General features: G+C 70.5%; 57 protein-coding genes and 1 tRNA gene (1 of these 58 running past the window's edge). 36 read left to right on the forward strand and 22 right to left on the reverse strand.

The annotated features are described in order from the left end of the window. Positions 1–272 precede the first annotated feature (272 nt). Positions 273–872, forward strand: a complete 600-nt coding sequence (locus tag ASF96_RS11510) for a gamma carbonic anhydrase family protein (protein WP_055836021.1) — start codon at positions 273–275, stop codon at positions 870–872. Between the two features lie 127 nt (positions 873–999). On the opposite strand, the gene ASF96_RS11515 is transcribed toward ASF96_RS11510, so the two are convergent. Next, positions 1,000–3,672 (reverse strand): phosphoenolpyruvate carboxylase, encoded by a 2,673-nt coding sequence (locus ASF96_RS11515; RefSeq protein ID WP_055939507.1) that lies wholly within the window; start codon positions 3,670–3,672, stop codon positions 1,000–1,002. A gap of 338 nt (positions 3,673–4,010) precedes the next feature. Here ASF96_RS11515 and ASF96_RS11520 point away from each other — a divergent pair, with 338 nt between their 5' ends. From ASF96_RS11520 to ASF96_RS11575, 12 genes are all read left to right on the forward strand, one after another. Next, positions 4,011–4,622 (forward strand): MazG family protein, encoded by a 612-nt coding sequence (locus tag ASF96_RS11520; protein ID WP_082509662.1) that lies wholly within the window; start codon positions 4,011–4,013, stop codon positions 4,620–4,622. 158 nt (positions 4,623–4,780) lie between these two features. After that, positions 4,781–6,031, forward strand: coding sequence for a histidine--tRNA ligase (hisS, locus tag ASF96_RS11525; protein WP_055939988.1), 1,251 nt, complete (start codon positions 4,781–4,783; stop codon positions 6,029–6,031). A gap of 109 nt (positions 6,032–6,140) precedes the next feature. Continuing rightward, a complete protein-coding gene (locus ASF96_RS11530) occupies positions 6,141–6,971 on the forward strand; it encodes an SGNH/GDSL hydrolase family protein (RefSeq protein WP_441005404.1) in 831 nt (276 codons plus the stop codon). Between the two features lie 88 nt (positions 6,972–7,059). Then, positions 7,060–7,863, forward strand: a complete 804-nt coding sequence (locus tag ASF96_RS11535; protein ID WP_235560598.1) for a cytochrome c oxidase assembly protein — start codon at positions 7,060–7,062, stop codon at positions 7,861–7,863. Between the two features lie 41 nt (positions 7,864–7,904). Beyond that, positions 7,905–8,585, forward strand: coding sequence for an O-methyltransferase (locus ASF96_RS11540; RefSeq protein ID WP_055939515.1), 681 nt, complete (start codon positions 7,905–7,907; stop codon positions 8,583–8,585). A 143-nt stretch (positions 8,586–8,728) separates the two neighbouring features. After that, on the forward strand, positions 8,729–10,009 hold the full coding sequence (eno, locus tag ASF96_RS11545; protein WP_055939516.1) for a phosphopyruvate hydratase: 1,281 nt from the start codon (positions 8,729–8,731) through the stop codon (positions 10,007–10,009). Positions 10,010–10,171: 162 nt separating this feature from the next. After that, a complete protein-coding gene (locus ASF96_RS11550; RefSeq protein WP_235560599.1) occupies positions 10,172–10,792 on the forward strand; it encodes an FtsB family cell division protein in 621 nt (206 codons plus the stop codon). A gap of 118 nt (positions 10,793–10,910) precedes the next feature. Further along, a complete protein-coding gene (locus ASF96_RS11555; protein ID WP_055939519.1) occupies positions 10,911–11,429 on the forward strand; it encodes a DUF501 domain-containing protein in 519 nt (172 codons plus the stop codon). Beyond that, positions 11,426–12,784, forward strand: coding sequence for a S8 family serine peptidase (locus ASF96_RS11560; protein WP_055939522.1), 1,359 nt, complete (start codon positions 11,426–11,428; stop codon positions 12,782–12,784). Before ASF96_RS11555 ends, ASF96_RS11560 begins: the two co-directional genes overlap by 4 nt. Next, positions 12,781–14,190: an NAD(P)/FAD-dependent oxidoreductase gene (locus ASF96_RS11565; protein ID WP_235560600.1), complete on the forward strand. Its 1,410-nt coding sequence runs from the start codon at positions 12,781–12,783 to the stop codon at positions 14,188–14,190. The genes ASF96_RS11560 and ASF96_RS11565 overlap by 4 nt, the downstream gene beginning before the upstream one ends. Positions 14,191–14,288: 98 nt before the next feature. Continuing rightward, a tRNA-Leu gene (locus ASF96_RS11570) sits at positions 14,289–14,361 on the forward strand. 133 nt (positions 14,362–14,494) lie between these two features. Further along, positions 14,495–15,064 carry a LemA family protein gene (locus ASF96_RS11575; RefSeq protein ID WP_055836054.1) on the forward strand — a complete coding sequence of 190 codons (570 nt, stop codon included), beginning with the start codon at positions 14,495–14,497 and terminating at the stop codon, positions 15,062–15,064. Positions 15,065–15,066: 2 nt separating this feature from the next. On the opposite strand, the gene ASF96_RS11580 is transcribed toward ASF96_RS11575, so the two are convergent. Continuing rightward, positions 15,067–16,341, reverse strand: coding sequence for a winged helix-turn-helix domain-containing protein (locus tag ASF96_RS11580; protein WP_055939524.1), 1,275 nt, complete (start codon positions 16,339–16,341; stop codon positions 15,067–15,069). Between the two features lie 69 nt (positions 16,342–16,410). On the opposite strand from ASF96_RS11580, the gene ASF96_RS11585 reads away from it, so the two are divergent. Both ASF96_RS11585 and ilvA read left to right on the forward strand, forming a co-directional pair. Beyond that, complete coding sequence (locus ASF96_RS11585; protein ID WP_055836060.1) at positions 16,411–17,601, forward strand: AI-2E family transporter; 1,191 nt, start codon at positions 16,411–16,413, stop codon at positions 17,599–17,601. Next, on the forward strand, positions 17,598–18,827 hold the full coding sequence (gene ilvA / locus ASF96_RS11590) for a threonine ammonia-lyase (protein ID WP_055836063.1): 1,230 nt from the start codon (positions 17,598–17,600) through the stop codon (positions 18,825–18,827). Before ASF96_RS11585 ends, ilvA begins: the two co-directional genes overlap by 4 nt. Positions 18,828–18,907: 80 nt before the next feature. On the opposite strand, the gene greA is transcribed toward ilvA, so the two are convergent. Together greA and ASF96_RS11600 are read right to left on the reverse strand one after the other, a co-directional pair. After that, positions 18,908–19,399, reverse strand: coding sequence for a transcription elongation factor GreA (gene greA / locus ASF96_RS11595; protein WP_055939527.1), 492 nt, complete (start codon positions 19,397–19,399; stop codon positions 18,908–18,910). A gap of 106 nt (positions 19,400–19,505) precedes the next feature. Next, entirely contained in the window at positions 19,506–19,901 is a 396-nt protein-coding gene (locus ASF96_RS11600) for a DUF4307 domain-containing protein (protein ID WP_055836069.1), read from the reverse strand. A gap of 63 nt (positions 19,902–19,964) precedes the next feature. Between ASF96_RS11600 and ASF96_RS11605 the strand changes: the two genes are divergently transcribed. Continuing rightward, positions 19,965–20,225 (forward strand): hypothetical protein, encoded by a 261-nt coding sequence (locus ASF96_RS11605; RefSeq protein WP_055939530.1) that lies wholly within the window; start codon positions 19,965–19,967, stop codon positions 20,223–20,225. A 28-nt stretch (positions 20,226–20,253) separates the two neighbouring features. Here the strand turns inward: ASF96_RS11605 and trhA are convergent, their stop codons facing one another. Continuing rightward, positions 20,254–20,946: a PAQR family membrane homeostasis protein TrhA gene (trhA, locus tag ASF96_RS11610; RefSeq protein WP_055939992.1), complete on the reverse strand. Its 693-nt coding sequence runs from the start codon at positions 20,944–20,946 to the stop codon at positions 20,254–20,256. A 165-nt stretch (positions 20,947–21,111) separates the two neighbouring features. Between trhA and ASF96_RS11615 the strand changes: the two genes are divergently transcribed. Both ASF96_RS11615 and ASF96_RS11620 read left to right on the forward strand, forming a co-directional pair. Next, a complete protein-coding gene (locus tag ASF96_RS11615; RefSeq protein WP_055837794.1) occupies positions 21,112–21,885 on the forward strand; it encodes an isoprenyl transferase in 774 nt (257 codons plus the stop codon). 249 nt (positions 21,886–22,134) lie between these two features. Further along, the gene (locus tag ASF96_RS11620; RefSeq protein ID WP_055939533.1) at positions 22,135–23,496 is read left to right on the forward strand and encodes a PhoH family protein; all 1,362 of its coding nucleotides are present in this window, start codon (positions 22,135–22,137) and stop codon (positions 23,494–23,496) included. Between the two features lie 345 nt (positions 23,497–23,841). On the opposite strand, the gene ASF96_RS11625 is transcribed toward ASF96_RS11620, so the two are convergent. The 7 genes from ASF96_RS11625 to xseA are packed head-to-tail and all read right to left on the reverse strand — an operon-like array spanning position 23,842 to position 30,254. After that, the gene (locus ASF96_RS11625; RefSeq protein ID WP_055836077.1) at positions 23,842–24,498 is read right to left on the reverse strand and encodes a response regulator transcription factor; all 657 of its coding nucleotides are present in this window, start codon (positions 24,496–24,498) and stop codon (positions 23,842–23,844) included. Then, the gene (locus tag ASF96_RS11630; RefSeq protein WP_055939536.1) at positions 24,495–25,910 is read right to left on the reverse strand and encodes a sensor histidine kinase; all 1,416 of its coding nucleotides are present in this window, start codon (positions 25,908–25,910) and stop codon (positions 24,495–24,497) included. Before ASF96_RS11630 ends, ASF96_RS11625 begins: the two co-directional genes overlap by 4 nt. Before the next feature lie 40 nt (positions 25,911–25,950). After that, positions 25,951–27,345 (reverse strand): class II fumarate hydratase, encoded by a 1,395-nt coding sequence (locus ASF96_RS11635; RefSeq protein WP_055939539.1) that lies wholly within the window; start codon positions 27,343–27,345, stop codon positions 25,951–25,953. Positions 27,346–27,390: 45 nt separating this feature from the next. Then, a complete protein-coding gene (locus ASF96_RS11640) occupies positions 27,391–28,059 on the reverse strand; it encodes a carbonic anhydrase (RefSeq protein ID WP_082509617.1) in 669 nt (222 codons plus the stop codon). Further along, positions 28,056–28,688 carry a DUF4245 family protein gene (locus tag ASF96_RS11645; RefSeq protein WP_055939541.1) on the reverse strand — a complete coding sequence of 211 codons (633 nt, stop codon included), beginning with the start codon at positions 28,686–28,688 and terminating at the stop codon, positions 28,056–28,058. Before ASF96_RS11645 ends, ASF96_RS11640 begins: the two co-directional genes overlap by 4 nt. Further along, complete coding sequence (locus tag ASF96_RS11650) at positions 28,688–28,927, reverse strand: exodeoxyribonuclease VII small subunit (RefSeq protein WP_055836088.1); 240 nt, start codon at positions 28,925–28,927, stop codon at positions 28,688–28,690. Before ASF96_RS11650 ends, ASF96_RS11645 begins: the two co-directional genes overlap by 1 nt. 1 nt (position 28,928) lies before the next feature. Then, entirely contained in the window at positions 28,929–30,254 is a 1,326-nt protein-coding gene (gene xseA, locus ASF96_RS11655; RefSeq protein WP_055939994.1) for an exodeoxyribonuclease VII large subunit, read from the reverse strand. A gap of 66 nt (positions 30,255–30,320) precedes the next feature. Here xseA and ASF96_RS11660 point away from each other — a divergent pair, with 66 nt between their 5' ends. From ASF96_RS11660 to ASF96_RS11680, 5 genes are read left to right on the forward strand one after another with little or no spacing between them, the layout of a single operon-like run. Further along, positions 30,321–31,382 carry a 4-hydroxy-3-methylbut-2-enyl diphosphate reductase gene (locus tag ASF96_RS11660; protein ID WP_181015947.1) on the forward strand — a complete coding sequence of 354 codons (1,062 nt, stop codon included), beginning with the start codon at positions 30,321–30,323 and terminating at the stop codon, positions 31,380–31,382. Continuing rightward, the gene (locus tag ASF96_RS11665) at positions 31,379–31,993 is read left to right on the forward strand and encodes a DUF6264 family protein (protein WP_055939544.1); all 615 of its coding nucleotides are present in this window, start codon (positions 31,379–31,381) and stop codon (positions 31,991–31,993) included. Before ASF96_RS11660 ends, ASF96_RS11665 begins: the two co-directional genes overlap by 4 nt. A 52-nt stretch (positions 31,994–32,045) precedes the next feature. Then, complete coding sequence (locus ASF96_RS11670) at positions 32,046–32,552, forward strand: sigma-70 family RNA polymerase sigma factor (RefSeq protein WP_082509618.1); 507 nt, start codon at positions 32,046–32,048, stop codon at positions 32,550–32,552. Next, complete coding sequence (locus ASF96_RS11675; protein WP_055939547.1) at positions 32,549–33,253, forward strand: anti-sigma factor family protein; 705 nt, start codon at positions 32,549–32,551, stop codon at positions 33,251–33,253. Before ASF96_RS11670 ends, ASF96_RS11675 begins: the two co-directional genes overlap by 4 nt. A 58-nt stretch (positions 33,254–33,311) precedes the next feature. Then, a complete protein-coding gene (locus tag ASF96_RS11680) occupies positions 33,312–33,857 on the forward strand; it encodes an MOSC domain-containing protein (protein ID WP_055939549.1) in 546 nt (181 codons plus the stop codon). Positions 33,858–34,078: 221 nt separating this feature from the next. Here the strand turns inward: ASF96_RS11680 and fbaA are convergent, their stop codons facing one another. Continuing rightward, positions 34,079–35,107: a class II fructose-bisphosphate aldolase gene (gene fbaA / locus ASF96_RS11685; RefSeq protein ID WP_055939551.1), complete on the reverse strand. Its 1,029-nt coding sequence runs from the start codon at positions 35,105–35,107 to the stop codon at positions 34,079–34,081. A 177-nt stretch (positions 35,108–35,284) separates the two neighbouring features. Here fbaA and glpX point away from each other — a divergent pair, with 177 nt between their 5' ends. Next, positions 35,285–36,274, forward strand: a complete 990-nt coding sequence (gene glpX, locus ASF96_RS11690) for a class II fructose-bisphosphatase (RefSeq protein ID WP_055939554.1) — start codon at positions 35,285–35,287, stop codon at positions 36,272–36,274. Positions 36,275–36,486: 212 nt separating this feature from the next. Then, entirely contained in the window at positions 36,487–36,699 is a 213-nt protein-coding gene (locus ASF96_RS11695) for a hypothetical protein (RefSeq protein ID WP_055836109.1), read from the forward strand. Between the two features lie 19 nt (positions 36,700–36,718). On the opposite strand, the gene ASF96_RS11700 is transcribed toward ASF96_RS11695, so the two are convergent. Next, entirely contained in the window at positions 36,719–38,074 is a 1,356-nt protein-coding gene (locus ASF96_RS11700; RefSeq protein ID WP_055939556.1) for a DNA recombination protein RmuC, read from the reverse strand. 52 nt (positions 38,075–38,126) lie between these two features. Beyond that, positions 38,127–38,720, reverse strand: a complete 594-nt coding sequence (locus tag ASF96_RS11705) for a 3'-5' exonuclease (RefSeq protein WP_055836117.1) — start codon at positions 38,718–38,720, stop codon at positions 38,127–38,129. A 124-nt stretch (positions 38,721–38,844) separates the two neighbouring features. Here ASF96_RS11705 and ASF96_RS11710 point away from each other — a divergent pair, with 124 nt between their 5' ends. The 5 genes from ASF96_RS11710 (at position 38,845) to ASF96_RS11730 (ending at position 43,113) form a co-directional block, all read left to right on the forward strand. Continuing rightward, positions 38,845–39,594, forward strand: coding sequence for a class I SAM-dependent methyltransferase (locus ASF96_RS11710; RefSeq protein ID WP_055939559.1), 750 nt, complete (start codon positions 38,845–38,847; stop codon positions 39,592–39,594). 119 nt (positions 39,595–39,713) lie between these two features. Then, a complete protein-coding gene (gene ychF, locus ASF96_RS11715; protein ID WP_055939562.1) occupies positions 39,714–40,787 on the forward strand; it encodes a redox-regulated ATPase YchF in 1,074 nt (357 codons plus the stop codon). Positions 40,788–41,034: 247 nt separating this feature from the next. Continuing rightward, positions 41,035–42,129 carry a hypothetical protein gene (locus tag ASF96_RS11720; protein WP_055939566.1) on the forward strand — a complete coding sequence of 365 codons (1,095 nt, stop codon included), beginning with the start codon at positions 41,035–41,037 and terminating at the stop codon, positions 42,127–42,129. Between the two features lies 1 nt (position 42,130). After that, the gene (locus ASF96_RS11725; RefSeq protein WP_055939569.1) at positions 42,131–42,580 is read left to right on the forward strand and encodes a hypothetical protein; all 450 of its coding nucleotides are present in this window, start codon (positions 42,131–42,133) and stop codon (positions 42,578–42,580) included. Next, entirely contained in the window at positions 42,577–43,113 is a 537-nt protein-coding gene (locus ASF96_RS11730) for a hypothetical protein (RefSeq protein ID WP_055939571.1), read from the forward strand. The genes ASF96_RS11725 and ASF96_RS11730 overlap by 4 nt, the downstream gene beginning before the upstream one ends. Before the next feature lie 151 nt (positions 43,114–43,264). On the opposite strand, the gene ASF96_RS11735 is transcribed toward ASF96_RS11730, so the two are convergent. Beyond that, on the reverse strand, positions 43,265–44,590 hold the full coding sequence (locus ASF96_RS11735; RefSeq protein ID WP_235560601.1) for a D-alanyl-D-alanine carboxypeptidase: 1,326 nt from the start codon (positions 44,588–44,590) through the stop codon (positions 43,265–43,267). Between the two features lie 171 nt (positions 44,591–44,761). Between ASF96_RS11735 and ASF96_RS11740 the strand changes: the two genes are divergently transcribed. Both ASF96_RS11740 and ASF96_RS11745 read left to right on the forward strand, forming a co-directional pair. Continuing rightward, the gene (locus ASF96_RS11740) at positions 44,762–44,932 is read left to right on the forward strand and encodes a CsbD family protein (protein WP_055836137.1); all 171 of its coding nucleotides are present in this window, start codon (positions 44,762–44,764) and stop codon (positions 44,930–44,932) included. A gap of 94 nt (positions 44,933–45,026) precedes the next feature. Beyond that, positions 45,027–45,995, forward strand: a complete 969-nt coding sequence (locus ASF96_RS11745; protein ID WP_055939574.1) for an aldose 1-epimerase family protein — start codon at positions 45,027–45,029, stop codon at positions 45,993–45,995. A gap of 52 nt (positions 45,996–46,047) precedes the next feature. Here the strand turns inward: ASF96_RS11745 and ASF96_RS11750 are convergent, their stop codons facing one another. Beyond that, positions 46,048–46,455 carry a hypothetical protein gene (locus tag ASF96_RS11750; RefSeq protein WP_055836143.1) on the reverse strand — a complete coding sequence of 136 codons (408 nt, stop codon included), beginning with the start codon at positions 46,453–46,455 and terminating at the stop codon, positions 46,048–46,050. A gap of 173 nt (positions 46,456–46,628) precedes the next feature. Between ASF96_RS11750 and ASF96_RS11755 the strand changes: the two genes are divergently transcribed. Then, positions 46,629–48,032: a flotillin family protein gene (locus ASF96_RS11755; RefSeq protein WP_055939577.1), complete on the forward strand. Its 1,404-nt coding sequence runs from the start codon at positions 46,629–46,631 to the stop codon at positions 48,030–48,032. Between the two features lie 15 nt (positions 48,033–48,047). Next, positions 48,048–48,893: a DNA-formamidopyrimidine glycosylase family protein gene (locus ASF96_RS11760; RefSeq protein WP_055939580.1), complete on the forward strand. Its 846-nt coding sequence runs from the start codon at positions 48,048–48,050 to the stop codon at positions 48,891–48,893. Positions 48,894–49,049: 156 nt separating this feature from the next. On the opposite strand, the gene ASF96_RS11765 is transcribed toward ASF96_RS11760, so the two are convergent. Next, the gene (locus ASF96_RS11765) at positions 49,050–49,598 is read right to left on the reverse strand and encodes a type 1 glutamine amidotransferase domain-containing protein (RefSeq protein WP_055836152.1); all 549 of its coding nucleotides are present in this window, start codon (positions 49,596–49,598) and stop codon (positions 49,050–49,052) included. 168 nt (positions 49,599–49,766) lie between these two features. Here ASF96_RS11765 and ASF96_RS17010 point away from each other — a divergent pair, with 168 nt between their 5' ends. After that, positions 49,767–49,904 (forward strand): hypothetical protein, encoded by a 138-nt coding sequence (locus ASF96_RS17010; protein WP_156458854.1) that lies wholly within the window; start codon positions 49,767–49,769, stop codon positions 49,902–49,904. A 149-nt stretch (positions 49,905–50,053) separates the two neighbouring features. On the opposite strand, the gene ASF96_RS11770 is transcribed toward ASF96_RS17010, so the two are convergent. Beyond that, positions 50,054–51,535 carry an MDR family MFS transporter gene (locus ASF96_RS11770; RefSeq protein ID WP_055939583.1) on the reverse strand — a complete coding sequence of 494 codons (1,482 nt, stop codon included), beginning with the start codon at positions 51,533–51,535 and terminating at the stop codon, positions 50,054–50,056. Positions 51,536–51,767: 232 nt separating this feature from the next. Between ASF96_RS11770 and ASF96_RS11775 the strand changes: the two genes are divergently transcribed. Beyond that, positions 51,768–53,684: an ABC transporter ATP-binding protein gene (locus tag ASF96_RS11775; protein ID WP_442922511.1), complete on the forward strand. Its 1,917-nt coding sequence runs from the start codon at positions 51,768–51,770 to the stop codon at positions 53,682–53,684. Positions 53,685–53,773: 89 nt separating this feature from the next. Here the strand turns inward: ASF96_RS11775 and ASF96_RS11780 are convergent, their stop codons facing one another. The 3 genes in view from ASF96_RS11780 to nadC are tightly spaced (each overlapping or abutting the next) and all read right to left on the reverse strand, a layout consistent with a single transcriptional unit that may run on beyond the window. Beyond that, positions 53,774–54,670 (reverse strand): glycosyltransferase family 2 protein, encoded by an 897-nt coding sequence (locus ASF96_RS11780; RefSeq protein ID WP_082509619.1) that lies wholly within the window; start codon positions 54,668–54,670, stop codon positions 53,774–53,776. Next, positions 54,667–55,797 carry a cysteine desulfurase family protein gene (locus ASF96_RS11785; RefSeq protein ID WP_082509621.1) on the reverse strand — a complete coding sequence of 377 codons (1,131 nt, stop codon included), beginning with the start codon at positions 55,795–55,797 and terminating at the stop codon, positions 54,667–54,669. Before ASF96_RS11785 ends, ASF96_RS11780 begins: the two co-directional genes overlap by 4 nt. After that, positions 55,794–55,886: the 3' portion of a carboxylating nicotinate-nucleotide diphosphorylase gene (gene nadC / locus ASF96_RS11790; protein ID WP_055939589.1), read on the reverse strand. The gene runs 765 nt beyond the window's last position; the window shows 93 of its 858 coding nt (coding positions 766–858); its start codon lies beyond the right edge, outside the window; its stop codon occupies positions 55,794–55,796. Before nadC ends, ASF96_RS11785 begins: the two co-directional genes overlap by 4 nt.

The following is a 55,886-nucleotide window of genomic DNA, read 5'->3' on the forward strand; positions in this document are numbered from 1 at the left end:
GACACCGCCGGACTTCTTTTAGTCGGAATGGCCACCCAATGTTGGGTGGCCATTCCGCATTTACGGGCACATTTCGTGTTCGTGGTCAGCGCCGGGTGGCGTTCCCTGTTGTGGGGGACGCCACCCGGCGCTTCGTCGTACCCCGACGACGGTCGCGACGGTTTGCCGAGAGGCGCCGTCCCTCTCCTGGCTGTTCGCCGCGCGGGGTCGATGAGGCTGACGCGGCGTCGGGCCGGGGCTACGCTGACGGCACCGACTGGAAGGATCGACCCATGCGTTTCTCTCACCTGGGCGCGGAGCCGCGTATCCACCCCGACGCCGTGGTCGCTTCGACAGCGGTCATCAGCGGTGACGTCGTGATCGGCGCGGGATGCCAGGTGCTGCATGGTGCCGTCCTCACGTCCGAGGGGAGCCGCATCGTGCTGGGCGAGAACACGATCGTGATGGAGAACGCCCTCATCCGCGCGAGCGCCACGCACCCCGTGCACATCGGCGCGCACACCCTGGTGGGTCCGATGGCGAGCGTCGCCGGAGCCGATATCGGCGACGAGGTGTTCCTGGCCACCGGCACACGGATCTTCAACGGGGCCGAGATCGGTGACCGCAGCGAAGTGCGGATCAACGCCGTCGTGCACCTGCGCACCGTGTTGCCGCCCGAGACGGTGGTTCCGATCGGGTGGGTCGCGGTGGGCGACCCGCTCCGTCTGCTCTCGCCGGATCGGCACGACGAGATCTGGGCGGCGCAGAAGGAACTCGACTTCCCCGGCTACGTCTTCGGGCTCGATCGTGAGACGCCGGATCTGATGGTGCAACTGACCGAGCGGTACGGTCGCAGCCTGTCGCGACACGCGTCCGATCGAGCCGTCGACTGAGGCCACCGCGCGCGGTTGGTCTGCGCGAGGGATGGCCGGTGAGCGGCAGGGACGACAACTCGTCGTGACGTGCGAAGCGCCGACCCCCTCGAAAGGGAGCCGGCGCATCGCGGTGACGAGGGGTCGATCACCCGGTGTTCTGGAGTCCCGCGGCCACACCGCTCACCGAGAGCAGCAGCAGGCGCTGCTGTTCGGCATCCGGTGTCTCGGAGGTGTTCGCCGCGTCGCGCAGGGCGCGGAGCGCCCGCAACTGCAGCAGCGAGAGCGCGTCGACGTAAGGGCTGCGCATCTTGACCGCGCGCTGCAGCACGGGCTTGTTGCCCAGCAGATCGCCGCCGGTGATGCGCTCGACCCACGACCGGGTGAGCAGCATCTCGTCCATCACGAGCCCCGCGAGGTCGTCACGGTCGCCGAGTGCCAGGTAGCGGCGGGCGATGCGCTCGTCGGCCTTCGCGAGGCTCATCGCGACGTTGTCGATCATGGTGCGGAACAGCGGCCACTGCTCGTACGCGTCGCGCAGGCGCGGCTCATCGCCGACGGCGTCGAGCGCCGTGCCCAGGCCGAACCAGCCGGCGAGGTTGATGCGCGCCTGCGTCCACGAGAACACCCAGGGAATGGCTCGGAGGTCTTCGAGCGACTCGACCGAGAGGCCGCGTCGCGCGGGGCGAGAGCCCAATGCCAGGTGACCGAGCTCTTCCATCGGCGTGACCGTGGCGAACCACGGTGCGAAGCCGGGAGCCTTCACGAGGGCGAAGAAACGCTCCCGCGAGGCGACGTCCATCGTGCTCGCGACATCGGCGAACGCCTCAGCGGCCCCACGGTTGCGGCGCTCGATCGAGGGGGAGGATGCCGTGAGCACGGCCGCCGCGACCTGATCGATGTGGCGCATGGCGATGTCGGCATCGCCGTAGCGGGCGAAGATGACCTCGCCCTGCTCGGTGAGCTTGAACCGGCCGTCGACGGAGTGCGGGGGCTGCGCGAGGATCGCGGAGTTGGCGGGTCCGCCGCCTCGTCCGAGCGCACCACCGCGACCGTGGAAGAGCGTCAGCTCGATGCCCTCGGTCTCGGCCCACGTCGAGATCTTCGCCTGGGCCTCGTACAGCGCGAGGTTCGCCGCGACCGGTCCGACGTCTTTGGAGGAGTCGGAGTAACCCAGCATGACCTCGAGTCGTCGACCCGTGGCCTCCAGTCGAGTCACGAACGACGGATGCGACACGATCTCGGCGAGGATGCCGGGGGCGGCCTGCAGGTCGGCGAACGTCTCGAAGAGTGGGATGACGTCGAGGACGGGCACGTTTTCACCCGGGCCCATCGCGAACGCGGCCAGTTCGTGCACGTTGGCGAGGTCTTCGGCCGACTGCGTGAACGACACGATGTACCGACCGGCGGCGCGGGGCCCGAAGCGCTCCTGCACGTAGGCGATGGAACGGAAGACCTCGAGCACCTCGTCGGTCTGCTCGCTACGGGCACCGCCCGCGCGGAGGTCCTCGAGCACCTTCCGGTGCACGGCCGAGTGCTGCCGCACCTCGAGCTCGGTGAGGTGGAAGCCGTAGGTCTCGACCTGCCACACCAGGCGCTGCAGGGCACCGTAGGCCTGACGTGCCGCTCCGGCGGCGACGAGTGAATCCTGCACCGTCCGCAGATCGGCGAGAAGGTGCTCGGGGTCGCGGTAGGCGAGGTCGGCGTTGCGGGACCGGGTCGCGGCGATCTTGCGTGCCAGCAACAGCATGATGCGGCGGTGGGGTTCGTCGGGGGAGCGCTCGGCGATCTCGGCCGCGGCGTCTTCGTCGGCGGCGCGCAGACGGTGCCACAGGGTGACGAGGGCATCGCTCGGCGGCGTGGACTCGGCATCGAGGGTCAGTCCGCGACCCACGCGCTGCGTGGTGCGTTCGAGGCCCAGCAGCACATGCTCGCTCGCGATCGCTGCGGCCTTGCGGGTGACGGATGCCGTGACGAAGGGGTTTCCGTCGCGGTCGCCGCCGACCCACGAGCCGACGCGCACGAACGGCTTCACGATCGGGGCTCGGGAACCGGCGTGCTCGCCCTGCAGGATGTCGTCGATGCGGCGGTACACGCGCGGCACGGCGGTGTAGAGCGTCTCGTCGAACACCGACATGACCGAGCGCACCTCGTCGACGGGCGACGGCTTCTCGCGGCGGAGGGGGGCGGTGCGCCACAGCGTGTCGATCTCTTCGAGCATGCGGCGCTCGGTTCGACGGCTCTCGGTGCCACCGTCGGAGGCGGCGTCGTGCTCGGCGAGCAGCTCCGACAGGCGACGGATGCTCGTGGAGATCGCGCGGCGGCGGGCTTCGGTGGGGTGAGCCGTGAAGACCGGGTGGAAGCGCAGCGCTTGGAGGCGCGCGAGCGCGGTCTCTTCGCCCACCTCGTTCGACAGCCGCTCGTATGCCGTCGCGATCGTGTCGGGCGTGCCGGAGCGCGACGGGTTGTCGCCTCGCTCGCGCAGCACGCGCACGCGCTGATGCTCCTCGACGAGGTTGACGAGGTGGAAGTAGGCCGTGAAGGCACGGGCCACCTCGTCGGCCCGCGCGATCGAGAAGCCGTCGGCGATGGCCGCGGCCCGCTCGAACGCTTCGGGCGTCTCGTCGGTGTAGGCCTGGATCGTCGCCGAGCGCAGCCGCTCGACATCGTCGTACAGGCCGGGGGAGCCGCTCTCCTGAAGGACGCGGCCGAGCAGCGAGCCGAGCAGTCGCACGTCGGCGCGCATCTGTTCGGGGAGCTCTTGGCCGGCTTCGAAGCGGCCCACGAGGTCGATGGCCTCGGTCGGGGTCAGTTCACGCACAGCCCCAGATTATCGGCGTCCGGTGACGTGTGAATGACGCCGGGACGGCGTGCGACGGCGCACGGGCATGGGGAGAAGCCGTGGCCGTGCAGTCCGCGTGGCCCAAAGCCGGACATCCTCCGGGCGAAACAGCCTCGCACCGCACACATCGGCGTCGAAGGGGGTTTGTGGTCGCAATCGTCCGGAGTCGGTTCGGGCGGTGTTTCCAGAACGATCGCCCGCGGCCGGTCCACCGCACGGGTCGCGGCCGCGCGGGGGATACTCGGGGCACCGGCGCCGTCGGCGCTGCGAGAGGAGACGCCGTGAGCGACGATGCCCTGCGAGAAGCGGCCGAGACCATGCGGGCCGTGCGCGAACGCTGCGCGTGGACGAAGACGATCGACCACGCGGCCCTCGTGCCCTACCTCGTCGAAGAGAGCGCCGAGGTGATCGACGCCGTCGAGTCGGGCACTCGCGCCGACCTGCGCGAGGAACTCGGCGATCTGCTGTGGCAGGTGCTGTTCCACGCCGAGATCGCGTCGGGCGACCCCGTCGACCCCTTCGACATCGACGACGTCGCTCGCGGACTCACCGAGAAGATGGTGCGCCGGCATCCGCACGTCTTCGCCGGGGCCGTGGCATCCACTCCCGAGGAAGTGCTCGTGCACTGGAACGCGGCGAAGGCGGCCGAGAAGAGCGAGCGCACGAGTGTCCTCGACGGGGTCAGCGACCACATGCCCGCGCTCGCGCTCGCGCAGAAGCTGGTCGGCAAGGCCGCGCAGGTGGGCGTGCACGCGCCGACGCACCGGCTCGCCGATCCCGCGACCGAGGCGGAGCTGGGCGACGCGCTGCTGGCGCTGGTGCAGCAGGGGCGCGACCGGGGCTGGGACGCCGAGCGCGCCCTGCGCGAGCGACTCCGCTCCCTGCGCGCCGACGTCACGGCGGCCGAGGCCGCGCCGGGCGCCCCCTGACCCCCGCCCCGGCGTCACGAGCGCACACGTCGTGGCCGAGGGCACACGTCGTCGCGGGTGTTCTCGGCGTTGGCGTGTGCTCTCGACGGCGACGGCGCGAGCGCACCGGCGGGGGCTGAGACAATGGACGCGTGGCATCCGTGAACCCGCCGCGCGGCATGCGCGACTTCCTCCCCGCTGACAAGGCCCGTCGCGAGCGCGTGCTCGCCGTCATCCGCGAGCGCTACCGCGCCCACGGCTTCGACGAGATCGAGACGCCCGTGATGGAGGAGTACTCGCGGCTGCACGCCGGGATCGGCGGCGACAACGAGAAGCTGTCGTTCAGCATCCTGAAGCGGGGAATGGATGCCGAGGGCATCCGCGCCGCCGCCGACGACCCGGCCGCTCTCGCCGACCTCGGCCTGCGTTACGACCTCACCGTTCCGCTCGCCCGGTTCTACGCCACGAACCGTGCCCAGCTGCCGACGGTGTTCCGCGCGATCCAGATGGCGCCGGTCTGGCGGGCGGAGCGCCCCCAGAAGGGCCGGTACCGCCAGTTCCTGCAGTGCGACATCGACATCATCGGCGACGCGTCGGCCCGCGCCGAGGCCGAGCTGATGACGGCGAGCCTCGACGTGCTCGACGCGCTGGGGCTCGAGGGCGGAACGATCCGCGTCAACGACCGTCGCGTCCTCGACGCGATGCTCGACGTGTTCGGCTTCGCCCCCGACGAGCGGCCCGGGGTCCTGATCACGATCGACAAGCTCGACAAGATCGGTGCCTCGGGTGTCGTCGCCGAGCTACGCGACCGCGGAGCGACGCCCGAGGCCGCCGACGCCGTCGCGGCCTATCTCGAACGTCCTCGCCCCGACGACGCGCGCTTCGACGACGCCGGCATCCGCGCGGCTCTGCCCGACGGCATCCCCGACGAGGTCATCGCGCACCTCGTAGCCCTCGGCGAGACGGTGGCCGCCGCGCGCGGCGCCGACGCGCCGCTGGTCTTCGACCCGTTCCTCGTTCGAGGCATGGGGTACTACACCGGCACGATCTTCGAGCTGGCCCACCCGAGCGTCGACTACTCGCTGGGCGGGGGCGGTCGTTACGACGGCATGATCGGGCGTTTCCTCGGTCAGGACGTTCCGGCCGTGGGGTTCTCGATCGGTTTCGAGCGCATCGTCGAGCTGCTGCAGGACGCCGTGGACACGGGCGAGCGAGCCGTGGTGCTCGTGCACGATCGCGACGTCGCACTCGAGGACCTGCTGCGGGTGAAGGCGGAGCTCGTGGCCGATGGCGCACGCGTGCGCCTGGAGCAGCGCACGAAGAACCTCAAGGCCCTCCTCGAACGGGCGAGCGCCGACGGCTACACGTCGTTCGCGACGGTGAATGCCGGAACGACGGGCGCGTCGCTCGAGATCAAGCCGCTCGGCTGAGAGTCGCCGCGTCGCCCGGCGGCCACGCCTCGGTCACCCGGTGTTCACGTCGGCGAGGTGTGATCGGGACATGCGTCGCGCGAGGGTTCGACGGCCCGTTCGACGGCCGGTGACCCTCGCCGCCGCGTCGTCGGTCGCGGTGCTGGGGGCCACGGCGGTGGCCCTGCGTACCCTCATCTCGCGTCAGGCGGCGATCGCGCGGCGCCGCATCGGCAAGCCGCTCGGGGAACAGGCTCTGGATGCCGACCGCGTCTGGCGCCGGAAGAAGCACGACGGTCGACCGGTCGAGCTGCTGGTGCTGGGGGACTCGATCGCCGCGGGTCTGGGCGCCGGACACCGACGCGACACCCTGGGGGCTCGGCTCGCCAAGGGCATCGCCCGCGCAGCCGCGCGACCCGTGCGCCTGCGCACCGCCGCGGTCGTAGGATCGGAGACCTCGGCTCTCGCGGCGCAGATCGCCGCCCTTCCGCCCGACTACCGCGCCGACGTCGCCGTCGTCGTGGTGGGCGGCAACGACGTCACGCACCGCGTTCCCCCCGTGCGCGCCGCGGCGCAGCTCGAGCAGGCCGTCGGCGCCTTGACGGCCCGGGGGACGGCCGTGGTCGTGGGAACCTGCCCCGACCTCGGCACGCTGCGCGCGGTGCCGCAGCCGCTGCGCACCCTCGCGTCGCGCTCCTCGCGCCAGCTGGCGGCGGCGCAGGCCCGCGCCGCCGAGCGTGCCGGCGCGCGAGTGGTGGGCCTGGCCCGGGCGGTGGGACCGGTCTTCGCCGAACGCCCCGACGAGATGTTCAGCATCGACCGCTTCCACCCCAGCGCCCTGGGTTACCGGCGCACGGCCGAGGCCCTGCTGCCGGCGGTGCTGGGCGCCCTCCGGGGCGACGCGGAGCCGTCGCCCTCGGTGTCGCCGCGGCCTTCCGCCGACGTCCCGGCCAACCCATAGCTCACGGTCGTACCGTTCCCCCACGCCTCCTCTGCACATCCTCCTGACCACCTGGCGCGCCGACCCCCTCACGCTCGGCGTGCTGTTCGTGGCATCCGCGGCCTACCTCGTCGGTGTCGCGCGTCTGCGTCGTCGAGGCGAGAAGTGGCCCCTGCGCCGGACGATCGGGTTCTTCGCACTCGGGCTCCTGCCGTACGCCGCGATCGAGCTCGGATTCCTCGCGGTCTTCTCGGCCGAGCTCCGCTGGGCGTTCTCGACCCGCATCGCGCTGCTGATCTTCGCCGTCCCGGCCGGGATCGCCGCCGGACGCCCGCTCGACCTGGCCGCCCGACTGGGAGCGGGCGCCGTGATCGAGCGCGTCCTCGCCTCCCGCGTCACGCGGATCTTCGGCAACGCGATGGTGGCCACCGTCGTCATCGCCGCGGTGTCCTGCCTCTTCTTGACCCCGCTCGCCGGCATCCTGCGTGTGAACCCCGTCGTCGAGGCGTCGCTGGGGGTGGTCGTGCCGCTCGTCGGGCTCGCGATGGTGCTGCCGATGATGGCGTTGGGGGCCGTGCACACGGGCACCTTCATCGCGATCGAGTTCCTGCTGGCTTTCGTCGAGCTGCTGATCGACTCCGTCCCCGGGCTGCTGCTGCGCCTCAACGACTCGGTCGTCGACCTGATCCCGGATGCCGTGCAGACGATGTCGTGGTGGCCGTCGACGCTGCACGATCAGCATCTCGCCGGCGACATGATCTGGTTCATCGCCGAGTTCGCCGACGTGCCGATCCTCGTCATCCTGCTCGTCCGCTGGATGCGCACCGACCGCGTCGAGGCCCAGGGCTTCGACGAGCTCTCCGACGAGGAGTACGACGAGATGACCCGCGCGCACCTGCGCGGCGAACGCTGACGCGCGTTGACCCACGACCGCCGCCCCGCCAGGCTGGGACCGTGCCCACCCACGACGACGTCGACGCCTTCCTGACCCGCACGCTCGTCGGCTTCGACCCGATCCTGGATGCCGCGCTCTCGGCGCAGCACGCGGCGGGCCTCCCCTCGATCGAGGTCGCCCCCGTCAACGCCAAGTTCCTGCACCTGCTCACGCGTATCGCCGGCGCTCGCCGCGTGCTCGAGATCGGCACCCTCGGCGGATACTCGACGATCTGGTTCGCCCGCGCCGTCGGCGAGGGAGGCCGGGTCGTGTCGATCGAGGCCGAATCGGCCAACGCCGATGTCGCGCGGGCCAACCTGCGGCGCGCCGGCGTGGCCGACCGTGTCGACGTGCGCGTCGGGCGGGGAGCCGACGTGCTCCCCACCCTCGAGGGCGAGGAGGCTTTCGACCTCGTCTTCATCGACGCCGACAAGGAATCCAACACGCTGTACCTCGACTGGGCCGCACGGCTCGGGCGTCCGGGCACGGTCGTCGTGCTCGACAACGTCGTGCGCGGGGGAGACGTCGCCGATGCCGACACCACCGACTCGAAGGTGCAGGGCGCGCGCCGCGGCATCCTGATGCTCGGAAGCGACCCCCGCTTCGACGCCACCGCCCTGCAGACCCTCGACCGCAAGGGGTGGGACGGTGTGGCCCTCGCGATCGTCGTGGATGCCGGGGAGGTCGGCGCCGGGTCTTGACGCAGGCGGCCGCGGGCGTGGCGAAGCGGAGTCCGACGCGGAATGACGCTCTGGCCCACGAGCGTCGGGGGCGGTCACTAGACTCGACCACGGACCGATGACGCTCCGCCCTCTTTCACTCAAGAACCAACGAGGAGTCCTTCGTGGCACTTATCGAGGCTGTCAACGCGCGCGAGATTCTGGATTCGCGCGGAAACCCGACCGTCGAGGTGGAGGTGCTCCTCGACGACGGCATCGTTCAGCGCGCGGCTGTTCCCTCCGGCGCATCCACCGGCGCCTTCGAGGCCTACGAGCTGCGTGACGGCGACAAGAGCCGCTACAGCGGCAAGGGCGTGCTCAAGGCCGTCGCCGCTGTCGTCGACGAGCTGGGCCCCGCCATCGAGGGCGTCGAAGCCAGCGAGCAGCGCATCATCGACGAGATCCTCATCGAGACCGACGGTACCGAGAACAAGTCGCGCACCGGCGCCAACGCCATCCTGGGCGTCTCGCTCGCCGTCGCCAAGGCCGCCGCCGACAGCGCCGACCTGCCCCTGTTCCGCTACCTCGGCGGCCCCAACGCGCACCTGCTGCCCGTTCCGCTGTTCAACGTCATCAACGGTGGCGAGCACGCCGACAACGGCATCGACTTCCAGGAGTTCTTCCTCGCGCCCATCGGCGCCGAGACCTACCGCGAATCGCTCCGCTGGGGCACCGAGGTCTACCACGTCCTCAAGGGCGAGCTGAAGTCCGCGGGTTACAACACCGGTCTCGGCGACGAGGGCGGCTTCGCCCCCGACCTGCCCAGCAACCGCGAGGGCCTCGACTTCCTCATCCGCGCGATCGAGAAGGCCGGCTTCACCCCCGGTCAGGACATCGCCGTCGGCCTCGACGTCGCCGCCACCGAGTTCTTCAAGGACGGCGTCTACACCGTCGAGGGCAAGGAGTGGAGCGTCGACACGCTCGTCGACTACTTCGCCGACCTCGTCGCGAACTTCCCGATCGTCACGATCGAAGACGCGCTCGCCGAAGACGACTGGGACGGCTGGAAGAAGCTCACCGACGCCATCGGCTCGAAGGTGCAGCTCGTCGGCGACGACCTGTTCGTCACCAACCCCCAGCGTCTGCAGAAGGGCATCGACCTCGGCATCGCCAACTCGCTGCTCGTGAAGGTCAACCAGATCGGCACGCTGAGCGAGACGCTGGATGCCATCAACCTGGCCACCCGTTCGGGCTACACCTCGATGCTGTCGCACCGCTCGGGTGAGACCGAGGACACCACGATCGCCGACCTCGCCGTCGCCGTGAACGCCGGCCAGATCAAGACCGGTGCCCCGGCGCGCAGCGAGCGCGTCGCGAAGTACAACCAGCTGCTCCGCATCGAAGAAGACCTCGGCGACGCCGCGGTGTTCGCGGGCCGCTCGGCGTTCCCCCGCTTCAAGGGCTGATCGTCCGACGAAAGGAGAGGGAGCCCTACGGCTTCCTCTCCTTTCGCGTTTCCGTGCACGCGCCGGGGGCTCGGCGCGTCCCCGGGGCCCCGCAGGTCGGCGACGTAGACTCGGCTCCGCCCGTCGCCCGTGACCGCGCGGGCGAGAACGAGAGGGGATGCCGTGGACCGACCGACATTGCCTCCCCGCCGGCCCGTGGCATCCGGTGCCACGCCCGCGAAGAAGACCGGCACGAAGAAGTCGGCGAAGGCCGCCCCGTCACCCCGTGCGTCCCGCTCGACGCCGTCGACCCCGCGGCGCGTCGACGTGCGCGAGTGGCTCGGCAAGGTGCGCGTGTCGGGCTTCGTCGTCATCATGCTGGGGCTCGTCGTGCTCGGCACCTTCGTGCTCGTGCCGACCGTGGGCACCTACATGGATCAGCGTCAGCAGATCCAGGCGCTGGAGAACGCGGTCGCCGTCAGCCGCGACGACGTCGCCGAACTGGAGTCGCAGCGAGAGCGCTGGTCCGACCCCGCCTACATCACCACTCAGGCACGCGAGCGGTTGTACTACACGTTCCCCGGCGAGGTCGTGTACCTCATCGACAACGACCTGCCCGTCTCGGCCACCCCCCAAGAGCAGCAGGACGTCAGCGAGGACGTGGGTCAGACCCGCACCGACTGGATGGCGCAGCTCGTGCGCTCGGTCGCCGACTCGGGTGCCGCGCAGGTGGCCGTGCCGACCACGGTCGAGATCGGCGTGCCCGACCCCACCCCCGCACCCGAGGCGACGCCCGCCCCGTGAGCGGCGACAGCGACGGGCGCTCCCGTCGCGCGACCCGCGGGGCTCCCGTCGCGCTCGGACTCCGGCCGCCGACGCCGATCTCGCGGAACGCCGAGACCGGACCGGTACCCTGGGAGCGATGACTACCACGCACCTTCCCCCCGCGTCCGACGCCGACCTCGCCGTGCTGCAGGCGCAGCTGGGTCGCGTGCCCCGCGGGGTCATCGGCATCGCCGCGCGGTGCATCTGCGGCAACCCGACCGTCGTGGCCACGTCGCCCAGACTCGACGACGGCAGCCCGTTTCCGACGTTCTACTACCTCACGCACCCCGCGGCCACGGCGGCGATGTCGGCGCTCGAGGCCGGTCACGTCATGGTGGAGTTCACCGACGAGCTCGCCGCAGACGAAGACCTGCGCGGCGCGTACCTCGCCGCGCACGAGGCCTACCTGCGCGATCGCGCGGCGTACGGCGAGCCCGAGGAGATCGCGGGGATCTCGGCGGGCGGCATGCCCACCCGGGTGAAGTGTCTGCACGCCCTCGCCGGTCACTCCCTGGCCGCCGGGCCGGGTGTGAACCCCATCGGCGATCGTGCACTTGAGCGCGGCACCTTCTCGCCCGAGCGCTGCGAGTGCGAGAGCCCCGGGACCGGCGGATGAAACGCGTCGTCGCGGGGGTGGCATCCATCGTCGTCGCGATGGTGCTGACCGGCGCGGCGACCGCTCCGCCCGTGCTGACCGGCACGCCTCCCTCGGCCCCCGCGAACGCGACACCGGCCCCGCCGGTGCCCGAGGACCCCACCGACTCCGTCCGCGCGTCGGAGTACTGGCTCGACCAGTACGGCGTGCGCGAGGCGTGGAACACCACGCGCGGCGCCGGACAGAAGATCGCGATCATCGACACCGGGATCGGGCGCGGCCCCGTCGAGTTCAACGGCGCGATCGCGGGGGGCACCGACGTATCGGGTGTCGGTTCGTCGGACGGGCGCACCCCGGTCGGCGCCGTCGACGCCAACCACGGCAGCTGGGTCGCCTCGCTCGCGGCTTCGCGGGGGACCGGTAACGGCCGCGGCATGATCGGGGTGGCACCCGAAGCGGAGCTGCTGTCGATCTCGGTCGGGTTCGGCGCCTCGACGACCAAGCCGTTCACCGAGCAGATCGCCGAGGCGATGAGGTGGGCGGTCGACAACGGTGCGACCGTCATCAACCTGTCGCTGACCACCAACACCCTCGACTGGGACCGCAGCTGGGACGACGCGTTCGAGTACGCCTTCGACAACGACGTCGTGGTGGTCGTCGCCGCGGGCAACCGGGGGAGTGGTACCGACCGCGTCGGGGCGCCCGCCACGATCCCGGGCGTCCTCGCCGTGGGCGGCGTCGACCCGAACGGCACCGCGAGCAGCAGCGCGTCGACGCAGGGCATCACGATCGGGCTGTCGGCGCCGAGTGAGCGCCTGCGCGGGGTGTCGGCCGACGGCACGCTCGTGCAATGGAACGGCACGAGCGGGGCCGCTCCCATCGTCGCCGGCATCGCCGCCCTCGTTCGCGCGGCCCACCCCGACCTGGATGCCGATAACGTCCTCAACCGTCTGATCAGCACCGCGAAGCCCGCCGCCGGCGCCACGACCGTGCCCGACAAGCTCTACGGTTACGGACTCGTCAACGCGGCGGCAGCCATCTCGGCGCGGGTCGACACCGTCTCGGAGAACCCGCTCGGGAGCCTGTCGGAGTGGATCCGGCTCTACCGTCGGGCCGACGCGGAACCCGCGCCGACCCCGACCGCCACGGCGGTCGAGATCCCACCGCTGCCGCCGGTGACATCGGCGCCCGAGGCGGGTTCGCCTCTGCTGCCGTCGCGCGATAGCGTTCTGTACGGATCGCTGCCGCTCGGCGCGGGCACACTGGCCGCTATAATGATTGCGCTCGGTGTCACTGCTGCTGCCCGGCGAATAAGACAGGCGCGCATCTCCCGCGAGCCGAGCCGCACCACAAACGAGGAGTCCCTCACATCGTGACCACTACCGTGCCCAGAATCCTCATCGTCGGTGGGGGCTACGCAGGTTTCTACACCGCGTGGAAGCTCGAGAAGCTCCTCGGCCGTAACGAGGCCGAAGTCACGCTCGTCGACCCGCTGCCGTACATGACGTACCAGCCGTTCCTCCCCGAGGTCGCCGCCGGCGAGATCGAGCCGCGCCACGTCGTGGTGAGCCTGCGCCGCCACCTCAAGCGCACCACCGTCATCGCGGGCAAGATCACCGGGATCTCGCACGCCACCAAGTCGGCGACGATCACTCCGATCGCCGGTGACGAGACGTTCGAGCAGAGCTACGACCACATCGTCGTGACCGCCGGCGCCGTGTCGCGCACGTTCCCGATCCCGGGCATCGCCGACAACGCCATCGGGCTCAAGACCATCGAAGAGGCCGTGGCCATCCGCGACCGCCTCACGTCGAACTTCGACAAGGCATCGGTGCTGCCCGCCGGTCCCGAGCGGGACCGCCTGCTGACCGTCGTCGTCGTCGGTGGTGGCTTCGCCGGCATCGAGGTCTTCGCGGAGCTCCGCGCCTACGCGTCGTCGCTGCTCAAGCAGTACCCCACGCTCGCGTTCGAGGACACGCACTTCCACCTCATCGAGGCCATGGGCCGCATCATGCCCGAGGTGTCGCAGAAGACGAGCGAGTGGGTGCTCGCCGACCTCGCGAAGAAGGGTGCCTTCGTGCACCTCGACACGCAGGTCAAGGGCGCCGTCGACGGCGTCATCGAGCTGTCGACCGGCGAGAACCTGCCGACCGACCTCATCATCTGGACCGCGGGTGTCATGGCCAACCCCACGGTCGTCCGCGGCAGCGACCTGCCCGTCGAAGAGCGTGGTCGCATCCGCACGCGCCCCGACCTGCGCGTCGGCACCGAAGAAGAGATCGTCCAGGGTGCCTGGGCCGCCGGCGACGTGTCGGCCGTTCCCGACCTGTCGGGTGGCGGCGTGGGCGGCTTCTGCGTTCCCAACGCCCAGCACGCGGTGCGCCAGGGCAAGCTCATGGCGAAGAACCTCGTCGCGGTGCTGCGCGGCGAGGAGCCCAAGGAGTACAACCACAAGAACCTCGGCGCCGTCGCCGGCCTGGGGCTCTACAACGGCGCATTCCAGTCGGGCAACATCGCGCTGACCGGCCTGATCGCCTGGTTCGCCCACCGCGGTTACCACGGTCTGGCCATGCCGACGTGGGAGCGCAAGTTCCGCGTCGTCGGCGACTGGGTGCAGAACTTCCTGCACGGTCGCGAGGTCGTCAACCTCGAGGCCGTCCAGCAGCCCCGCGCCGCGTTCGAGGAGTTCGCCGCGCGCCCGCGTCCGGCGGCCCCCGCGGCCGACGCTCCGGCGCCGGCAGCCCCGGCCGAGAAGAAGGCCGAGCCCGTCGCGGCGAAGTGACCTTCCGCTGATCGAGACCCTCGTACCCCGCCGGGTGCGGGGGTCTCGTCGTACACGGCCCCGGATGCCGCACCGTCGAGCGATACGGTGGAGGTCGGGCCCCCGTAGCCCAATGGCAGAGGCAGGCGACTTAAAATCGCTTCAGTGTGGGTTCGAGTCCCACCGGGGGTACGCCGTATCCTCGCGCTCCACGGACGCTCCGCGTACTATGCACGTTCTCTGGGAGTCCCCGCCACCCACCCGTTCCGGCCGGCGCCCCGCAGTTACACTGAAGGGCAATCTCGCGAACTGAGGGTGGGGACTTATGTGGGAGTGGCTTGTACCGGTCATCGTGATCGTCGGCATTCTGGCGATCGCCGGGATCTATCTGTGGGCCACCTACAACGCCCTGGTCGCGTTGAACGTGCGTGTCGACGAGGCGTGGAGTGACATCACCGTCCAGCTCAAGCGTCGTGCCGACCTGCTCCCCAACCTCATCGAGACGGTGAAGGGCTACGCGGCCCACGAGAAGGCCGTGTTCGAGAACGTCACCCGTGCCCGTGCCGAGACGCTGTCGGCCCAGAGCCCGGCCGAGGCCGGTGTCGCCGAGGGACACATGCAGCAGGCGCTCAAGTCGTTGTTCGCCGTTGCCGAGGCGTACCCGCAGCTCCAGGCGAGCCAGAACTTCCTGCAGCTGCAGCATTCGATCGTCGACACCGAAGACAAGATCCAGGCGTCGCGCCGGTTCTACAACGGTGGCGTGCGGGAGCTCAACACGAAGATCAAGGTCTTCCCCAACAACCTCTTCGCGCGCCAGCTCGGCTTCCGCGAGCGCGAGTTCTTCGAGGTCGTCGATGGCGCGGCGATCGCGGAACCCCCACGCGTGCAGTTCTGACGTCACGCGCCCCCTCTCACCGGAGGGGGCGCGTTCTCGTTGGCGCGGTCGTCGGGGTGGTCGTGCCGCTCCGCACGCAACGCCCCGGCGATGGCGTCCACCGCGTCGCCCCAGCGCGAGACCGTCACGCGCTCCAGGCCCTGCCACCGCGCCGCGGTTCGCAGCTCTTCGGCGACGCGGTCGGCGGCATCGGGCGGCGCCCCCCGCTCCCACCACGCCGACTGCACGCGGAGGGTGCTGTTCGCGCGGTCGGCTTTCAGGTCGAGGCGGCCCACCACGTCGTCGCCCACCACGACCGGCAGCGAGTAGTAGCCGAACCGCCGTTGCAGCGCGGGCGTGTAGATCTCGATCCGGTAGTCGAAGTCGAAGAGCCGCTCGGCACGGTCGCGGAACCACACCATCGGGTCGAACGGGGTGAGGATGGCCGCGACGTCGAGCTTGCGGGGGCGGGCGGCGTCGCGATGCAGCCAGGCTTTCGCGGGGCGACCCGCCACGCGCCAGCCCTCGACCTCGACGGGAAGCAGCTCGCCGGTGTCGACCAGATCGCGGATCGCGGCGAGGACCGCGGGGCGGTCGCGGATGCGCCAGTAATCGGCCAGGTCGGCCGCGGTGGCGACGCCGTACGCGACGGCGGCGCGGCGCACGAGCTCGGCGATGGCCGCGGCGCGGGGGACCGACGTCTCGAGCGCCGCGGCCGGCAGCACATCGGATGCCAGCCCGTAGCGTCTCTCGAACCCCCGGCGTCCGGCGATGGCGACGTCACCGCTCAGCCACAGTCGCTCCAGCCCGTTCTTCACGTCGTCCCAGCCCCACCACGACCCCCGCGAGCCGCTTCGGGCGTCATGGTCGATGTCGGCCGGTCGGAGCGGACCGCGCGCGGCCAGCTCGTCGCGCAGCCAGTCGAGCAGGGGCCGGTTCGCCCGCGCCCACTCGTCGTCGCCGTACTTGGCGCGCATCGCGTCGCGGCGGAACTGCAGCAGCGGCCAATCGTCGACCGAGACGAGCGACGCCACGTGCGCCCACGACTCGACCCAGGTCGGCCGCCGCGAGAACGCGAGCTTGTCGAGCAGCCCGGTGTCGTAGGCGCCGAGGCGGGCGAACAGCGGCATGTAGTGGGAGCGCGCGAAGACGTTGACCGAGTCGATCTGAAGGATGCGCATGCGATGCAGCGCCCCGGTGATCTGGCGCGTGCCCACCATCTCGGGACGGGCGCGGGCGAAGCCCTGCGCGGCAAGGGCGATACGGCGCGCGTCGGCGCGACGAAGCGTCGTGGTCATGCTCCTCACCGTATCCACCACCGCCGACATCGCAGCGATCGCCGGGGAGAGCGGCGGTAGGCTGACGGAATGACCGGAACCGATCCCGAACCCCGCGGATCCTTCCTCGACGCCCTGAAGCGGCGCACCGTCTCGAGCGATCTGCAGCCCCCGGTTCCGCCGGCGTTGCGCCAGGCCACGGCCTACGCGTGGCGGCTGCTGATCATCGCCGCGGCCCTCGGTGTCGTCATCTTCATCGTCATCCAGTTGAAGCTGCTCGTCATCCCGCTGCTGGTGGCGATCCTCGTCACCGCGCTGGTGTGGCCCGGCTTCTCGTTCCTGCTCCGACACCGGTGGCCCAAGTGGCTCGCCATCGTCGTCACGGTGCTCACCACCATCGCGATCATCTCGGGCCTGGTCTGGCTCGCGGTCTGGCAGATCGCCCGAGAGTCCGGGTCGGTACGCGAGCGCACGGTCGCCGCGGTCGGTCAGTTCCGGCAGTACCTCATCGATGGCCCGCTGCACCTCAGTGCGCAGCAGATCGACGACGGCCTGAACCGCGCGGGCACGTTCCTGCAGCAGCAGGCCGAGGTGCTGTGGACCGGGGCCCTCGCCATCGGAACGACGCTCGGGCACGTGGGCACCGGGCTGCTGCTCACCTTCTTCATCCTCCTGTGCCTGCTCGCCGACGGCGGCGGAATCTGGCGCTGGACCACGCGGCTCTTCCCGCGCGTCGCCCGCCCCGCGGTCGACGGCGCCGGTCGGGCCGGCTGGCGAACGGTGAAGAGCTACGCCCGCACGCAGTTGCTCGTCGCCACCATCGACGCGGTCGGCATCGGCCTCGGTGCCTTCCTGCTCGGCGTTCCGCTGTCGATCCCGATCGGCGTGCTGGTGTTCCTCGGCGCGTTCATCCCGTTCGTGGGAGCCGTCGCCACCGGCGCTCTCGCGGTGTTCATCGCGCTGGTCTACAACGGACCGCTCATCGCGCTGTTCATGCTGATCGTGGTGCTGGGCGTCCAGCAGGTCGAGAGCCACATCCTTCAGCCGATCCTCATGGGCTCGGCCGTCAAGGTGCATCCGCTCGCCGTCGTTCTGGTCGTCGCCGGGGGCGCCATGATCGGCGGGATCGCCGGCGCGCTGTTCGCCGTGCCCCTCGCCGCTTTCGTCAACGTCGTCGCCGTGTACCTCAGCTCGAAGGCGTGGCAGCACGACGGCGAGGCCCTGGTATCCCGAGATCTCATCTGGCAGACCGTCCCGCGCGAGCGCGGAAGGAAGACATGAACGACACTCCCACCCTGGCCGAGTTCGAAGATGCCGCGCAGGCCCTGCGCGGCATCATCACGCGGACGCCCCTCGACGAATCGCTGCACCTCACCGAACTGCTCGGCGTGCCGGTCAACCTCAAGCTCGAGAACCTTCAGCGCACCGGCTCGTTCAAGATCCGCGGCGCGACATACCGTCTCTCGCGCCTGACCGCCGAGGAGCGTGCCCGGGGCGTGGTCGCCGCCTCCGCCGGGAACCACGCGCAGGGCGTCGCCCTCGCCGCGCAGCAGCTCGGCATCGCGGCGACGATCTTCATGCCGCTGGGTGTGCCGCTGCCGAAGTTGCTGGCCACGCGCGGGTACGGCGCCGAGGTCATCCTCGAGGGCGCCACCGTCGAGACCCCGCTGCGTCTGGCCGCCGAGTTCGCCGAGCGCACCGGCGCGGTGCTGATCCACCCGTTCGACCACCGCGACATCGTCGTGGGCCAGGGAACGCTCGGGCTCGAGCTGGTCGAAGACATGCCCGACCTCGAGACGGTGATCGTCGGCATCGGCGGCGGGGGATTCGCCGCGGGAGTCGCCACGGCGGTGAAGACGCGCGCTGCCGCCGAGGGGCGCACCGTGCGCGTCATCGGCGTACAGGCCGAGAACTCCGCGGCGTACCCGTCGTCGTTGGCCGCCGGGTACCCGATGCAGATCGAGACCACGCCGACCATCGCCGACGGCATCGCCGTGGCGCGGCCCGGCGATCTCCCGTTCGAGCTCGTCCGACAGTTCGTCGACGAGGTCGTCACGGTCACCGAAGACGACATGGCCCGCGCCCTGCTCGTGCTGCTCGAGCGTGCCAAGCAGGTCGTGGAGCCCGCGGGTGCCGTCGGTGTCGCCGCCATCCTGGCCGGAAAGGTCACGGCGACCGGCCCCACGGTGGCGATCCTGTCGGGTGGCAACATCGACCCGCTGCTGCTGCAGCGCGTCGTGGCGCACGGCCTCGCGGCATCCGGTCGCTACATGTCGCTGCGCATTCCGCTTCCCGACCGTCCGGGCCAGCTCGCCCGCGTCTCGGAACTCCTCGCCCAGGCGGGCGCCAATGTCATCGAGGTGCTTCACACGCGTCACGGTCAGGGCATGCAGATCAGCGAGGTCGTGCTGCAACTGAGCGTCGAGACCCGCGGCGAAGAGCACCGGGCCCTCGTCATCCGCACGCTGGAAGACGCCGGGTTCGTGGCCACGGTCGTTCCCAACTGAGGCGCTGAGCGCACCACCCGTGCCGCGAACGCCGCGAGCCGCCCACCCCGAAGGGGAGAGCGGCTCGCGGACGGTGGGGCTTACTGGCCCGAGTAGGTCTCGACCTTGACGATCTCGACCTTGATCTCTTTGCCGTTCGGCGCGGTGTACGAACCCTTGTCGCCCTCTTTGAGGCCCAGGATCGCCGCGCCCAGCGGCGAGGCCTCGCTGTAGACGTCGAGCTCGGAGTCGACGGCGATCTCGCGGTTGCCGAGGAGGAAGACCTCTTCGCCGCCGGCGACGATGGCGGTCACGACGGTGCCCGACTCGACGACGCCGTGGCTTTCGGGAGCCTCGCCGACCTTGGCGTCCTTGAGCAGCTGCTGGAGGGTGCGGATGCGCGCCTCTTGCTTGCCCTGCTCGTCTTTCGCGGCGTGGTAGCCGCCGTTCTCTTTGAGGTCGCCCTCTTCGCGCGCCGACTCGATACGCTTGGCGATCTCTTCACGGCCCGTGGTCGAGAGGCGCTCGAGCTCGTTGTGCAGGCGGTCGTAGGCGTCTTGCGTGAGGAACGTCACCTGAGCGTCGTTGGGCACGGTTACTCCTTCGTCGAAACGCAGACGGCGCGGGTTCGGGAGCCGTCGGCGGGGGATATGTCGAACGCCCCGGCATCGAGCCGGGGCGCGTCGTGATCCCGCGAGTTTACGGCACCCAGCAGGCGTTGACAAAACCTGTCGTCGCCAGCGCGAGCGTCGGGATCTGCTCGGTGAACGCGCGGGAATGCTCCTCGGATGCCGGGTACTGCACGACCCGCCATCCCACCGTCCCGTGCTCCTCGTCGCGCGCCTCGAGAGCGCAGGCGACGGGCTCGCCAACCGGGGCGGTGATCTGGAACGTCGTCGAGACCGAGCGCTCGTTCTCGACCGTGAACCCGGTGTCGGTCGCGGTGACCGAACCGAGGCTGCCGGCCACCGTCGTCCAGCCGAGGTACCCGATCGCGCCGAGGGCGAGCACGGCCACGATCGACCACCCCACGATGCGCCGCCGCGGCGAACGCGTGCGTCCGTAGCGGTCGTCGAGTTGGGCCTGCGTCGTCATGGTCTCTCCGGGCTTTAGGCTGGACATCCAGGCTACGCGCTTCCGCCCGGACCGAAGGACTCCATGCTCCCCGTGCTCGTCGCTCTCGCGACAACGCCCACCCCGGCCGTCACTCCCGACCCCGCGATCGTCACGCCGGGTCCGCTCGGCTTCGCCGCCATCGCGTTCATCGGCGTCGCCGTGTTCCTGCTCGTCTGGGACATGCTGCGTCGCATCCGCCGCGGCCGGTACCGCGAAGAGGTCAACGCGGAGCTCGACGCCGAAGAAGCGCGGGCACGCGAGGCGTCGGCCGACGACACCGACCCCACCGCCCCGCGCGTCTGACTCCTGCCGGAGGTCCCGGCATCCGGGGTCATCCGCCGTGGTACGCCGGGGCGAGGGCGATCAGCAGGCACGCCGTCCAGTGGCAGAGGAACGCCAGCACGGTGCACACGTGGAAGATCTCGTGGAACCCGAAGTGCCCGGGCCACGGATTGGGCTTCTTGATCGCGTAGATCACGGCGCCGCCGGTGTAGAGCAGTCCGCCGACCACGACCAGCACCATCATCGCGACGTTCGCCGCGAGCAGGTCGCCGAGGTACATCACCGCCGCCCACCCGAGGGCGAGGTAGAGCGCGACGTAGAGCCAGCGCGGGGCGTTGATCCAGAACACGCGGAACAGGATGCCGAGGATCGCACCGCCCCAGACGATCGAGAGCAGCAGCACCGTCTTGGGCGTCGGCAGGGCCAGGACCGCCAGGGGCGTGTACGTGCCCGCGATGAGCAGCAGGATGTTCGCGTGGTCGATGCGCTTGAGCACCGCGAGCGTCTTGGGCTTCCAGTGGAAGCGGTGGTACAGGGCGGAGTTGCCGAACAGCAGCATCGAGGTGGCCGTGAACACGGCCGCGGCCCACTTGCCCGGGGTTCCCTGGGCCACACCGATCAGAACGATGCCCGCGACGATCGCGACGGGGAACGTTCCGGCGTGGATCCAGCCGCGCCAAGTGGGTTTGACCTCGGCCTGCGCGCCGACCGCCCCGGCGTCGAGGAGGGGGAGCTGGGGCATGTCGGGTCCGTCTGAGGGGGTCGTGCGCGTCACGTCTTCGACCCTACGTCCGCCCCCATGCCAGGGTGCGTACATGGGGGCTGGGCTCACCCTTTCCCCAGCGAGGGGCACCTGAACGTTCACGGTGAACGGGCCGGGACGCGGTAGCGTAGGAAGGTGGCGCGCGTGTGGAGGAACGAGGGGCGAGGCCCCCTCTACCGTCTGTACATCTCGCGCCTGCGTCGCCGCATGCCGGCCACCGTGCCGCACCACGTCGCCATGATGATCGACGGCAACCGCCGTTGGGCACGTCAGCTCGGGTACGACAGCGCCGCTCACGGGCATCGCGCGGGTGCCGCGAAGATGCACGAGTTCCTGCGGTGGTGCGACGACCTCGGCATCGAAGTGGTGTCGCTCTACCTGCTGTCCAACGACAACCTCGTCAAGCGCGACAGCAAAGAGCTGCAGGACCTGCTCGAGATCATCGCCCAGCTCGCCGGCGAGCTGTCGCACGAGCCCGATTGGCGCGTCAAGCACGTCGGTCGCGCCGAAGGGCTCCCGCCCGAGCTCGCCGAGGTGCTGCACGAGGCCACCGAGCGCACGCGCGGTCACGAGGGTCTGCACGTGAACCTCGCGGTCGGGTACGGCGGGCGCAGCGAGATCGTGGATGCCGTGCGCTCCATCATCAGCAAGCACGACGCCTCGGGCGGCTCGATGGAGGAGCTGGCCGCGAGCCTCACCCCCGAGCAGATCGGCGAGCACCTGTACACGGGCGGTCAGGCCGATCCCGACCTCGTCATCCGCACGTCGGGGGAGCAGCGGCTGAGCGACTTCCTGCTGTGGCAGTCGGCGCACTCCGAGTTCTACTTCGTCGAGGCGCTGGGGCCGGATCTGCGCGAGGTCGACTTCTTGCGGGCCATCCGCGACTTCTCGGCGCGCGACCGACGCTACGGGCAGTAGCAGGACGACCCGCTCGGGCGCCGAGGGGCGACCTCCGAGGCGAGTGATCTCCACGCCGCCGGGCGCCAAAACGTGCTGTTCACGAAGTCGTCACATTCGTGGCGTGTTAACGACCCGCGTCGGTGTCGCGGAGACGTACGGTGATCACATCGGGCACGGAGCCCGGTCGAGTCGACCTTCGGATCGCGACTCGTGACCCACAGGTCGACTCGAGGCAACCGGGTGATTCACCCGGGTCGGGAGTGGGTTGTGACTGCACGAGCACCATACGACCAGCGTCGCGTCGTCGAGAACACCGGATCCGAAACCGGATCCGACCAGGCCCTGCGCACGTATGTCCTGGATACCTCCGTTCTTCTCAGCGACCCGCGGGCCTTCTTCCGCTTCGCGGAGCACTCGGTGGTGATCCCCGTCGTGGTGATCACCGAACTCGAGGGCAAACGTCACGACCCCGAGATCGGCTACTTCGCCCGCCAGGCCCTCCGCCACCTCGACGAACTGCGCGTCGAGCACGGCCGCCTCGATTTCCCCGTCCCCGTGGGCACCGACGGCACCCTGCGTGTCGAGCTGAACAACACCGACCCCCAGGTGCTGCCCTCGGGCATGCGGATGGGCGGCAACGACAGTCGCATCCTCGCCGTGGCGATGAACATCGCCCAGGACGGCGCCGAGGTGACCGTCGTGTCGAAGGACCTGCCGATGCGCGTGAAGGCGGCATCGCTGGGCCTGAACACCGAGGAGTACCTCGCCGAGCAGGCGATGGACTCGGGGTGGACGGGCATCACCTCGCTCGACGTGTCGGGCGACGAGATGACCGACCTGTACGAGAGCGAGGTCGCCGTCAGCGAGTCGGTGGTGGGGCTGCCGGTCAACACCGGTCTCATCATCCACTCCGAGCGGGGATCGGCCCTCGGGCGCGTGACCGGGAACGGCGAGTTCCGGCTCGTGCGCGGCGACCGCGACGCCTTCGGGCTGCACGGTCGCTCGGCCGAGCAGCGCATCGCGCTCGACCTGCTGCTCGACCCCGAGGTCGGCATCGTGTCGCTCGGCGGACGTGCCGGTACCGGAAAGTCGGCGCTGGCCCTGTGCGCGGCGCTGGAGGCCGTGCTGGAGCGTCAGCAGCAGAAGAAGATCATCGTGTTCCGGCCGCTGTTCGCCGTGGGTGGTCAGGAGCTCGGCTACCTACCCGGCGACCAGGCCGAGAAGATGGGCCCCTGGGGTCAGGCGGTCTTCGACACCCTGGGTTCGGTCGTCTCGGGCAACGTGCTGGAGGAGGTGCTGGCGCGGGGCATGCTCGAGGTGCTGCCGCTCACGCACATCCGCGGTCGGTCGCTGCACGACGCTTTCGTCATCGTCGACGAAGCCCAGTCGCTCGAACGCAACGTGCTGCTGACGGTGCTGAGCCGCATCGGCCAGAACTCCCGGGTGGTGCTCACCCACGATGTGGGGCAGCGCGACAACCTGCGAGTGGGCCGGCACGACGGGGTCGCCTCGGTCATCGAGACGCTCAAGGGGCACGCGCTCTTCGGCCACGTCACGCTCACCCGTTCGGAGCGCTCCGCCATCGCCGCCCTGGTCACCGAGCTGCTGGAGGCCGGCGAACTGTCCTGATCCGCGGTCGAGGAGGGGTCGGGATGCCACGGTGTCCCGACCCTCTTCTCGTGCTCGCGGGTCCACATGAGAGCTTTCTCATGTCCACCTCCCCGCGCTCTCACTTTGACCCTTCAGGCTGGACACATAGGCGAGGGAAACCTCGTCACCGCCTCGGCGGTTCCCCCTGAGGAAACCCGAGATCCGTTCCACCCCTGCCGCCGTCGTTCGGGTACGTCGGCCGGTAGTGAACGTGATCTCCTCGAAACCCCCGGTACACCACCGGGGGTTTCGAGTTTCCGCGCACGGTCGCCGCCGTGCTCGGCCGGCCCCGGGGCGATGGCACCGCACCTCGCCCCGTGCGCGTCACTCCCAGCGGTACCCCGCGCCTCGGACCGTGACGATGTGCGCGGCGCCGAGCTTGGCGCGCAGGTAGCGCACGTACACGTCGACGACGTTCGACGCGGGATCGAAGTCCATGTTCCACACCCGGCTTAGCAACTGCTCGCGGCTGAGCACCTGGCCCGCGTGGCGCATGAGCTCCTCGGCGAGGGCGAACTCGCGGGCGCTGAGATCGATCGCGCGGCTGCCGACGGTCGCGCGGCGGGCGAGCACGTCGAGCGTCACGTCGCCGTGGGCCACGGTCATCGTGCCCGTCGGGACGGGTTCGCGCAGGCGCGACCGGATGCGCGCGAGCAGCTCGTCGAACTTGAACGGCTTCGCGACGTAGTCGTTGGCCCCGGCGTCGAGGCCCTCGACGGTGTCGCGCGTGCCGGTACGAGCCGTCAGCATGATGATGGGCACCGACGAACCCTGCCCCCTCAGGCTGCGGAGCACCTCGAAGCCGTCGAGCGAGGGAAGGCCGACGTCGAGGAGCACCAGGTCGACCTCACCGGACAGCGCCGTGTCGAGCGCTTCTGCGCCGTCGCCGACGGTGACCGTCTGATACCCCGCCGACTCGAGGCCCTTGGCCACGAAAGCCGAGATGCGTTCTTCGTCCTCGGCGATGAGGATGCGCGTCATCCGGTTGCCTCTCTCTGCAGGACCACGTCTCCGGCGCGAACCGGGGTGGGGAGCTCGGCGGCGGAGCGTCCGCGCACGAGGGGGAGGTGGAGGGTCATCGTGGCGCCGCCGCCCGGGGTGTCGCCCACCGAGCAGTGTCCGTCGTGTGCGCGCACGATGGCGTCGACGATGGCGAGGCCGAGACCAGAGCCCTCGATCCCGCGCCCGGGGGAGATCCGATCGAAGCGGCGGAAGACGCGGTGACGGGCGGCGGGCGGAATGCCCGGCCCGTGATCGCGCACCCACAGCCGCGCCGTCGTGTCGTTGGCGCTGCTGCCGATCTCGATGGCGGAGCCGGCGGGGGTGTATTTCGCCGCGTTGTCGGCCAGCTGCAACCACGCCTGCACGAGACGGTCGGCATCACCGTGGACACGGCCCGATGCCCGTGCCTCGATGCTCCAGGTGTGATGGGGAATGGCCCCGACGAGTTCGGCCACCCGGTCGGTGAGACCCCCGACGTCGATGAGGGATGCCGAGAGGGTGGCCGTCTCGGCATCGGCCAGGGCGTCGATGTCGTCGACCAGGCGCGCCAGGCGGTCGAGTTCGGCGATCCCGAGATCACGGGTGTCGGAGGCGTCCTGAGGATCGGACGGGTCCATCATCTCGAGGTGTCCGCGGACGATGGTGATGGGCGTCTTCAGCTCGTGCCGCACGTCGTCGAGCAGGTGTCGCTGCGCGTCGACCGACATCGCGAGGCGGTCGAGCATGCCGTTCACCGACGTCGTGAGGTCGGAGATCTCGTCGTACCCGTGTGCGCGCAACCGCGTGCCGAGGTCGTCGATCGTGATGGCGTCGGTGGTGTCGCGGAGGCGCTTGAGGGGCGAGAAGAGGCGGCCCGTCACGAACCACCCCGCGACTCCCACGAGCAGCAGGACTCCCACCGCCGAGAGGGCGTAGGTGGTCGTCGACAGCGCCACCAGCTCCATGCGCTGGTCGATCGAGATGACCTGCACGGCGGTCGCTCCGCGATCCGCGACGGCGACGTACAGCACGGGACCGTGGGAACTGTCGGCCCGCCCGCTCAGCTGCTGGTCGGCGAGACGGGCGGTCAGCGAGGCCAGGAGCACCGGATCGTCGGCGATGGCCAGACCGGGGGGCGAGGGGGTCGCGGCGAGCACCTGGTCGCCGTCGAGCGCGAGCGTGCCGTCGGTGCGGCCGGGGATCGTTCCCGCGACCAGGTCGACCGGGTCGTCGGAGCTCGACGCCACCGACGAGGCGAAACCGTCGAGCTGCTTCTGCGCGTTCGCCAGCACACGCTCGCGCTGAGCGGCGAAAGTGATGCCGCCGGCGATCATCATGCCGAGCAGGACGACGCCGAGGATCGCGCCGAGGATTCGCACCCGCGTCGAGATCGGTCTCGTCGTGGGGCTCATCCTCCGATTATGGCGCGCCTCGGCGTCGTCGTCGTGCGGCTCAGCCCGGGTGCGTCATCGACAGCAGGTCGAGCTTGGCGTCGAGCACCCCTTCGGTGATCTCGCCGCGCTCGACGTAGCCGAGATCGATGACGGCCTCGCGCACGGTGATGCCCTTGGCGACCGAGTGCTTCGCGATCTTGGCGGCGGCCTCGTAGCCGATGACCTTGTTCAGCGGGGTGACGATCGAGGGGGACATGCCGGCGAACGCCTCGGCGCGAGCGACGTTGGCCTCGAGGCCGTCGATCGTCTTGTCGGCGAGCACCCGCATGGCGTTGGCGAGCAGGCGGATCGACTCCAGCAGCGCCGTGCCCATGACGGGGATGGCGACATTGAGCTCGAACGAGCCCGACGCACCGGCCCAGGCGACCGTGGCGTCGTTGCCGATGACGCGGGCGCACACCATGAGGGTGGCCTCGGGGACGACCGGGTTGACCTTGCCGGGCATGATCGACGATCCGGGCTGCAGGTCGGGGATGTGCAGCTCGCCGAGGCCGGTGTTCGGCCCCGATCCCATCCAGCGGATGTCGTTGTTGATCTTCGTCAGCGACACGGCGATCGTGCGGAGGGCCCCGGATGCCTCGACGAGACCGTCGCGGTTGGCCTGGGCCTCGAAGTGATCCTTCGCCTCGGTGATGGGCAGCTCGGTCTCGGCCGCGAGCAGCTCGATGACCTTCTGCGGGAAGCCGAGCGGGGTGTTGATGCCGGTGCCGACGGCGGTGCCGCCGAGCGGGACCTCGCCGACGCGGGGGAGTACGGCCTGCACGCGCTCGATGCCCAGGCGCATCTGGCGGGCGTAGCCGCCGAACTCCTGACCGAGGGTGACGGGGGTGGCATCCATGAGGTGGGTGCGCCCCGACTTCACGATGCCCTTCCACGCGTCGGCCTTGGCCTCGAGCGCCACCGAGAGGTGGTCGAGGGCGGGGATGAGGTCGGTGATGAGCGCCTGGGTGACGGCGATGTGCACCGAGGTCGGGAAGACGTCGTTCGACGACTGCGACGCATTGACGTGGTCGTTGGGGTGCACGGTCGAGCCGAGGATGCGGGTCGCGAGCGTCGCGAGCACCTCGTTCATGTTCATGTTCGACGAGGTGCCGCTGCCGGTCTGGTACGTGTCGACGGGGAAGTGCGCGTCGTGCTGACCGGTGACGACCTCGTCGGCGGCCTGCGCGATGGCGTCGGCGATACCGGCATCCAGCGTGCCCAGCTCTTTGTTCGCCAGGGCGGCGGCTTTCTTGATGCGGGCGAGGGCCGCGATCTGCGTCGACTCGAGGCCCGAGCCCGAGATGGGGAAGTTCTCGACGGCGCGCTGCGTCTGCGCGGCGTACAGGGCGTCCTTCGGCACGCGCACTTCACCCATGGTGTCGTGTTCGATGCGGTACTCGATGTCGGTCACGTCGTCGTTCCTCCAGGTCGGTCGTTCTGCTTCAGTTGGGGCTCATCACGCGGGCGCTTCGACGCGCGAGTCGTCGATGTCGCCCACGATGACGACGGGGAAGGCTTCCCCTTCGTCGAGTCGGTAGTTCGCGCCCACCACGGCGCAGCGGCCCTCGGCGACGGCTTCGCTGATCAGCTCGGACGCCCGCAGCAGCTCGCCCACGGTGTAGCGCAGGTGTTCGCGGCCGACCAGCTCGGGATCGACGGCGTCGGGGACGCGGCCCTCGACGGCGCCGGCGCGCTGGACGCGGCGCACCGCGGGGACGATCGGGGCGATCTGGCGCCAGATGTACGCGGGCAGGGTGGGCGCATCGACCCCGGTGCTCTCGATGGCCGCACCGACGGCGCCGCACGCGTCGTGGGCGAGGACCACGATGAGGGGGACCTCGAGCACGCCCACGGCGTATTCGAGGCTGCCGATCACGGAGTCGGAGATGACCTGGCCGGCGTTGCGCACGACGAACAGGTCGCCGAGGCCCTCGTCGAAGATGATCTCGGCCGCGAGGCGCGAGTCGGAGCAGCCGAACAGTGCCGCCGAAGGGTGCTGCGCGGAGGCCAGTTCGGCGCGACGCTCGACGTCTTGCCGGGGGTGGGCGGGTGCGCCGGAGATGAAACGACGGTTTCCCTCGACCATCTGCTCCCACACCTGGTGGGGGGTCATGCGCTCGCTCACGGGACCTCTCTCAACTGCTCGATCTGGGATGTCACGGAGGCGGCCGCCAGGGCCGCGGTCTCGGGGGCGGCGTCGCCGTACACGAGCACGTAGTCGGGGCCGGCGGCGGTGGCCAGCGCGTAGTCGATGTTGCCGGTGCCCGCGGGGTTCGCCGGGCGGTAGACGTTCCACTCGATGCCGTCGATCGTCGTGGTGTCGGTGGCCCGGGTTCCGTCGAGCAGCTGTCCGGCCCAGGCCTCGTCGGCGTCGAAGCCCTGCGCGATCCGGAGGAAGCCGGACTCACCGGAGCGCACGTAGACCATCGTCCACGCCTGCGTGCCGCCGCTGCCCTCGATGGTGGCCTGGTTGACGCGCCACCCCTCGCCGAGCGAGGGGGTGAGCACCGGACGCCCGCGATCGCTTTCGAGATCAGCCGCGAGGGCGACCACGTCGGGCTCGGGACGGGGTGCGGGTTCGCCACGCGGCACGGCGGCCACGACGACGAGCACCACGGCCACGGTCACGAGCAGCGCGGCGATGAGGTTGCGGAAGGTCTTGCTGGAGCGATACCGGCGCGACGACTCGGCCTTGCGGTCGGCCGCCTCCTGCGGGGTCTCGGGGCGGCCGAGATGGGCGACGACGCGGGCCATCAGTCGTCCCCTGCGTCACCGCGAGCGGCATCGAGCCGGCGCTTCGCGCCCAGGAGCCATTCTTCGCAGCGCGCGTAGAGCTTCTCGCCGCGTTCCCAGAGCGCCAGCGACTCCTCGAGCGTGGGGGCACCCTGCTCGAGCTCGGCGACCACGCGCACGAGTTCGTCGCGGGCCTGCTCGAACGAGAGGGTGGCGACGTCGGAGGCGGAGCCCGGGGTCGTCGCGGTCATGGCATCCATTCTAGGCGGGACGCGCGGTCGCGCCGTCGCCCGGTGCCTCGGCATCGAGCGGTCGGTCGTCGGGCAGGGCGCCCTCGGAGCGCGCGGCGAGCGTGCCCTGTTCGACGGTGATCTTCAGGGCGCCGCCGGCGGGGGCGTCGCGGGCGTCGCGTACGACGGAGCCGCTGTCGCTCTGCACGATCGCGTATCCGCGGGCGAGGGTGGCGAGCGGAGAGAGCGCGCGCAGGCCCGCGCTGAGCTCGCGCGTGCGGCGACGTTCGCTCTCGAGCCGACGGTCGACGATGTCGCGGCCCCGATTCGACAGCATCCACAGCTCCTGCGCACGGGAGGTGAGCATGGAGTGCGGAGTGCGCAGCGCCGGGCGCGAGCGGATCTGCTCGAGCTGCGCGATGTCGTGCAGCACGCGCTGGGTCAGTCGGCCGGTGAGCCGGGCTCGCAGCTGCGCCACGATCGCCCGCTGCTCGGCCACGTCGGGCACGACGCGCTTGGCGGCGTCGGTGGGGGTCGATGCGCGCACATCGGCGACGTCGTCGAGCAGGGGGCGGTCGTTCTCGTGCCCGATGGCGCTGACGATCGGGGTGGATGCCGAGGCCACGGCCCGCACGAGTCGTTCGTCGCTGAAGCCCAGCAGCGTCTGCGGATCGCCCCCGCCGCGGGCGATGACGATGACGTCGACCTCGGGGTCGGCGTCGAGCGCCTTCAGCGCGGCGAGCGTCTCGGGCACGCAGCGCTCGCCCTGCACGGCGGCGTATTTCGTCCGGAAGTTCACTCGGGGCCAGCGCAGCTCGGCGTTGCGGTGCACGTCTTTCTCGGCATCCGAGTTCTCACCCGTGATGAGCCCGATGCAGTGGGGGAGGAAGGGGAGCTTCTTCTTGCGCACCGGGTCGAACAGACCCTCGGACCGCAACTGCACGCGCAGGCGCTCGAGGCGCTCGAGCTGTTCGCCGAGCCCCACGTGCCGCATCGCCGACACGGCGAACGAGAAGTCGCCCGTGCGGGGGAAGTAGTCGGCCTTCACGCACGCGACGACGCGGTCGCCCACCTTGAGGTCTGGGGGGAGGCGATTGAGCGTGCTCGACCAGATGCGGAACGCCACGGTCGATTCGGTGCCGAGGTCCTTCAGACGGCCGAACACGTTGCCGCCGCGCCGGTTGAACGAGGTGATCTCGCCCTCGACCCAGACCGAACCCCATCGTTCGATGAAGCCGCGGATGGTGTCGTTCAGCCGCGACACCGAGGTGGGCGCATCGGTGCTCGACTCGCGGGGGTGCACGGAGTCGGCGGGCGGTGCCTGCCCCGCGATGGTCTCGGGCTGGAACGAGGTCATGGTCTCCGGAAGGGTCGAGGTGGCCGGTTCGGCCGGCATCCAGGGGCGCCCCGATAGAATCGAGGGGTGAGCACACCTGTCGTCCAACTGCCCGTTCCCCGTATCCCGGGTCGACGCGGGCGGCTCCAGGATATCCCCGTACAGGGAAAGAAGAAGGTGCTGCTGGCGGCGCCGCGCGGTTATTGCGCGGGCGTCGACCGCGCGGTCATCGCCGTCGAGAAGGCCCTGGAGCGCTACGGCGCGCCCGTGTACGTGCGCAAGCAGATCGTGCACAACATCCACGTGGTCACCGAGCTCGAGAAGAAGGGGGCGATCTTCGTCGAAGAGGTCGACGAGGTTCCCCCGGGATCGCACGTCGTCTTCAGCGCGCACGGGGTGTCGCCCGCCGTGGTGTCGGCGGCATCCGATCGGGGTCTGCAGGCGATCGATGCGACCTGCCCCCTCGTGACCAAGGTGCACCGCGAGGCCGTGCGCTTCGCGCGCGACGACTTCGAGATCCTGCTGATCGGCCACGAAGGCCACGAAGAGGTCGAGGGTACCGCGGGCGAGGCCCCCGAGCACGTGACGGTGGTCAACTCTCCCGAGCACGCCGATGCCATCGAGGTGCGCGACCCGTCGAAGGTCGTCTGGCTCTCGCAGACCACGCTGTCGGTCGACGAGACGATGGAGACCGTGCGGCGCCTGCGCGAGCGCTTCCCGCAGCTGCAGGACCCGCCCTCGGACGACATCTGCTACGCCACCCAGAACCGTCAGGTCGCGATCAAGAAGGTCGCCGTCGGCGCCGACCTGGTCATCGTCGTGGGATCGGCCAACTCCTCGAACAGCGTGCGTCTGGTCGAGGTCGCCCTCGAGTACGGCGCCAAGGCCGCCTATCGCGTCGACTACATCGACGAGGTGAAGCAGGAGTGGCTCGACGGTGTCGAGACCGTCGGCGTCACCAGCGGCGCTTCGGTGCCCGAGGTGCTGGTGAGCGAGGTGCTCGAAGAGCTCGCCCGCGCCGGCTACCGCGATGTCGAAGAGGTGCGCACCGCCGAGGAGGACTTGATCTTCTCGCTCCCCAAGGAACTGCGACAGGATGCCAGCGGCAAGCGCGACAGCCGCGCGCTCGGCGGCCGGAGCAGCGCGTGAGCGACGGGGCAGAACGGTCGACCGCCCCGGGCGATGACGCGCGCGCGAGCGACGTCGACGCGCGCCCCCGCCCGCAGTACGGCGAGTACGCGACGCCGGAGGAACAGCGCGCGCGCATCCAGCGTCCCGAGGTGACCGAGGCGCTCGAGGCCGGGGTCGCACCGCAGCCCGAGCCCGTCGCGCCGGTGGCCGAGAAGGCGACCCCGCCGGCCGGCGCCGGGCGCGTGGGCCTGCGCGGCCCGCTCTGGGACCGCATCCTCACGGGCGGTCTGCTCGCGTACGGACTGGTATCGACGGTGTCGACGATCGTGCAGCTGCTCGATTTCCCCACGTACGCCGAGACCGCCGCCAAGATCCTCGGGGTCGACGCGAGCTACACCAACCTGTCGGCCGGGTACCTCTGGGGTGCGGCGGCCGCCTTCGTCTACGGCATCGGCTGGTTGCTCACCGCGGTGCTCACCTGGCGTCGCCTGCGTCGCGGGCGCGTCGCGTTCTGGATCCCGCTCGCGGGCTTCGTCGTGACGGCGCTGCTGGCCGGTCTCTGCGTGACGCTGGCCCTGGTCGGTGACCAGCAGTTCATGACGGCGATCATCGGCAGCGTCCCGAACTGAACCGTCGGGCCCGGTATCCCGTGTTCCCCGTGAACGAAGAGAGGGGACCGGCGTGGTGCGAGATGAACACGCGCAGCTGACGGCGTTGTACGACGCCCACGCCGTGCCCGTGTGGCGGTACGTGGTCAGCCTCACCGGCGATCACGCCGGCGCGGACGACGTTGTGCAAGAGACGCTGCTGCGCGCGTGGCGGACGCCGCGCGTGATGAACGACGAGCCCGCGAGCCTTCGTTCGTGGATGTACACCGTGGCGCGCAACATCGTGATCGACGAAGCGCGCAGCGCGCGGCGACGGCACGAGCTGCCGGTCGACGAACTGCCCGAGACGGTGCGCGACGACGACACGGATGCCATGTTCGATGCGCTCCTCGTCGAGGAGGCGCTCGCCACCCTCACCCCCGACCACCGTGCGGTCATCGTGAGCGCCTATTACGGGGGCCGCAGCGTCGCGCAGGCCGCCGAAGAACTCGGCATCCCGGCCGGAACGGTGAAATCGCGACTGCATTACGCAGTGCGAGCGCTGAGGCTCGCGCTGCAGGAAAGAGGGGTGACCCGATGAGCGTCGATCATGAACGTCTGTCGATGTGGGACGGCGCCTACGTGCTCGGGGCGTTGAACGCTCACGACCGCGCCGAGTTCGAAGCGCACCTGTCCGATTGCGCCGAGTGCCGTGCCGCAGTCGCCGACCTCGCGCCCACCGCCGGACTGCTCTCACGCGTGTCCGCCGATCGCGCCCGCGCGGTCGGTGCGACGACAGGACCGGTGCCGATCGCGGCGCCGGACCCGTCGCTGCGGGGCCGGGTGGTCGAGGCGGCGCGGCGTCGACGCGCGCGGCGGGCCACGGCCTGGACGCTCGCGGCGTCGATCGCCCTCATCGCGGTCGCCGTGCCGGCGGGAATCGCGGTGACGAACGCCGTCAGCTCATCGTCGGGCGCGGTCTACGCCCTCGACGACGTCGCGGGGGCGCCCATCGAAGCCTCGGTCAAGCTCACGTCGGTGCCGTGGGGCACCCGCATCGACCTGGTGTGCGAGTACACCGGGCAGGTCCTCGACGCGCCTCCGGGTGGCTGGCCCTACGCGCTCGCGATCACCGATGAGACAGGTGCGACGAGCGTGCTGTCGACCTGGCGGGCCGGCCCCGGGGCGACGACCGAGTTGAGCGCGGGTACCGATCTAGCGGCCTCGAGCATCGGCTCGGTCGAGATCCGCACCGTCGAGGGCGACCGCGTGATCATGCGGCGCGACTTCGCGACGCCCTGACGCGCGGCGCCACCTCGGCGGGTCGGCGCGGCGATCGGGACGGCCGTAGCATCGTCGCATGCCCCGTCTCGTCGCCGTCTGCGCCGGTCACCGCCTGCACCCGGATGCCGGGTCGATCGGCGTCACCGCGATCGACAAGCGCCCGCTCGACGGGGCGGTGCGCGTCGGCAAGCTCGGCGTCCGCGCCGACGTGCAGGCGAGCCGCAAGCACCACGGCGGCCCCGACAAGGCGGTGTACGCCTACGCGCAGGACGACGCCGAGTTCTGGGAGGGGCAACTCGACCGTGAGCTGCCCGCCGGCTGGTTCGGCGAGAACCTGCGCGTCGACGGTCTCGACGTCAACGGCGCCCGCATCGGTGAGGTGTGGCGCATCGGCGACACCGTCGAGGTCGAGGTGACGATGCCCCGCACCCCCTGCGCGACGTTCGCGCGCTGGGTCGGAGGCGCCGCGGCGCGCGGATGGGTGAAGCGGTTCTCCGACGAGGGGCGCCTCGGCGCGTACCTGCGGGTGCGACGCGCGGGGGAGGTGCGGGCGGGCGATGCGATCGAGATCGTGTCGTCGCCCGAGGGCGCGCCGACGGTGCTCGAGGTGTACCGGGGCTGAGACGCGGGGTCTTGGCATCCGGTCACCTGAGGCGGGGTGCGCGCAGAACGGCGGGGCGGTTCGATGACACGCCGTTCGCGGCGGCGTGAGATCAGCATGTCGCCGGGCTGAGCTGCCGTCGTGCACGGCGGGCGCACGTTGCGGCCCAGGTTCGGGCCGTGGCATCCGGAAACGACGAACGCCCCGGCCGAGGCCGGGGCGTTCGCGGTGGTGCGGGTGGGTCAGCTCTTCGACTGGCCGTACGAGCCGAGCTGCTTCGTGGCCTCGACCACGCGGACGGCCATGGCCGACTCGGCGACCTTGCCCCAGGCGCGGGGGTCGTACTGCTTCTTGTTTCCGACCTCGCCGTCGAGCTTGAGCACGCCCTCGTAGTTCGAGAACATGTAGCCCGCGATCGAGCGCGTGAAGGCGTACTGGGTGTCGGTGTCGATGTTCATCTTCACGACGCCGTTGGCCACCGCGAGGGCGATCTCTTCATCGGTCGAGCCGCTGCCGCCGTGGAAGACGAGGTCGAGGGGCTTGGGGCCGGTGCCGAACTTGGCGGCGATGCCCTCCTGGATCTCGCCGAGCAGCTCGGGACGGAGCTTGACGCCACCGGGCTTGTACACGCCGTGCACGTTGCCGAAGGTGAGGGCCGAGATGTACCGGCCGTTCTCGCCGAGGCCGAGACGCTCGACGGCCTTCGTGACGTCGGCCACGGTGGTGTAGAGCGCGTCGTTCGAGCCCTCGTGCTGCACGCCGTCTTCTTCGCCGCCGACGACGCCGACCTCGATCTCGAGGATGGCGTTGATGGCCTTCATGCGGGGGAGGAGCTCGGCCGCAATGTCGATGTTCTCATCGAGGGGAACGGCCGAGCCGTCCCACATGTGCGACTGGAAGATGGGGTTGCGACCGGCCTTGACCTCTTCTTCGGAGGCTTCGAGCAGCGGCAGGACGAAGCCGGGAAGGGCGTCCTTCGGGCAGTGGTCGGTGTGCAGGGCCACCGTGATGGGGTAGTTCTTCGCCACCTCGGTGACGTAGCGGGCGAAGGCGAGGGCGCCGGTGGCGCGGGCCTTGACCGTGTGACCGGCGAAGTAGTCGGCACCACCGGTGGTGACCTGGATGATGCCGTCGGAGCCGGCCTCGGTCAGGCCCTGGAGCACCGAGTTGATGGTCTGCGAGCTCGAGACGTTGATCGCGGGGTACGCGAAGCTGCCGGCCTTGGCGCGGTCGAGCATGTCGGCGTACTGCTCAGGGGAAGCGACGGGCATGGAGGTGCTCCTTGGTGTTGTCGGGACACCGTCAGCCTAGCGAAGGCGCCGGATCGTGACGGTGCGACCTCGGTAGGAACGGTGCACTTCTGCCCATTCGTTAAGAAGAGCGATTCCTTCGCCTTGGCGTCGGTCAAATCCCGGGATTGTCGCGCTCCCGGTGGATACAGTGGCCACATGGTGAGCCTGACTGCCGACATGAGCCCGTTGCATCCCGACCGAAACCTGGCTCTCGAGTTGGTGAGGGCGACGGAAGCGGCATCCATCCGCGCCGTTCCCTTCATCGGTCGCGGCGACAAAGAGGCCGCCGACGGCGCCGCGGTCGACGCGATGCGCGCCTTCTTCAGCACCGTCGACTTCGACGGCACGATCGTCATCGGCGAGGGCGAGAAGGACAACGCCCCCATGCTCTACAACGGGGAGCGCGTCGGCAGCGGCCGCGGCCCCCGCTGCGACGTGGCCGTGGACCCGATCGACGGCACCTCGCTGACCGCCGCCGGCCGCCAGAACGCCCTGTCGGTCATCGCGGTCTCGGATCACGGCACGATGCTCGACGCCTCGACCGTGTTCTACATGGACAAGCTCGTCACCGGTCCCGCGGGCGTCGGTGTCGTCGATATCCGCCTGCCGATCGGCGAGAACATCCGTCTGCTGGCCAAGGCGCTCGGCAAGCCCGTCGACGAGATCGTCGTGTCGGTGCTGAACCGTCCGCGCCACGAGAAGCTCATCGCCGACATCCGCGAAGCCGGAGCCGGTACCCGCCTGATGAGCGACGGCGACGTCGCCGGAGGCATCAACGCGGCCCGCCACAACGCCCGCACCGACATGTGCGTCGGCATCGGCGGCAGCCCCGAGGGCATCGTGACGGCGTGCGCGATCAAGGCGCTCGGCGGTCACATCCAGGGCGTTCTGACCCCGGGCAACGACGACGAGAAGCAGAAGGGCCGCGACGCCGGACTGCAGGTCGACGGCGAGGTCTACGAGGCCGATGGTCTGGTGAAGGGCAAGAACACGATCTTCGTCGCCACCGGCGTGACCGATGGTCAGCTCGTCGCGGGCGTTCGCCGCGAAGGAGACTTCCTGTACACCGAGAGTGTCGTGCTGCGCGGCGCCTCGGGGACTCTGCGTCGCATCACGTCGGAGCACCTCACGTCGAAGTGGCTCTGACCCCTTAGGGGAGGAGCCGCGGCTTCGGGGCGTGCAGTCTCACCCCGACGGGCCGTGCAGGCCGCCCCGGCACGCCGCGCTCAGCGGATGCGCACCTACAGCCGGGCGTGTCGTGACGCAAGCGTGACCGGTGTCGGAGGGGCTGTCTGGCAGAATCGTCAGCAGTGTCAACGGCGACGCTGTGACTTCCGAGACCCGAAGGGGGATCGTCCATGGCAGCAGCTCCGACGAATTCGACCGCACCTCAGACAGGTGCGCACGCGGTGGTGGCCAGCGCGGTGGACCCCGCACGTCGCCCCGATGTCCTGCTTCGCGTTCGCCGCGACGAGGGGCACGAGATCAGCGCCTGGTGGATGGTCGGTGCCTTCGTGGGCGTCTCGGCTGCGGTGATCAGCCTGCTCAGCTGGGTTCCGGGCGGCTCCTGAGCTCGAGGCCCGGCGGGTCTCAGTCGTGACGATCCTCGGACAATCCGGCGCGTTCGCGCACGCCCCCCAGATCGGCCGAAACCACGATGCCGTTCGGTGACCCGAGGGACTCCGCTTCGTGCGGATCGGCCGCGCCGTCGGTCGTCGTGATGTCGTCGAGCTCGATCATCTCGGGCGCCGTCCACCGACGCGGGGTCGCGTCGAGCGCGGCGGGTGCGGCGACGGCGTCGAGCTTGGTCTCGTCGATACCCGGGAACTTGCGGGCCGTCACCAGGACGCGTGACTCGAGCGAGCCCGCGAACCTGTTGTAACTGTCGACGGTCTTCTCGATCGCTCGACGAAGGTCGTTGGCGTGCCCGGCCAGAACGCCGACTCGCTCGTACAGCTCGGTGCCGAGTGTGAAGAGGGTGCGCGCCTCGTCGGAGACGTCTTGCTGCGTCCACGTGAACGCGACGGTCTTGAGCACCGCCCACAGGTTGACGGGAGACGCGAGCGCCACGCGCCGGGTGAACGCATAGTCGAGCAGGGCCGGGTCTTCGTCGAGGGCCGAGGCGAGCAGCGATTCGCTCGGGAGGAAGCAGATGACGAACTCGGGGCTCGAGGCGAGACCTGCCCAGTAGGTCTTCTTCGCGAGCGCGTCGACGTGCGCCCGCACCGCCTTGGCATGGCGCGACAGCAGGCTCGCCCGGCGCGCGCCCTCGTCGCCCTGGGCGGTGACCGCGATGGCGCTGGCCTGCAGGTACGCCTCGAGGGGGACCTTGGCGTCGACGGCCAGCGCCTTTCCCCCGGGGAGGCGCACCACCATATCGGGGCGACCGGCGCCGGCGTCGCTGGACACCGCCGCCTGCAGATCGAAGTCGACGTACCGCGTGAGGCCCGCGGCCTCGACCACGCGCCGCAGCTGGGTCTCGCCCCACACCCCTCGGGTCGTTCCCGAGCGCATCGCCGAGGCCAGGGATTCGGTGGTCGCGCGCAGGGCTTCGTCGGCCTCGCGCGAGAGCCTCAGCTGCTCACCGAGCGCGGAGTACTGCTCGACGCGGTCGCGCTCGAGGCCGTCGACCTTGCGCTGCATCGCGTCGAGGGTCTCGCGCACCGGATCGAGTGCCCGCAGCACCGTCTGCTCGCGCCGCTCCCGCTCTTCGCGCGCCGCCTGGTCGGAGCGGGACTGACCGACGAGCTCGCGGTACAACGCGACCTGGTGATCGAGCTGCGCCTGCAGACCGGAGCGGGCGGTCTCGGCCGCCGCCACGCGGGCGCCGAGCGCCTGCCGCTCGACCGCACCCCGAGCCGCCGCGCGCGCCGAGGCGACGACCCACCCGCCGGCTACGCCGAGGGCGAGCGCGAGGATCACGAGAACGAGGGTGATGGCATCCATGGGGTCAGCATGCACCAGACCTCCGACATCGCCCGAGAGACGGGCCGGGAGGTCAGGCGACGGCGCGTTCGGCGGACTCGACGGGGATGCGCGAGATGCGCACGCCCAGGTGCGAGGCCAGGGCCTGCACATCGTCGGCCCCCGCGCGGCGGGCGCAGTCGATCGTGATCTCGGCGCACGCGACCGCGTCGGCCAGGGCATCGTGGTGCGCGAACGGCGAGCAGCCCGCCTCGGCGGCCACCAGCGGAAGACGGTACGAGTCGAGCGTGTAGGTCTTGCGCGACATCTGCACGCTGCACAAGTAGCGGTACGGCGGGCACTCGTCGCCGGTGGCGGCGCAGGCACGGCGCAGCACCGACATGTCGAACCCGGCGTTGTGGGCCACGAGCACGTCGGCCCCGGCGAAGGCGGTGAGGCGGGCGAGCTGGCTGCTCCAGTCGGCGGCGTGTGCGACGTCGGCGGCCTGGATGCCGTGGATGCCCACGTTGATCGGCGCGAAGTGGTCGTGTCCGCTCGGGGGCTTGATCAGCCACGCCGCGGTCGCGACGACCCGTCCGTTGCGCACCCGGGCGAGCCCCACGGCGCACGCGGAGGCGCCGCTGGAGTTCGCCGTCTCGAAGTCGATCGCGGTGAAATCCAAAGCCACGGGACCACCTTCACCGCGGGTCGACCTCGACGGCGGGAGGCGCGCCGGGAACCCCGCGTGTCGCCGGGACCGACGCCGCAACGACGCCCACGGTGGTGTCGGAGGGTCGGCGTAGGGTCGGGGCATGACCGATCGCGAGAAGTCGACGTCGTTCGGACAGGCGGCCTCCGCCTACGAATCCGGGCGTCCCGAGTACCCGTCCGACGCCGTGGCGTGGATGCTCGAGCCCGCGCGCGAACCGGGTCGTGCGCTGCGCGTCGCCGACGTGGGCGCCGGAACGGGCAAGCTCACCCGGACGATCGTGGAGCACGGTGCCGACGTGGTGGCGGTCGATCCGGATGCGGACATGCTCGCGACCCTGCGGCACAACGTCGGCGGGGTGCCCACGTTCGCCGGGACGGCCGAGGCCCTGCCTCTTCCCGACGGGGCCCTCGACGCCGTGGTCATGGGGCAGGCCTGGCACTGGGTCGACCCCGAAGAAGGGTCTCGCGAGATCGGCCGCGTGCTGCGCCGCGGGGGAGTGCTGGGCCTCGTCTGGAACATCCGCGACGAGAGCGTCGACTGGGTGCGTCGGTTGACCTCCGCCATGGGGGGGTCGAATGCCGAGGTCCTGCTCGCGACGACCGGACCCCGGGTGGCCGCGCCGTTCGGCGAGCTCGAGCACCACGAGTGGCGCTGGGAGCGCACGATCACCCTTCCGCAGCTGCGCGACCTCGTTCTCTCGCGCAGCGACATCATCACCGCCGACCCCGAGAAGCGCGCGCGTATCGACGCCGCGGTCGACGAGGTGGTGGCATCCGTTCCCGAACTCGCCGCCGGCGGCGCAGTCGCGCTGCCGTACGTCACCCACGCGTTCCGCGCGCGGCGGCCCTGATCGCTCGTGCACGGCGCAGGCGCCGGTCGTGAGGAGACGGCCTTGAGACGGGCAGCGCGCGCCCGCGTGGCACAGTGCGGGGCCGTGCGATCCGTCGCAGCCGGGTAATCTGGACTCCCGTGGCTCTTACCATCGGAATCGTCGGCCTTCCCAACGTCGGAAAGTCGACCCTCTTCAACGCTCTGACCAAGAACTCGGTGCTCGCCGCGAATTACCCGTTCGCGACCATCGAGCCCAACGTCGGGGTCGTCAACCTTCCCGATGTGCGACTGCAGCAGCTCGCCGACGTCTTCGGCAGCGAGCGCCTCGTGCCCGCCGCGGTGTCGTTCGTCGACATCGCCGGCATCGTGCGCGGCGCGAGCGAGGGCGAGGGGCTCGGCAACCAGTTCCTCGCGAACATCCGGGAAGCGGATGCCATCGCCCAGGTCGTCCGCGGATTCGCCGACGACGACGTGGTCCACGTCGACGGTGAGGTGAACCCCGCCGGTGACATGGAGACCATCAACGCCGAGCTCGCGCTCGCCGACCTCCAGACCCTCGAGAAGGCCATCACGCGCTACGAGAAAGAGGTCAAGGGCAAGAAGCTCGACCCCTCGGTGCTCGACGCGGCCAAGGCGGCCGAAGACGCACTCCAGCGCGGGGTGCTGCTCTCGGCATCCAAGATCGACCTCAGCCCCATCCGCGAACTGGGGCTGCTGACGGCAAAGCCCTTCATCTTCGTCTTCAACGTCGACGAGGCCGTGCTCACCGACCCGGCGCGCAAGGACGAGCTGGCCGCCCTGGTCGCCCCGGCGAAGGCCGTGTTCCTCGACGCCAAGATCGAGTCCGAGCTGATCGACCTCGACCCCGAGGATGCCGCGGAGCTGCTGGCCTCGACCGGTCAGGACGAGTCGGGTCTCGACCAGCTCGCGCGTATCGGCTTCGACACCCTCGGCCTGCAGACCTACCTCACCGCGGGTCCGAAAGAGGCCCGTGCCTGGACGATCCCGCAGGGCGCGAAGGCGCCGCAGGCGGCGGGTGTCATCCACACCGACTTCGAGAAGGGCTTCATCAAGGCCGAGGTCATCTCGTTCGCCGACCTCGTCGAGCTCGGCTCGGTCGCCGAGGCCCGCGCGAAGGGCAAGGCCCGCCTCGAGGGCAAGGATTATGTGATGCAGGACGGCGACGTGGTGGAGTTCCGCTTCAACAACTGAGGAGACCCCGAGCGTGGCCTCGCGTCGGGGTGGTGCACAACTCCCGCAATACCGAACCGGACGTGCCGCGTAGCGGCCGACGGACGCGATTCTGCAGGAGCCGTGATCTGCTCGCTGTCAGCGTGGATGTGGGCCGCGTATGGAGCGTGCGCCGTCGTTTTCGTGATGGTCGGCGAAGCTGCTGTGACCGTCGCACGGGTCGCGTGGACCCGTCTGTGTAGGCTGTCGACGACCCAGGGGGGGACACATGACCATCGAGGTCGACACGTCTGTCGTTCGAGGGGGCGCCGAGGCGTCTGGAGAGCTCGCGTCCGACGTCAATCGCGCGCTGGAGTACTTCGACTCCCATATCGACAAGTCGCAGTCGTGGGTGGCCGGCGAATTGATGAACTGGCTCCTCGCCGAGCACAGCTCATTCGCCGCGAGTGTCGAGTCGGGGCTGCTGCGCTCGAAATCGCTGATGGCCGCCACTCAGGGCGCGTTGAACGACGTCGCTCAGCGCTTCGACGAGAACGAGTACGACGCTCAGGTCACTGTCCGCGATCTGTTCGGAGACCTCGACCCGACGGCGGTGACGACGCCGATCGACGCGGACACGGCTCGTCAGACCCTCGCGTTCGACTCTCCCGTCGGCGCTCTCGTGGCACCCGAATCGTCCTTGGCCGACCCGGCATTTCAGGTCGTGTGGGGCATCCTCACCTGGCCCGACTATCTTTCGCTGTCCTTCTTGACTCGTAAGCTCATCAATGGCGCTATTCAGCTGGTTCAGCCGGGATGGACTGGCGGCCAGGATGTCTTCGAGTTCCTCGCGCAGAAGCTCAGCGGTGATTGGGACAAGGTTGCACTCGCGGGCAGCGCCTTCGGTCACGTAGGGGATTTCTTCGACGAACTCGCCGGGACTGTTCACAACCTCGCCGTGGGGGTTTTCGCCTCCTGGACGAGCGGGGAAGGTGCGGACCAGGCGGGCGAGTACTTCGCCGAGCTCGTCGCTGCGTTCGCGGCCCAGCCCGATGTGTACAGCGACCTCGAGACGAAGTACACCAACGCCGCGTGGGCCGCCTACGGGGCATGTCAGGCCATGCTCTCGGCGCTCGACGCGCTCGTCGATGCGATCATCGCCGCGGCGATGGGAGTGTCTTCGGTCGCTGAGGCGGTCGCCGCGCTCTTCACCCTCGGGGGAATGGCGCCCGCCGCCATCGTCACAGCGGTCATCGCTGCGGTGCAGGCGTTCTCTTCGGCCTGGGGCGTGATGATGACCGCGACGTCGACGGCCATCGCGGCCGGAGCGGTCATAGGCTCCGCAACCACCACCATCGAGTTCGTTTCGATCCCGGAGGCCTGACATGGACCGACCCGACGTGTCCGCTGCGCTGTTGCGCACCACGGGTGACGACTTCGCCCTGAACCTGAAGACGAGGCTCTTGGAACTCGCCGCCACGACGGACGACGAGGCTTACGCCAGCCGCTTGCGCCTCGTCGCGAGCGGAAAGCGACCGCTGCGTACCTTGCTGGCGGACCCGCAGTGGCGCGAGGCTTTCGGGTCTCAGATGCAGGTTCTCGCGGAGCCGCCGGCGCTCGATGAGCAGCAACGCCGGGCACTCGACGACGCTGTGGACAGGGCGCGGCTACAAGCGGCACCCGTGTCGGAGGAGCAGGCGGCGTCCGACGCCGCCGATGTCATGCGTCGGGCGACCCTCGCGGCGGACTCCATTCGCGAGGAGGAGCTCAACGGCTGGACCTACGTGCACGACTCAGACGGTGGGAGCGACGCATCCGCTGAGGAGGATCGATGACCTCCGACGCGACCGTGGTCGTGCGGTACGACGAGGCCGACAGAACGGCCGTCGAGCAGACCCTCCGCAAGCTCGTGCGCACGCAGGGCACCCTGATGCTGATCCTCGGGACGTTGCTCGGAGTACTGGTGCTGGTGCCGTTCATCGCCGCGGCGCGTGCCGGCGTCGACGTCTCCTTCTTCCTCGTCGTGGGTGCGCTCCTCGTCGTTCCCCTCGTGCTGATCGTGCTGGGAGCACGGCAGCTGCGGCGGCGTCCGCGCCTGCCCGAGGTCGCCGTCACGATCACCCCCACCTCCGTGTTGTTTCCGGCCATCGAGCGGCCGTCGGCGCTGGCGCCTCGCCTTCGTGCGGAGGAGTGGCCGCGAGAGGGGACGAGCGTCGAGGTGTTCCGTGCGTCCGGTCTACAGAAGGCGCGCGTCGAGTTCACCCTTCACGACGGAGGCAAACGACGTCGCCGTTCGATCGCGGCCGACTCCCTCGATGTCGATGCCCGTGTCATCGAGGACGCGCTCAGAGGGCCGCATACTGCCTAGACACGCGCCGCCCTGTGCTCGGGGTTCGTCGGGGCCCCCACCCTCGACACCGCGGTCACACCAAGAGCAGCCGGACTCGACTCCCTCGGGGCGCGACCTCAGACGGGGACGACCGCGGCCGCGGACCCCGGATGCCGGAAGCCCCGGCCCCTCAGCCCAGGTCGCCCGGGTGGGTCAGCCGCCACCAGAGCGTGGGCTCCTCGATGGTGCCGGAGATCTTCACGTCAGCGCTCGCCGTGTTCGGGCCGGCGGTCCAGGTGACGGTGCCGACGACCTCGCCGTCGGCGTAGCTGCGCGGAGCGACGGTGACGAGCGAGGCGGCGACGGGGGTGTCCGACCAGGTGCGCAATGCGGCGTTCTTCGCGAGCACGATGGTGGCCGTGGACCCCCACGGCGTGGTGATCGTGCCGACCTCATCGCCCAACCGGCCGACGGAGACATCGTGGAACCCGTCTTCGATGCTCTGCAGCAGCGCGCGCACGTCGGCGTCGGTGCTGTCGTGCGTGGCCCCGCCCATGCGCACTCCCGTGATCTTCAACGGTCCACTGACGCCCACGTCGAGGGTCGACGTGAACAGCAGGTTGAACAGGCCGTCGCCGAGGTTGCCGGTCTTCAGCCCGTTGACGCCGAGCGTTCCGAGCAGGTCGTTGGTGTTCGTGACCGTTCCCGGACCGACGACGCTGATCGAGCGGGTGGCGGTGAGGGTCGCGATCACCGGATCGGCGGCGGCGAGGCGGCCCAGGGCGACGAGGTCACCGGGCGTGCTGCTGTTGCGTTCGTCGACGCCCGTGGCATCCACGATCCGGGTGTCGTTCAGCCCTTTCGCGCTCAGCCACGACCGGGCCGCCTGCACGAAAGCGCCCTCCGAGCCGAAGCCCCAGCGGGCCAGGGCGACGGCGTAGTTGCTCGCGGACGGCAGCAGCATCGTCGCCATCGCGTCGCGCTGCGACATCGACGTGCCATCGGGCATGCGGGCGATCGTGACGCCCTGCAGGTAGAACTGGTCGTAGAGATCGGTGTCGGCCTCGGTGAACGAGATGGTCGGTCCGGGGTCGTTCGGCCCGTCGAGCGGGTGCGCATCGAGCACGACCATCGCCGTGATGAGCTTCGTGACGCTCGCGAGGGGCCGCGGATCGTTGCCGCCCGACGAGGCGAAGGCGCCGGCGGCATCGGGCCCGAGGTAGTCCTCTCCGCCCGCCACGCTCACGAGCATGGCCCCCTCGGCGGGAAGGGCGATCGTCGCGGGCGCGCCGGGCGCGACGGCGGATGCCTCCGAGGTGACGGTCGGTGCGGGGAGGGCGGCGGAGGACGCCCACCACACGTATCCGCCGCCGCCGGCGAGCACCATCAGAACCACGACGAGGAAGGTGACCAGGGCGATCCGACCGGCTCGTCCACTCCCGCGCTGCGCGCCGGGCGACTCGTCGAGAAGGTCGACGAGGTCGTCGAGCGTTCCCGGGCCGGACGACGCGCTCACGGCGCAACCTGGATCGACGGGATGAGGCGAGGGTCAGGGCGCACGCTTCGAACCTATCCCGGTCGGCTTGCTCAGGTCGCGACGAATTTCAAGCCCCCCCGAGCCCAAAAGGACGGCCATCTACCGTGATGGCAACGGGAATTACCCGCATACCTAATGGGAGGAGCCGACATGGGACTCGACGACAAGATCAAGAACGCCGCAGAGGACATCACCGGCAAGGCCAAGGAAGCTTTCGGTAAGGCGACCGACAACGAGCGCCTCGAAGCCGAGGGCCAGGCCGATCAGAGCAAGGCCAACGTCAAGAAGGCCGGCGAAAACGTCAAGGACGCCTTCAAGTAAGTCGCCCTCCCCGAATGCCCCGGTCCCGCGCGGATCGGGGCATTCGTCGTTCCGCGGTGCGGGAGTCGACGCGGCGGGCCGGGATAATGACGGGATGACCGATGCCGCTCCCACCGAGACCCCCACCGTCGTCTCGGGCACCCCCGTCGTCCTGCGCGCCCACGGCTACGAGGCCGCGATCGCCAGTGTCGGCGCCTCGCTGCGCTCCCTGACCCACGAGGGGCGCGATCTCGTCGTGCCGTTCGACGCCGACGAGTTGCGCCCCGCCTACCGCGGGACGACCCTCGCCCCGTGGCCGAACCGGATCGTCGACGGAATTCATCGCTTCGGAGGAGCCGAGCACCAGCTCGCCCTCACCGAACCCGATCGCGGTCACGCCCTGCACGGCCTGTTGTCGTGGGTCAGCTGGAACGTCTCGGATGCCACCGCCGACGCCGTCACGCTGACGGCGGCCGTGCCGGCGCAGGCCGGGTACCCGTGGTGGCTCGTCGTCTCGACCACCTACCGCCTCGGCGCCGACGGCCTGACCCAGACCGTGCGCGCCACGAACCTCGCCGACACCCCGGCGCCGTGGGGGACCGGTCCCCACCCCTACCTCGTCGCCGGCTCCGCGCCGCTGGACGCCTGGACCCTGGGACTGCCGGCCGACACCGTGCTCGAGGTGACGCCGGACCGACTCGCACCCGTGGCGCTGGCATCCGTCGCCGTCGATGCCGAGCGCTTCGACTTCCGCGTGCCCCGCGTGCTCGGCGCGGTCGAGATCGACCACGCGTACACCGACCTGGTGCGTGATGCCGGTTCACGGGCGACGGTGACCCTCACCGATCCGTCGGGCACGGGAGTGGCCATGAGCTGGGACGCCGCGTGCGCCTGGGTGCAGATCCACACCGCCGACCTGCCTGCCGGCCCCGGAACGCCCGGGCACCGCGCGGGACTCGCAGTGGAGCCCATGACCTGCGCGCCCGACGCGTTCAACGACGACGCCTACGACTTCGACACCGGGGTGGTCGCCCTCGCCCCGGGAGCGTCGCACGAGGCGAGCTGGACGATCTCGGCGCTCTGACGCACGACCGCCCCGTCGCGGAAGCGGCGGGGCGGTTCGTTTTCTGCGAGCGTCAGACGACCTGGGCTCCGCACATTCCGCAGTCGCCGCCGACGGACACCTCGACGAAGCAGTCGGGGCACATCGTGCGCACGGGCCGGTCGGTGATCGGCGTGGGCTTGGAGCTGGGCGTGCGGCGTTCGGCACGAGGAGCGGCCGCGCGGGTGCGCTTCAGCTCGACGGGCGCCGGGGGCGGGGGAGCAGCGGCCGGCGTGTGCTCCTCGCAGTAGAAGCGGACGAATCCGTCGTGGTGCTTGGGGTGGCGGTGCTTGACGGCCCACAGCTCGGTGCGCTCGTACAGGCGGCCGTCGGTTCCACAGGCGACGCAGCGGGTGGCGTCGCCGGGGACGACGTCGGCGACGAGGACAGGGGCGTCGAAGCGGATGGCATCCCGCCAGTCCTGCGACGAAACGATCTTCATGGGGGACCCTTCTTTCGGCGGTTCGGGCCGCCTCACCCTCAACGGTACGCTCCTCCCCACCCGGCCGGCGACGGGATTCGTGCGCAGAAGGGGTGGACACCGCCTGCGGCCCCCCGGATAGGTTGGAGACAATTCCCCCGCGTCGGTCTTTCGGCGCCTGTCGAAGGAGAAGCATGGAACTCGCCGCATTGGGAGCCGTCGGAGTCATCGTCGCCATCGTCGTGGTGGTGGCGGTCGTCGTCCTCCTGGTCCTCTCGCTCATCATCCGCGGCTGGTACCGCGTCGCCAAGGCCGACGAAGCCCTGGTCATCGTCGGTAAGCGCCAGAAGAGCTCTGACGGCAACTCGTCGCGGATCACCGTCATCACCGGCGGTGGCGCGATCGTCAACCCGCTCACCCAGCGCGGCGAGATGATCTCGCTCCGTGCCCGCCAGATCAAGATGGAGCCCACGGCGCAGTCCTCGACGGGCGTCACCGTGAACGTCAGCGGTGTCGCGCTGGTGAAGATCGGCTCCGACCCCGAATCCGTGCGTCGTGCGGCCGAGCGCTTCGCCTCGCAGGACAAGGCGATCGAGCAGTTCACCACCGAGCAGCTCGAGGGTGCGCTGCGCGGAGTGGTCGCGACCCTGACCGTCGAAGAGCTCATGCGGGACCGCCAGCGACTGTCGGACCAGATCGCCGAAGGCATCAAGCAGGACCTCTCGTCGCAGGGGCTCATCCTCGACTCGTTCCAGATCCAGGGCATCACCGACCTGAACGGCTACATCTCGGCGCTCGGTGCCACCGAGGTCGAGCGCGTCAAGCGAGAGGCCGAGGTCGCCCGCATCAACGCCGTGCGCGAGATCCGCGCGCGCCAGATCGCCACCGACGAGGCCAACCTGATCGAGCAGACCGCGCTCGACAAGAACAGTGCCGCGGCCAAGGCCGAGGTCGGCCGTGCCAACGCCGAGGCCGAGCAGGCCGAGGCCCTCGCGCGCGCCGAACGCCGCCAGGCCGTGCTCGAGCAGGAGGCGCAGAACACCGAGGCGCGCCTGGAGTCCGAGGTCAACCGCGTCGCCGACGCCGACCTGTACCAGCGTCAGAAGAACGCCGACGCCGACTCGTACGCGCAGATCAAGGCCGCGCAGGCTCGCGCGCAGATCGCCGAGCAAGAGGCCGCGGCCGTGCGCGTGCGCGCCGAGGCCGACGCGCAGTCGGTGCGCCTGGCCGGTGAGGCCCGCGCCGAGGCGATCCGCGCCGAGGCCGAGGCCCTGGCGCACAACCAGGAGGCTCTGCTGGCGCAGCGTGCCCTCGAGGCGCTCGTGCCGATGATGACCGAGTTCGCGAAGGGGTTCGATCGCGTCGGCTCCATCACGGTGCTCGGCGGAGAGGGTGCCAGCGGACACCTCGCTGCGGAATCGGCGACGGGCCTGCGCTCGTCGTTCGAGGCCGTGCGCGCGGCGACCGGCATCGACCTGACGCAGATCATCCAGGGCCGTGCGCTGGCCGACGCGTTCGCGAACGCGCAGCACCCGACCACCGCTGCCGCTGCTCCCGCCCCGGCGACGACGCCCACGGCCCCCGAGCCCGGGGCCTGAGCGCGGGGTCTTTCCATGCCCGAAGCCCCCGAAGTCGAGGCGCTCACGCTGTTCCTGCGTGAGCGCCTCGGCGGGCACGTGGTGCGCGACGTCGAGCTCGTCGAGGGGCGTGCGCTCAAGACACGGCCGCGGCCGCTCGACGAGCTCGTGGGGCGCACCGTGACCGGGGTGACCCGGCACGGCAAGCACCTCGACCTCGACTTCGACGGCGTGCACCTCGGCGTGGGCTTCGGTCGGGCCGGGTGGGCGACGTGGACGGACGCGGGCGCGGAGTCCGACGCCGAGCCCGGCTCCGGTTCGGTGGATGCCGTCGCACCGGCGGCGGTGATCGCGCGCCTCGTGCTCGACGACGGCATCCTGGGGATCACCGACGCGGGGGACTGGCTTTCGGTGCAGTTGCATGTCGTCGATGCGGCGAACGAGGTTCCGTCGGTCGCGAAGCTCGGACCCGATGCCATCGACCCCGCGTTCTCACGCGAGGCGCTGGCGCACGCTCTCGGCGGACGGCGCAAACAGCTCAAAGCGCTGCTGCAGGAGCAGGAGTCGCTCGCCGGCATCGGCAACGCGTACTCCGACGAGATCCTCTTCGCCGCCCGGCTGTCGCCCGTCGCGCACGCGTCGAGCCTCTCGAGCGACGACGTCTCGCGGTTTCACGCGGCGCTGCACGACACGCTGACCGCCGCCGTGCTGGCGCGGCGGGGCGTCCCCATCGCCCAGCAGAAGGCCGCCAAGGTGGCGGCCATGGCGGTGCACGGGCGCACGGGCGAGCCCTGCCCCGACTGCGGCGGTGTGATCGAGGACATTCCCGGGACGAAGGGCGGCGGGCAGTACTGCCCGCCGTGCCAGGTGCTGCCGGGCTGATCGGCCGCTCGCCTCGTGCGGGGGTCGCGTCGGGTGGTCGCGGGACCGAGGAGTGTCCGTGGGAAACCAGTCGGACCATCGCCCCGCCAACGCCCGCTCGGCCGAAACGACGACGGCCCCGAGCCGAAGCCCCGGGGCCGTTGCCGACGAAGACGCTCAGGCCGTCTGGCCGGAGTGCTTCCCCTCGGCGACCTCTTCGACGAGCTTCGCATTGAACGCGGGCAGGTCGTCGGGGTTGCGGCTCGAGACGAGCCCCTGGTCGACGTGCACTTCCTCGTCGACCCATGTGGCTCCGGCGTTTCGCAGGTCGGTCTTCAAGGTCGGGTAGCTGGTGAGGGTGCGGCCCTTCAGCACGTCGGCCTCGGTGAGGATCCAACCCCCGTGGCAGATGACGGCGACCGGCTTGTGCTGGTCGAAGAAATCGCGCGTGAAGGACACGGCATCCTGGACGATGCGGATGTCGTCGGCGTTCTGCACGCCGCCGGGAAGCACGAGGGCATCGAAGTCTGCGGCCGAGGCCGAGCCCACGGCGAGGTCGACGGGCTGCTGGTGCCCCTTCTCGCCGGTGATGCTGCCGTCGGCGGGCGAGACGAGCACGGCTTCGGCGCCCGCGGAGGTGACGGCCTCCCACGGGCTCGTAAGCTCGCTGTCTTCGAATCCGTCGGTGAGCAGGAAGGCGATGCGCTTGCCGGTGAGATCGGTCATGGTGCGACTCTCTCTTTCTCGATTAGGAACGCCTTCCACGCTAGAAACCGCCGCGCGGACGGGGGCGGGGGTTGCGGATGCCGCGCCCCGGCGTTAGCGGTGACGTGCGTCGATCGCCCGGTTGCGTCGGCGGCCCGCCGAGTCCTGCGCGGGCGTAGCATGGAGCGCATGTCCGCTGACACCACGTCTGAGACGACTTCTGCATCGAAGCCGCTGATCACGCTTCTGAACGCTCCCGTCGAAGAGAAGGACGTCTCTCGCCCTGCGGCGTCGCAGTGCTGCGGCGGCGGTTCCTGCTCGCTCTGAGCCTGCACCCCCGGCGCGCCCGGCCCGTCGTGGTCATGTCGTCCGGCGCACCGTGATCTGACCTACGCCCCGGGACGTGCGTCCCGGCGCTGCCGTCGTTGCGCCTCGCCGCGCGTCATCACCGCCGTCCGCGATCGGCGTCGCGCCCCTCAGTGCGCGATCGGCGCCGCGCCCTCGGGCTGATCGGCGGGCTTGCGAATGAGGAACGCTCCCACGATCAGGGGCACCGAGATGATCGCGGCAACGAGGAACGCGGCCCGCGTTCCCGCAGCTCCGGCCTCGAGGCCCCCGCCCGCCGCGGCCGAGACCGACGACATCAGCGTGACCAGGAGAGCGATACCGGCGGCGCCGGCGACCTGCTGCACGGTCCCCACGACGGCGGAGCCGTACGAGTAGAACCGGGGTTCGAGCGAACCGAGGGATGCCGTGAACAGCGGCGTGAACGAAAGCGCGAGACCGATCATCATGACGGTCTGCACCGCGATGAGCAGGGCGAACGGGGTGTCGGTGCCGACGGTGGTGTAGAACCACAGCGAGCCGCTCGTGATCACGGCGCCCGGCACGAGCAGCACCTGGGTGCCGAAGCGGTCGTAGATGCGTCCGATCACGGGACCCGCGAGGCCCATCGCAAGCGAGCCGGGCAGCACGGCCAAGCCCGTCTCGAGGGGGGTCTTCTCGAGCACCGTCTGCAGGTACAGGGGCAGCAGGGTGATCGCGCCGAAGAACGCCATCGACATCACGCCGAGCTGCGCCACCGAGAGGGTGAAGTTGCGGGAGCGGAACACGCGCAGGTCGAGCAGGGCGCTGTCGCTGCGCTGGAGCCGTGTCTGACGCCAGACGAAGAGGCCCAGTCCGATCACACCCACCGCGAGCGAGGCGACGAGGGTCACGAGCGAGGTCGACGCGGCATCCGGGTCGGAACCGTGGCCGCCGCCGATCTGGCTGAGGCCGAACACGAGGCCGCCGAAACCGAGCGCCGAGAGGACCACCGACGGGATGTCGATGGGGGCGTTGCGGGTCTCGCCGAGGTTGTGGATCCAGCGGGCGCCCACGAAGAGGGCGACCAGGGCGATGGGCAGCACGATGCCGAAGATCCAGTGCCACCCGAGCGACTGCAGCACGAGCCCCGACATGGTCGGGCCGATCGCGGGGGCGAGCGCCATGACGATGCTGACGCGCCCCATCATGCGACCGCGCTGCTGCGGCGGCACGATCGTCATGATCGTCGTCATCAGCAACGGCATCATGATGGCGGTCCCCGAGGCCTGGATGACGCGGGCGACGACGAGAACCTCGAACCCGGGGGCGAGGAAGGCCACGAGCGTGCCGGTCGAGAACAGCGACATCGCCGCGATGAAGACCTGACGCGTGGTGAAGCGCTGCAGCAGGAAGCCCGTGATCGGGATGACGACGGCCATCGTCAGCATGAACGCGGTGGTCAGCCACTGCGCGGCGACGGCCGTGATGCCCAGGTCGCGGATGAGGAACGGGATCGCGACGTTCATCGTCGTCTCGTTGAGGATCGCGACGAACGCGGCGGTGAGCAGCAGCCAGATGACGCGGCTCTGCTCGGTGGTCACGCCCGAGGCGGTGGCGGGCGGGGAAGCGACGGGGGTGCCGGTGGCAGCCATGACGAGGTCCTTTTCGTGCGGGGGGCTTCGTGGCGCCGGAGAGGCGACGTGCCTCACACCGAACGGCGGCGGCCGGCGGGATATTCCGACGTCGAGAGAAATTCGCCGGGACGATGTCGGGGAAGCGCGGGTCGGGGTCTCGCGGCCGCCCTCCGCGGTGCCCGGGCGGGAGCCGGTGTCGGCGGTCGGACGTAGGCTGGCCCGCATGACCCCGGGTGGAGTAGGCGGAAGCATGTTCCGCGGCGTGGACGCCGCCGAACAGCGCCGACGCAACTCCCAGGCACCGCGCGTCGCGAACCTCGGACGACGGGTCGTCGACCTGTTCCGGCCCTATCGCGGTCGCATCGTCATGACGGCGGTGCTCGTGGTGGTGGGGGCCGCGATCGCGGTCATTCCGCCGCTGCTGGTGCAGCGCATCTTCGACGACGCGCTCTTCCCGATCGACGGGTCGCGCCCCGATCTGCAGCTGCTCGCCGTGCTGGTCAGCATCATGATGGTGCTGTTCCTGGTGTCGGCGGGCCTGAACGTGGGGCAGACGTGGCTCACGGCGACCGTGGGCAACCGCGTGACGGGCGATCTGCGCACGCGCCTGTTCGATCACCTGCAGTCGATGGAGCTCGGGTTCTTCACCCGCACGAAGACGGGCGTCATCCAGTCGCGTCTGCAGAACGACGTCGGCGGCGTGTCGGGCGTGCTGACCAACACGGTCACCAGCATCCTCGGCAACGCGGTGACGGTGATCGCCTCTCTCGTGGCGATGATCCTCATCGATTGGCGGCTGACCCTCATCGCCGTCGCCCTCATGCCGTTCCTCATCTTCGTGCAGCGCCGGGTGGGGCAGGTGCGCGCGCGCATCGCGGGCGAGACGCAGGAGTCCCTGTCGGAGCTCTCGGCGATCACTCAAGAGACGTTGAGCGTGTCCGGCATCCTGCTGTCGAAGTCGTTCAACCGCCAGCGCACCGAGTCGGCGCGCTTCGACGCCGAGAACGACAACCAGGTGCACCTGCAGGTGCGGCGCGCGATGAGCGGCCAGGGCTTCTTCGCGGTGGTCCAGGTCATCATGTCGAGCGTCCCCGCCGTGATCTACCTCGTCGCGGGGTATCTCATCGCCGGTGGCGCGGGTGCCATCACCGCCGGCACCATCGTGGCCTTCACGACCGTGCAGGCGCGGCTGCTCATGCCGCTGATGGGGCTCATGCGCGTGGCGCTCGACGTGCAGACCTCGTCGGCGCTGTTCGCCCGCATCTTCGAGTACCTCGACCTGCGGCCGGCCATCGTCGACGTTCCCGACGCCCTGCCGGTCTCGGCCGCACCCGGTCCGGTCGGGCGGGTCGAGTTCCGCGACGTGGAGTTCCGCTACCCCGACGCACCCGCGAACGCGCGGCCCACGCTCGACGGGGTCTCGTTCACCGTCGAACCCGGGCAGCACGTGGCGTTCGTGGGGCCCTCGGGTGCGGGCAAGACGACGATCCTGTACCTGACGCCGCGCATGTACGAAGCGTCGGGCGGGGCGGTGCTGTTCTCGGGAGCCGACGTGCGCGACCTCGATCGGGCCTCGATCGTCGACGAGATCGGCATCGTGTCGCAAGAGACGTACCTGTTCCACGCGACGGTGCGCGAGAACCTGCGCTACGCCCGCCCCGAGGCCTCCGACGACGAGATCGAAGCCGCCTGCCGCGCCGCGAACATCCATCACGTCATCGCGGGCTTCGAAGCCGGATACGACACCGTCGTCGGCGAGCGCGGATACCGCCTCTCGGGCGGAGAGAAGCAGCGCATCGCGATCGCGCGCGTGCTGCTCAAAGACCCTCCCGTGCTGCTGCTCGACGAGGCGACGAGTGCTCTCGACACCGTGTCGGAGCGCATCGTTCAAGAGGCCCTCGAGACCGCGTCGCACGGGCGCACGACGCTGTCGATCGCGCACCGCCTGTCGACGGTCATCAGCGCCGATCGGATCCACGTCGTCGACGCGGGTCGCATCGTGGAGTCGGGTACCCACTCCGAACTGCTCGCCGCGGGCGGGCTGTACTCCAGCCTCGCTGCCGAGCAGCTCGCCGCCTCGTTCGTCCTCGCGGACGAGCAGCTCGACGCGGCGGGCCTCGCCCGCGCGGCACTGCCCTCCCGCCGGGCGGATGAACCGCCGGAGTGAACGACCGTCGTCGCGGGTCGGGATCGGCCGCAGCGATGAGTGAAGTGACGCCCGACGGCTCGACGGGCGGAGTCGCCCGGCGGCCGCCCTCAGGCCGGCAGCGTCTCGAGGAACGCCTCGAGCGCGATGCGGTACGCCGGGTCGGGGTGCGCCTCGGCGATCCGCAACAGGGGCGGAAGATCGAGCGTGCGGATGAGCGCTCCGCGCTCGCGAACGGCCGCGTCGGCGCCGGCGGCGCGCAGCAGCGCGATGCCCTCGCCCAGGGCGTCGAGGTAGTCGCGCAGCACGCCGACCTCGGCCAGGCGTTGAGTGATCGATCCGCCATCGCGGCGTTCCCGCCAGTCGATGACGACGTCGGGCACCACGTCGAACGCCGACGCGAGCGTGTACATGCGCTGCGCGAGCACCTGGTCTTCGTAGTAGCGGCCCTCGGGGAAGCGCAGGTCGTGCGCGCGCCAGAAGGCGGTGCGGCTCAGCTTCGACCACGCGACGATGTTCCCGGATGCCGCCGGGTGCTCCGTCAGCGTGGTGCGCTGCCGCGCCGGGTCGGTGGCGGCGGCGACCCACGGCTGCACGTCGCCGGCCGTGTAGCCGGGCCCGCCGGCATCCGGGCGCAGGCGTACGTACGCGCCCACGACGAAGTCGCTGCCGGTGCGGTCGAGGGTGTCGGCGAGGCGTGCCAGGGCGTCGGGGCGATAGCGGTCGTCTGCGTCGAGGAAGGCCGTGTAGGGGGTGTCGACCTCGGCGAGGCCGGTGTTGCGGGCGGCGCCGAGGCCGCGCTGCTCCTCGTGGCGCACGACGCGGAAGCGGGCGTCGGCGGCCGCGGCGTCGGCGAAGATGCGGGTCGTGTCGTCGGTGGAGGCGTCGTCGACGAGGACGGCGGTCCAGTTCGAATGCGTCTGGCCGCGGACGGAGTCGAGCGCCTCCTCGGCGAAGTCCGCCACGTCGAAGCCGGGGATGATGACGGTGACGGCGGTGGAACTCACCCGCGTGATCCTACGGCGGCGACCGCGGCGACGACGGCATTCGCTACGGGGTCGAGAGATCCGGTGAGCCCCCGCGGCAGGGTGAAGCGCACGGCGGTGCGGGCCTCGTCGTGCGCGATGCCGAGCGCGAGCAGCACGTGCGACGCCTCGTCGCTTCCGGCGGCGCACGCCGATCCGCTCGACGACACGACCCCGCGCCGTTCGAGCTCGAGCAGCACCGTCTCACCGTTCGTGCCGGGGAACACGAAGCTGGCGGTGCCGGGCAGGCGTCGCTCGGGGTGGCCGGTGAGGCGCGCGCCCGGGACGAGCGCGAGCACACGGGCGACGAAGGCGTCGCGGAGCGCCGAGACGCGCCGCGCCTCGGCTTCGCGCTCGTCCTCGGCCAGGGTCACGGCGGTGGCGATCGCGACGGCCCCCGCGACGTCGGGAGTGCCGGAGCGGCGACCGCGCTCCTGACCGCCGCCGTGCAGGAGCGGCTCGAAAGGGAGCCGGCCGCGCACGGCGAGGATCCCGGTGCCCTTCGGCGCGCCGATCTTGTGCCCGGCGACGGTGATCGCATCGGCCCCGAGCCCCGCCAGCGGCAGCCACCCGGCGGCCTGGACGGCGTCGAGGTGCAGGGGGACCCCCCGGGCGTGGGCGACGGCGGCGAGGGCGGCGGCATCCTGGATCGTGCCCACCTCGTTGTTCGCGTAGCCCACGCTGACCAGCGCGGTCTCGTCGCGCAGCACATCGGCGAGGGCGTCGGGGGTCAGCGTGCCGGCGGCATCGACGGGGGCGTAGGCGACCTCGGTGCCGTGGAAACGGGCGAGGTAGTCGGCCGAGGCGAGCACCGACTCGTGTTCGATCGCGGTGGTGACGAGGTGCCGGCGCCCCGAGCCCAGCACGAGACCCTTGAGGGCCGCGTTGTTGGACTCGGTGCCTCCCGAGGTGAACATCACGTCTCCGGCGCGCAGGCCGAGCACCCGGGCGACCCGCGAGCGGGCGTCGTCGAGGGCGGATGCCGCGGCCTCGCCGATCTCGTGATGGCTCGACGGGTTGCCGAAGAACCGCGTGAGGTAGGGCGCCATGGCCTCGAGCACCTCGGGGCGCACGGGGGTGGTGGCGGCGTTGTCGAGGTAGAGGGTCACGCCGTCTCGATGCGGATGTCCAGCCCGAGGTCGAGCGAGGGCGCGGAGTGGGTGAGGGCGCCGACCGAGATGACGTCGACGCCGGTCTC

It is taken from the genome of Microbacterium sp. Leaf179, from assembly GCF_001423785.1.
Taxonomy (GTDB): domain Bacteria; phylum Actinomycetota; class Actinomycetes; order Actinomycetales; family Microbacteriaceae; genus Microbacterium.

Coding starts and splice junctions, on each gene's coding strand:
- ASF96_RS11510 (WP_055836021.1), top strand. CDS start 273: ATGCGTTTCTCTCACCTGGGCGCGGAGCCGCGTATCCACCCCGACGCC.
- ASF96_RS11520 (WP_082509662.1), top strand. CDS start 4,011: ATGCGGGCCGTGCGCGAACGCTGCGCGTGGACGAAGACGATCGACCAC.
- hisS (WP_055939988.1), top strand. CDS start 4,781: ATGCGCGACTTCCTCCCCGCTGACAAGGCCCGTCGCGAGCGCGTGCTC.
- ASF96_RS11555 (WP_055939519.1), top strand. CDS start 10,911: ATGACTACCACGCACCTTCCCCCCGCGTCCGACGCCGACCTCGCCGTG.
- ASF96_RS11560 (WP_055939522.1), top strand. CDS start 11,426: ATGAAACGCGTCGTCGCGGGGGTGGCATCCATCGTCGTCGCGATGGTG.
- ASF96_RS11575 (WP_055836054.1), top strand. CDS start 14,495: ATGTGGGAGTGGCTTGTACCGGTCATCGTGATCGTCGGCATTCTGGCG.
- ASF96_RS11580 (WP_055939524.1), bottom strand. CDS start 16,341: ATGACCACGACGCTTCGTCGCGCCGACGCGCGCCGTATCGCCCTTGCC.
- ASF96_RS11585 (WP_055836060.1), top strand. CDS start 16,411: ATGACCGGAACCGATCCCGAACCCCGCGGATCCTTCCTCGACGCCCTG.
- ilvA (WP_055836063.1), top strand. CDS start 17,598: ATGAACGACACTCCCACCCTGGCCGAGTTCGAAGATGCCGCGCAGGCC.
- ASF96_RS11600 (WP_055836069.1), bottom strand. CDS start 19,901: ATGACGACGCAGGCCCAACTCGACGACCGCTACGGACGCACGCGTTCG.
- ASF96_RS11605 (WP_055939530.1), top strand. CDS start 19,965: ATGCTCCCCGTGCTCGTCGCTCTCGCGACAACGCCCACCCCGGCCGTC.
- trhA (WP_055939992.1), bottom strand. CDS start 20,946: ATGCCCCAGCTCCCCCTCCTCGACGCCGGGGCGGTCGGCGCGCAGGCC.
- ASF96_RS11625 (WP_055836077.1), bottom strand. CDS start 24,498: ATGACGCGCATCCTCATCGCCGAGGACGAAGAACGCATCTCGGCTTTC.
- ASF96_RS11630 (WP_055939536.1), bottom strand. CDS start 25,910: ATGAGCCCCACGACGAGACCGATCTCGACGCGGGTGCGAATCCTCGGC.
- ASF96_RS11645 (WP_055939541.1), bottom strand. CDS start 28,688: ATGGCCCGCGTCGTCGCCCATCTCGGCCGCCCCGAGACCCCGCAGGAG.
- ASF96_RS11650 (WP_055836088.1), bottom strand. CDS start 28,927: ATGGATGCCATGACCGCGACGACCCCGGGCTCCGCCTCCGACGTCGCC.
- xseA (WP_055939994.1), bottom strand. CDS start 30,254: ATGACCTCGTTCCAGCCCGAGACCATCGCGGGGCAGGCACCGCCCGCC.
- ASF96_RS11675 (WP_055939547.1), top strand. CDS start 32,549: ATGAGCGTCGATCATGAACGTCTGTCGATGTGGGACGGCGCCTACGTG.
- ASF96_RS11680 (WP_055939549.1), top strand. CDS start 33,312: ATGCCCCGTCTCGTCGCCGTCTGCGCCGGTCACCGCCTGCACCCGGAT.
- fbaA (WP_055939551.1), bottom strand. CDS start 35,107: ATGCCCGTCGCTTCCCCTGAGCAGTACGCCGACATGCTCGACCGCGCC.
- glpX (WP_055939554.1), top strand. CDS start 35,285: ATGGTGAGCCTGACTGCCGACATGAGCCCGTTGCATCCCGACCGAAAC.
- ASF96_RS11695 (WP_055836109.1), top strand. CDS start 36,487: ATGGCAGCAGCTCCGACGAATTCGACCGCACCTCAGACAGGTGCGCAC.
- ASF96_RS11700 (WP_055939556.1), bottom strand. CDS start 38,074: ATGGATGCCATCACCCTCGTTCTCGTGATCCTCGCGCTCGCCCTCGGC.
- ASF96_RS11710 (WP_055939559.1), top strand. CDS start 38,845: ATGACCGATCGCGAGAAGTCGACGTCGTTCGGACAGGCGGCCTCCGCC.
- ASF96_RS11720 (WP_055939566.1), top strand. CDS start 41,035: ATGACCATCGAGGTCGACACGTCTGTCGTTCGAGGGGGCGCCGAGGCG.
- ASF96_RS11725 (WP_055939569.1), top strand. CDS start 42,131: ATGGACCGACCCGACGTGTCCGCTGCGCTGTTGCGCACCACGGGTGAC.
- ASF96_RS11730 (WP_055939571.1), top strand. CDS start 42,577: ATGACCTCCGACGCGACCGTGGTCGTGCGGTACGACGAGGCCGACAGA.
- ASF96_RS11740 (WP_055836137.1), top strand. CDS start 44,762: ATGGGACTCGACGACAAGATCAAGAACGCCGCAGAGGACATCACCGGC.
- ASF96_RS11745 (WP_055939574.1), top strand. CDS start 45,027: ATGACCGATGCCGCTCCCACCGAGACCCCCACCGTCGTCTCGGGCACC.
- ASF96_RS11750 (WP_055836143.1), bottom strand. CDS start 46,455: ATGAAGATCGTTTCGTCGCAGGACTGGCGGGATGCCATCCGCTTCGAC.
- ASF96_RS11755 (WP_055939577.1), top strand. CDS start 46,629: ATGGAACTCGCCGCATTGGGAGCCGTCGGAGTCATCGTCGCCATCGTC.
- ASF96_RS11760 (WP_055939580.1), top strand. CDS start 48,048: ATGCCCGAAGCCCCCGAAGTCGAGGCGCTCACGCTGTTCCTGCGTGAG.
- ASF96_RS11765 (WP_055836152.1), bottom strand. CDS start 49,598: ATGACCGATCTCACCGGCAAGCGCATCGCCTTCCTGCTCACCGACGGA.
- ASF96_RS17010 (WP_156458854.1), top strand. CDS start 49,767: ATGTCCGCTGACACCACGTCTGAGACGACTTCTGCATCGAAGCCGCTG.
- ASF96_RS11770 (WP_055939583.1), bottom strand. CDS start 51,535: ATGGCTGCCACCGGCACCCCCGTCGCTTCCCCGCCCGCCACCGCCTCG.
- ASF96_RS11775 (WP_442922511.1), top strand. CDS start 51,768: ATGTTCCGCGGCGTGGACGCCGCCGAACAGCGCCGACGCAACTCCCAG.